55 protein-coding genes and 1 tRNA gene (1 of these 56 running past the window's edge) are annotated in these 57,671 nt (G+C 42.8%); 43 read left to right on the top strand and 13 right to left on the bottom strand.

The window, feature by feature from the left end; all coding sequences use genetic code 11:
- Positions 1-109: 109 nt before the first annotated feature.
- Positions 110-185 (top strand) — tRNA-Ala (locus ACVBIU_RS06920).
- A gap of 1,126 nt (positions 186-1,311) precedes the next feature.
- Here ACVBIU_RS06920 and ACVBIU_RS06925 read toward each other — a convergent pair.
- Positions 1,312-3,141, bottom strand: coding sequence for an ABC transporter ATP-binding protein (locus ACVBIU_RS06925; RefSeq protein ID WP_447163447.1), 1,830 nt, complete (start codon positions 3,139-3,141; stop codon positions 1,312-1,314).
- A 163-nt stretch (positions 3,142-3,304) separates the two neighbouring features.
- Here ACVBIU_RS06925 and ACVBIU_RS06930 point away from each other — a divergent pair, with 163 nt between their 5' ends.
- From ACVBIU_RS06930 to sstT, 7 genes are all read left to right on the top strand, one after another.
- Positions 3,305-4,795: an Ada metal-binding domain-containing protein gene (locus ACVBIU_RS06930; protein ID WP_447162486.1), complete on the top strand. Its 1,491-nt coding sequence runs from the start codon at positions 3,305-3,307 to the stop codon at positions 4,793-4,795.
- Positions 4,792-5,322: a methylated-DNA--[protein]-cysteine S-methyltransferase gene (locus ACVBIU_RS06935; protein WP_447163446.1), complete on the top strand. Its 531-nt coding sequence runs from the start codon at positions 4,792-4,794 to the stop codon at positions 5,320-5,322. The genes ACVBIU_RS06930 and ACVBIU_RS06935 overlap by 4 nt, the downstream gene beginning before the upstream one ends.
- Before the next feature lie 161 nt (positions 5,323-5,483).
- The gene (locus ACVBIU_RS06940; RefSeq protein ID WP_447163445.1) at positions 5,484-6,812 is read left to right on the top strand and encodes a DEAD/DEAH box helicase; all 1,329 of its coding nucleotides are present in this window, start codon (positions 5,484-5,486) and stop codon (positions 6,810-6,812) included.
- A 224-nt stretch (positions 6,813-7,036) separates the two neighbouring features.
- The gene (locus tag ACVBIU_RS06945; protein ID WP_447162483.1) at positions 7,037-7,507 is read left to right on the top strand and encodes a phosphatase domain-containing protein; all 471 of its coding nucleotides are present in this window, start codon (positions 7,037-7,039) and stop codon (positions 7,505-7,507) included.
- A 32-nt stretch (positions 7,508-7,539) separates the two neighbouring features.
- Complete coding sequence (locus tag ACVBIU_RS06950; protein WP_447163444.1) at positions 7,540-9,072, top strand: phospholipase D family protein; 1,533 nt, start codon at positions 7,540-7,542, stop codon at positions 9,070-9,072.
- A 68-nt stretch (positions 9,073-9,140) separates the two neighbouring features.
- On the top strand, positions 9,141-10,067 hold the full coding sequence (locus ACVBIU_RS06955; RefSeq protein WP_447163443.1) for a chemotaxis protein: 927 nt from the start codon (positions 9,141-9,143) through the stop codon (positions 10,065-10,067).
- A gap of 178 nt (positions 10,068-10,245) precedes the next feature.
- Positions 10,246-11,469, top strand: a complete 1,224-nt coding sequence (sstT, locus tag ACVBIU_RS06960) for a serine/threonine transporter SstT (RefSeq protein WP_447162480.1) — start codon at positions 10,246-10,248, stop codon at positions 11,467-11,469.
- Positions 11,470-11,572: 103 nt separating this feature from the next.
- Here sstT and ACVBIU_RS06965 read toward each other — a convergent pair whose 3' ends face one another.
- The gene (locus ACVBIU_RS06965) at positions 11,573-12,943 is read right to left on the bottom strand and encodes a Gfo/Idh/MocA family protein (RefSeq protein ID WP_447163442.1); all 1,371 of its coding nucleotides are present in this window, start codon (positions 12,941-12,943) and stop codon (positions 11,573-11,575) included.
- Between the two features lie 285 nt (positions 12,944-13,228).
- On the opposite strand from ACVBIU_RS06965, the gene ACVBIU_RS06970 reads away from it, so the two are divergent.
- On the top strand, positions 13,229-13,639 hold the full coding sequence (locus ACVBIU_RS06970) for a hypothetical protein (protein WP_447162478.1): 411 nt from the start codon (positions 13,229-13,231) through the stop codon (positions 13,637-13,639).
- A 154-nt stretch (positions 13,640-13,793) separates the two neighbouring features.
- On the opposite strand, the gene ACVBIU_RS06975 is transcribed toward ACVBIU_RS06970, so the two are convergent.
- A complete protein-coding gene (locus tag ACVBIU_RS06975) occupies positions 13,794-14,462 on the bottom strand; it encodes an RluA family pseudouridine synthase (protein WP_447163441.1) in 669 nt (222 codons plus the stop codon).
- Positions 14,463-14,631: 169 nt separating this feature from the next.
- Positions 14,632-15,225 (bottom strand): acyl carrier protein phosphodiesterase, encoded by a 594-nt coding sequence (locus ACVBIU_RS06980; RefSeq protein WP_447162476.1) that lies wholly within the window; start codon positions 15,223-15,225, stop codon positions 14,632-14,634.
- Positions 15,226-15,391: 166 nt separating this feature from the next.
- Between ACVBIU_RS06980 and ACVBIU_RS06985 the strand changes: the two genes are divergently transcribed.
- From ACVBIU_RS06985 to ACVBIU_RS07030, 10 genes are all read left to right on the top strand, one after another.
- Complete coding sequence (locus ACVBIU_RS06985; protein ID WP_447162475.1) at positions 15,392-15,565, top strand: hypothetical protein; 174 nt, start codon at positions 15,392-15,394, stop codon at positions 15,563-15,565.
- 117 nt (positions 15,566-15,682) lie between these two features.
- Entirely contained in the window at positions 15,683-16,720 is a 1,038-nt protein-coding gene (gene queA, locus ACVBIU_RS06990) for a tRNA preQ1(34) S-adenosylmethionine ribosyltransferase-isomerase QueA (RefSeq protein WP_447163440.1), read from the top strand.
- 185 nt (positions 16,721-16,905) lie between these two features.
- Complete coding sequence (tgt, locus tag ACVBIU_RS06995) at positions 16,906-18,039, top strand: tRNA guanosine(34) transglycosylase Tgt (RefSeq protein WP_012154721.1); 1,134 nt, start codon at positions 16,906-16,908, stop codon at positions 18,037-18,039.
- Between the two features lie 30 nt (positions 18,040-18,069).
- Positions 18,070-18,402, top strand: a complete 333-nt coding sequence (gene yajC / locus ACVBIU_RS07000; protein ID WP_012154722.1) for a preprotein translocase subunit YajC — start codon at positions 18,070-18,072, stop codon at positions 18,400-18,402.
- Positions 18,403-18,419: 17 nt separating this feature from the next.
- Positions 18,420-20,270 (top strand): protein translocase subunit SecD, encoded by a 1,851-nt coding sequence (secD, locus tag ACVBIU_RS07005; protein WP_447162473.1) that lies wholly within the window; start codon positions 18,420-18,422, stop codon positions 20,268-20,270.
- Positions 20,271-20,283: 13 nt separating this feature from the next.
- Positions 20,284-21,231 carry a protein translocase subunit SecF gene (secF, locus tag ACVBIU_RS07010; RefSeq protein WP_447162472.1) on the top strand — a complete coding sequence of 316 codons (948 nt, stop codon included), beginning with the start codon at positions 20,284-20,286 and terminating at the stop codon, positions 21,229-21,231.
- Positions 21,232-21,501: 270 nt separating this feature from the next.
- Positions 21,502-21,819 carry a putative signal transducing protein gene (locus tag ACVBIU_RS07015; RefSeq protein WP_447162471.1) on the top strand — a complete coding sequence of 106 codons (318 nt, stop codon included), beginning with the start codon at positions 21,502-21,504 and terminating at the stop codon, positions 21,817-21,819.
- Positions 21,819-22,178: a rhodanese-like domain-containing protein gene (locus ACVBIU_RS07020; RefSeq protein ID WP_447162470.1), complete on the top strand. Its 360-nt coding sequence runs from the start codon at positions 21,819-21,821 to the stop codon at positions 22,176-22,178. Before ACVBIU_RS07015 ends, ACVBIU_RS07020 begins: the two co-directional genes overlap by 1 nt.
- Before the next feature lie 51 nt (positions 22,179-22,229).
- Positions 22,230-23,141 carry a precorrin-2 dehydrogenase/sirohydrochlorin ferrochelatase family protein gene (locus ACVBIU_RS07025; RefSeq protein WP_447163439.1) on the top strand — a complete coding sequence of 304 codons (912 nt, stop codon included), beginning with the start codon at positions 22,230-22,232 and terminating at the stop codon, positions 23,139-23,141.
- A gap of 159 nt (positions 23,142-23,300) precedes the next feature.
- The gene (locus ACVBIU_RS07030; RefSeq protein ID WP_447163438.1) at positions 23,301-23,846 is read left to right on the top strand and encodes a YaeQ family protein; all 546 of its coding nucleotides are present in this window, start codon (positions 23,301-23,303) and stop codon (positions 23,844-23,846) included.
- Positions 23,847-23,951: 105 nt separating this feature from the next.
- Here the strand turns inward: ACVBIU_RS07030 and ACVBIU_RS07035 are convergent, their stop codons facing one another.
- The 3 genes from ACVBIU_RS07035 to ACVBIU_RS07045 form a co-directional block, all read right to left on the bottom strand.
- Positions 23,952-25,391 (bottom strand): carbon starvation CstA family protein, encoded by a 1,440-nt coding sequence (locus ACVBIU_RS07035; RefSeq protein ID WP_447162467.1) that lies wholly within the window; start codon positions 25,389-25,391, stop codon positions 23,952-23,954.
- A 167-nt stretch (positions 25,392-25,558) separates the two neighbouring features.
- The gene (gene btsR, locus ACVBIU_RS07040; protein WP_447162466.1) at positions 25,559-26,269 is read right to left on the bottom strand and encodes a two-component system response regulator BtsR; all 711 of its coding nucleotides are present in this window, start codon (positions 26,267-26,269) and stop codon (positions 25,559-25,561) included.
- Between the two features lie 3 nt (positions 26,270-26,272).
- A complete protein-coding gene (locus ACVBIU_RS07045) occupies positions 26,273-27,946 on the bottom strand; it encodes a LytS/YhcK type 5TM receptor domain-containing protein (protein WP_447163437.1) in 1,674 nt (557 codons plus the stop codon).
- 240 nt (positions 27,947-28,186) lie between these two features.
- Between ACVBIU_RS07045 and ACVBIU_RS07050 the strand changes: the two genes are divergently transcribed.
- Positions 28,187-28,429 (top strand): YecH family metal-binding protein, encoded by a 243-nt coding sequence (locus ACVBIU_RS07050; protein WP_447162464.1) that lies wholly within the window; start codon positions 28,187-28,189, stop codon positions 28,427-28,429.
- 136 nt (positions 28,430-28,565) lie between these two features.
- Here the strand turns inward: ACVBIU_RS07050 and ACVBIU_RS07055 are convergent, their stop codons facing one another.
- From ACVBIU_RS07055 to suhB, 3 genes are all read right to left on the bottom strand, one after another.
- Positions 28,566-28,862, bottom strand: a complete 297-nt coding sequence (locus ACVBIU_RS07055) for a PilZ domain-containing protein (protein ID WP_447163436.1) — start codon at positions 28,860-28,862, stop codon at positions 28,566-28,568.
- A 254-nt stretch (positions 28,863-29,116) separates the two neighbouring features.
- Complete coding sequence (locus ACVBIU_RS07060; RefSeq protein ID WP_447162462.1) at positions 29,117-29,524, bottom strand: phosphate-starvation-inducible protein PsiE; 408 nt, start codon at positions 29,522-29,524, stop codon at positions 29,117-29,119.
- Between the two features lie 315 nt (positions 29,525-29,839).
- Positions 29,840-30,640, bottom strand: a complete 801-nt coding sequence (gene suhB / locus ACVBIU_RS07065; protein ID WP_447162119.1) for an inositol-1-monophosphatase — start codon at positions 30,638-30,640, stop codon at positions 29,840-29,842.
- Positions 30,641-30,796: 156 nt separating this feature from the next.
- Between suhB and trmJ the strand changes: the two genes are divergently transcribed.
- From trmJ to ACVBIU_RS07130, 13 genes are all read left to right on the top strand, one after another.
- On the top strand, positions 30,797-31,561 hold the full coding sequence (trmJ, locus tag ACVBIU_RS07070) for a tRNA (cytosine(32)/uridine(32)-2'-O)-methyltransferase TrmJ (RefSeq protein ID WP_447162118.1): 765 nt from the start codon (positions 30,797-30,799) through the stop codon (positions 31,559-31,561).
- A gap of 27 nt (positions 31,562-31,588) precedes the next feature.
- Entirely contained in the window at positions 31,589-32,410 is an 822-nt protein-coding gene (gene cysE / locus ACVBIU_RS07075; RefSeq protein WP_447162117.1) for a serine O-acetyltransferase, read from the top strand.
- 195 nt (positions 32,411-32,605) lie between these two features.
- Complete coding sequence (gene iscR / locus ACVBIU_RS07080) at positions 32,606-33,067, top strand: Fe-S cluster assembly transcriptional regulator IscR (RefSeq protein ID WP_220770735.1); 462 nt, start codon at positions 32,606-32,608, stop codon at positions 33,065-33,067.
- 82 nt (positions 33,068-33,149) lie between these two features.
- Positions 33,150-34,364, top strand: a complete 1,215-nt coding sequence (locus ACVBIU_RS07085) for an IscS subfamily cysteine desulfurase (RefSeq protein ID WP_447162116.1) — start codon at positions 33,150-33,152, stop codon at positions 34,362-34,364.
- Between the two features lie 40 nt (positions 34,365-34,404).
- Positions 34,405-34,788: a Fe-S cluster assembly scaffold IscU gene (iscU, locus tag ACVBIU_RS07090; protein ID WP_447162115.1), complete on the top strand. Its 384-nt coding sequence runs from the start codon at positions 34,405-34,407 to the stop codon at positions 34,786-34,788.
- Positions 34,789-34,802: 14 nt separating this feature from the next.
- Positions 34,803-35,126, top strand: coding sequence for an iron-sulfur cluster assembly protein IscA (gene iscA / locus ACVBIU_RS07095; protein WP_447162114.1), 324 nt, complete (start codon positions 34,803-34,805; stop codon positions 35,124-35,126).
- A gap of 18 nt (positions 35,127-35,144) precedes the next feature.
- Positions 35,145-35,669, top strand: coding sequence for a co-chaperone HscB (gene hscB, locus ACVBIU_RS07100; RefSeq protein WP_447162113.1), 525 nt, complete (start codon positions 35,145-35,147; stop codon positions 35,667-35,669).
- A 70-nt stretch (positions 35,670-35,739) separates the two neighbouring features.
- Positions 35,740-37,602 carry a Fe-S protein assembly chaperone HscA gene (gene hscA, locus ACVBIU_RS07105; protein ID WP_447163435.1) on the top strand — a complete coding sequence of 621 codons (1,863 nt, stop codon included), beginning with the start codon at positions 35,740-35,742 and terminating at the stop codon, positions 37,600-37,602.
- 8 nt (positions 37,603-37,610) lie between these two features.
- Complete coding sequence (gene fdx / locus ACVBIU_RS07110; RefSeq protein WP_447162111.1) at positions 37,611-37,946, top strand: ISC system 2Fe-2S type ferredoxin; 336 nt, start codon at positions 37,611-37,613, stop codon at positions 37,944-37,946.
- A 398-nt stretch (positions 37,947-38,344) separates the two neighbouring features.
- The gene (iscX, locus tag ACVBIU_RS07115; RefSeq protein WP_447163434.1) at positions 38,345-38,542 is read left to right on the top strand and encodes a Fe-S cluster assembly protein IscX; all 198 of its coding nucleotides are present in this window, start codon (positions 38,345-38,347) and stop codon (positions 38,540-38,542) included.
- A gap of 188 nt (positions 38,543-38,730) precedes the next feature.
- The gene (locus ACVBIU_RS07120) at positions 38,731-38,901 is read left to right on the top strand and encodes a hypothetical protein (protein ID WP_447162109.1); all 171 of its coding nucleotides are present in this window, start codon (positions 38,731-38,733) and stop codon (positions 38,899-38,901) included.
- 229 nt (positions 38,902-39,130) lie between these two features.
- The gene (ndk, locus tag ACVBIU_RS07125) at positions 39,131-39,562 is read left to right on the top strand and encodes a nucleoside-diphosphate kinase (protein ID WP_447162108.1); all 432 of its coding nucleotides are present in this window, start codon (positions 39,131-39,133) and stop codon (positions 39,560-39,562) included.
- 801 nt (positions 39,563-40,363) lie between these two features.
- The gene (locus ACVBIU_RS07130; RefSeq protein WP_447163433.1) at positions 40,364-43,117 is read left to right on the top strand and encodes a TonB-dependent receptor; all 2,754 of its coding nucleotides are present in this window, start codon (positions 40,364-40,366) and stop codon (positions 43,115-43,117) included.
- Positions 43,118-43,232: 115 nt separating this feature from the next.
- Here the strand turns inward: ACVBIU_RS07130 and ACVBIU_RS07135 are convergent, their stop codons facing one another.
- Entirely contained in the window at positions 43,233-43,589 is a 357-nt protein-coding gene (locus ACVBIU_RS07135; protein ID WP_447162106.1) for a TraR/DksA family transcriptional regulator, read from the bottom strand.
- Between the two features lie 129 nt (positions 43,590-43,718).
- Complete coding sequence (dusC, locus tag ACVBIU_RS07140) at positions 43,719-44,663, bottom strand: tRNA dihydrouridine(16) synthase DusC (RefSeq protein WP_447163432.1); 945 nt, start codon at positions 44,661-44,663, stop codon at positions 43,719-43,721.
- Positions 44,664-45,045: 382 nt separating this feature from the next.
- On the opposite strand from dusC, the gene ACVBIU_RS07145 reads away from it, so the two are divergent.
- The 7 genes from ACVBIU_RS07145 (at position 45,046) to ACVBIU_RS07175 (ending at position 52,112) form a co-directional block, all read left to right on the top strand.
- A complete protein-coding gene (locus tag ACVBIU_RS07145; protein WP_447163431.1) occupies positions 45,046-45,495 on the top strand; it encodes an HvfA family oxazolone/thioamide-modified RiPP metallophore in 450 nt (149 codons plus the stop codon).
- A gap of 94 nt (positions 45,496-45,589) precedes the next feature.
- Positions 45,590-46,441 (top strand): HvfB family MNIO-type RiPP peptide maturase, encoded by an 852-nt coding sequence (locus ACVBIU_RS07150; protein ID WP_447162103.1) that lies wholly within the window; start codon positions 45,590-45,592, stop codon positions 46,439-46,441.
- Positions 46,441-47,196 (top strand): HvfC family RiPP maturation protein, encoded by a 756-nt coding sequence (locus tag ACVBIU_RS07155; protein ID WP_447163430.1) that lies wholly within the window; start codon positions 46,441-46,443, stop codon positions 47,194-47,196. The genes ACVBIU_RS07150 and ACVBIU_RS07155 overlap by 1 nt, the downstream gene beginning before the upstream one ends.
- 284 nt (positions 47,197-47,480) lie before the next feature.
- Positions 47,481-47,849, top strand: a complete 369-nt coding sequence (locus tag ACVBIU_RS07160) for a YbaN family protein (protein ID WP_447162101.1) — start codon at positions 47,481-47,483, stop codon at positions 47,847-47,849.
- 255 nt (positions 47,850-48,104) lie between these two features.
- Complete coding sequence (gene apt, locus ACVBIU_RS07165) at positions 48,105-48,656, top strand: adenine phosphoribosyltransferase (protein WP_447162100.1); 552 nt, start codon at positions 48,105-48,107, stop codon at positions 48,654-48,656.
- A 198-nt stretch (positions 48,657-48,854) separates the two neighbouring features.
- On the top strand, positions 48,855-51,683 hold the full coding sequence (gene dnaX / locus ACVBIU_RS07170) for a DNA polymerase III subunit gamma/tau (RefSeq protein WP_447163429.1): 2,829 nt from the start codon (positions 48,855-48,857) through the stop codon (positions 51,681-51,683).
- 99 nt (positions 51,684-51,782) lie between these two features.
- The gene (locus tag ACVBIU_RS07175) at positions 51,783-52,112 is read left to right on the top strand and encodes a YbaB/EbfC family nucleoid-associated protein (RefSeq protein WP_012154758.1); all 330 of its coding nucleotides are present in this window, start codon (positions 51,783-51,785) and stop codon (positions 52,110-52,112) included.
- A 135-nt stretch (positions 52,113-52,247) separates the two neighbouring features.
- On the opposite strand, the gene ACVBIU_RS07180 is transcribed toward ACVBIU_RS07175, so the two are convergent.
- Positions 52,248-52,730, bottom strand: coding sequence for an acyltransferase (locus ACVBIU_RS07180; protein ID WP_447162098.1), 483 nt, complete (start codon positions 52,728-52,730; stop codon positions 52,248-52,250).
- A gap of 460 nt (positions 52,731-53,190) precedes the next feature.
- On the opposite strand from ACVBIU_RS07180, the gene ACVBIU_RS07185 reads away from it, so the two are divergent.
- From ACVBIU_RS07185 to ACVBIU_RS07195, 3 genes are all read left to right on the top strand, one after another.
- Positions 53,191-54,006, top strand: a complete 816-nt coding sequence (locus ACVBIU_RS07185) for a tetratricopeptide repeat protein (RefSeq protein WP_447162097.1) — start codon at positions 53,191-53,193, stop codon at positions 54,004-54,006.
- Positions 54,007-54,008: 2 nt separating this feature from the next.
- Positions 54,009-54,968, top strand: coding sequence for a hypothetical protein (locus tag ACVBIU_RS07190; RefSeq protein ID WP_447162096.1), 960 nt, complete (start codon positions 54,009-54,011; stop codon positions 54,966-54,968).
- A gap of 569 nt (positions 54,969-55,537) precedes the next feature.
- Positions 55,538-57,671, top strand: the 5' portion of a protein-coding gene (locus ACVBIU_RS07195) for a TonB-dependent receptor domain-containing protein (protein ID WP_447163428.1). Its footprint extends 761 nt past the window's final position; only the first 2,134 of its 2,895 coding nucleotides appear in the window; its start codon is at positions 55,538-55,540; the stop codon falls past the right edge of the window.

Genomic DNA, 57,671 nt, shown 5'->3' on the forward strand with positions numbered 1-57,671 from the left:
TAGAGGCCTAGGACACCGCCCTTTCACGGCGGTAACAGGGGTTCGAATCCCCTAGGGGATACCACTATTTAAAATAATGAGATTTCGGTCTGATTGTTTAGCGTAAAATGGGGCCTTAGCTCAGCTGGGAGAGCGCAACACTGGCAGTGTTGAGGTCAGCGGTTCGATCCCGCTAGGCTCCACCAAATTTATCATTCAGATGATAGACACAAAAAAACCACCTAAGGGTGGTTTTTTTGTGTCTAAATTTTGAACATACTTCGTTATTGTTTCCACTCAAGTTTTAGCGGGCACGCTTTAATTCTTCTGTGCATTTGTTGTTTAATACTTTGTACTGAGTGTCCCAAGTTTAGGTTGAAACGAATATTGAATCTTTTTTTAGGAGCTGGAAGCTCAAGGACTGGGTACACTTAATGACTCGACACGTCTCATCAATGTTAGGGGAGGGGGGGGGATACCAATCAGTATAAAGATGTGGTCGCTCAGAGAGAGTTTAGCGGCACAGAGACAAGGTCATTAAATGCTCCTCGGTAACTGCTCTTGCGTTACTCTACCGCCTATATCCATATAGTCGTGCATTTATGACATTCACCACATCTGACGTCCAGGGATGGAGGAAATGTCTTATGTATGTCGGGAACATACAAGACCATGTGGTTTGCAACGAGTGAAGCGCATAGTTGAACTTGGTTAAGCTCCCTCTTGTTCCATAAGAGTCACAGTATCAGAGCCGCTAAAACTCGACATTCTGGCGCGTTTTTGGCTGCCTACTTCTGCGTTGAACAACTTTACAAGGGATCAACCATTCTTTCAGTTATTCGCCTTGAATTAGTTTGCCAAAAAACGTTCTGAGTAGATCAACTTCTTATACTTATTGGTATGATATCGTCGTTTGCAAAATGACAGTTCAAGTCATTATGATGGAACACCGCTTACGCTTAGTGCGTAAGTCCCAGATATCAATGATATTGAACAGTTAGAATAACCAAAGACATATTTAGACTAGTATTGCAGCTTTAGTTACAAGTGCACTGAAAGCATACAAGACTATGCTGTTCGCAGCGGGTGTAGAGCATAGTCATCCGTAACCTCTGGATGCGCTGAAACTCTGAGTCGAACACCTGCTGATACTGATTGCTATTAGCGTGAATGCTTCTACATGACAGGCGTAACGAGTTCATTTTAGTTTATTACTGAATGAGTTGGTTTTTAAGGGTTATATAGTAGGTATTTGGGCTGTAAGTATAAAAGCCACCATTACTGATGGCTTTTATATGTTTGTTACTTAAGGCTTTAATTGGGTCTAGGTTGTTAATTTACGCCGAGAAAGCCTCCTGTTTGGTGTGCCCAAAGCTGCGCGTAGATCCCACCTAAATTGATTAACTCCTGATGACTTCCTTGCTCTACAATTTTTCCGTCATCGAGCACGATTAATCGATCCATTGCCGCAATGGTTGATAGTCGATGAGCGATAGCAATAACGGTTTTTCCTTCCATTAGCTGATATAAACTTTCCTGAATTGCAGCTTCTACCTCAGAGTCTAGTGCCGATGTGGCTTCATCAAGTAGTAAAATTGGAGCGTTTTTAAGTAGAACTCGCGCGATGGCAATACGTTGACGCTGACCGCCTGAAAGCTTTACGCCTCGTTCGCCAACCTGCGCATCTAAGCCTTGGTTACCTTCAGGATCGCTCAAGTTTTGAATAAACTCATATGACTGGGAGCTTTTTATTGCTTGTTCAAGCTTGTCATCGCTGGCATCAGGATTGCCGTAGAGAATATTATCGCGGATAGATCTGTGTAATAGAGAGGTATCTTGGGTCACCATGCCTATATGCGCACGTAGTGAGTCCTGTTTGACCTGAGCAATATCCTGTTTATCGATGGTGATGCAACCGGACTCCACATCATGAAAACGCATAAGCAAGTTAACTAAAGTCGATTTCCCGGCACCTGAGCGGCCAACCAACCCGACTTTTTCGCCCGCTTTGATATGTAGATTTAACTCATCAATCACTCCACTATTTTCACCGTAGTGAAAACTGACATTATTAAAGTCGATAGCTCCTTTACTTACGTTTAGAGCTGGTGCATTCGTGATGTCATTGATATCGGTAGGCTTAGACAGCGTATTCATACCATCAGTAACTGTACCAATGTTCTCAAATAGTGAGCTTATTTCCCACATGATCCATTGCGACATACCGTTGAGCCTTAACGCTAAACTGATCGCAATCGCAATCGCGCCAACGGTAATCGCATCATCACTCCAAAGCAAAATAGATACAGCTGTAATAGCAAAGGCCAAAAGGTAATTGATAATCTGCACGCTCACGTTAATCCAGGTGACTAAACGCATCTGCCTATACACGGTATGAAGAAAGGATTTCATGCTGCTTTTAGCATACTCAGCTTCTTTTTGGGTGTGCGAGAACAGTTTTACCGTGGCGATGTTGGTGTAACTATCGACAATCCGTCCGGTCATTGTTGAGCGAGCATCAGCCTGCTCAGTTGACACTTTCTTGAGTTTAGGTAGAAACTTAAACTGTAGAGCAATATAAATAGCTAACCAAAGCAGCATAGGAACCATAAGTCGTAAGTCGGCCTTGGCTATCATTACGACCATAGAAGTGAAGTAAACCAAGATATAAACCAATACATCCAATAGCTTGGTAACCGTCTCTCTTACGGCTAAAGAGGTTTGCATCACTTTGGTCGCCACCCTGCCAGCAAAATCATTTTGGTAAAACGACACACTTTGTTTTAGCAAGTAACGGTGGGCCATCCATCGAATAGACATTGGGTAGTTGCCTAATAACCCTTGATAGACGATGAGCGCATGCAGTAACACCAGAGTCGGAATTACAATTAATACGAGCAGCGTCATCCCGAGTAATTTCATGCCTTCTTTTTCAAAAAGGGTATCGGGATCATTATTAATGAGCAGATCAACTAAATCGCCCATAAAGCCAAATAAAGACACTTCAAGAATGGCGAGTAGCGCGGTTAGAATCGACATTATAACCAGTGGAACTTCAAAGCCACGGGTGTAATGGCGGCAAAATGCATAGATCCCTTTAGGAGGCTGTTGTGGCTCCTCATCAGAGAAAGGCTCAACCCAAGACTCAAATCGTTTGAACATGTAGGTACTCAGTTAGGTGTTTTTTTGTTAGAAAAATATGAACAGTAGCTAAGTGTAAAGCTGAGGCATATATATGCAACCAATATTCAGTTCCGTTTTCCGCTAGTGATGACTAGGCTTGTTGCGTAAGATTACATTCATAAAACGATGTCTGGAATGTGGGATGCTAAATCACGACTGCAAGATTGAAAGAGATGCCTGTCGCAAGGCAAGGTTAGCTAGAGATCCTAGGTTTGATGGGCAGTTTTTTATTGGGGTGTTCACCACAAAAATATACTGTAGGCCAATTTGTCCTGCTGTGAGTCCAAAAGAAGAAAATGTACGCTATTTTGATTCAGCTCTCCAAGCCGCCAATGCTGGGTTAAGGCCCTGTTTACGCTGTCGCCCTGATAGCGCGCCGCACTCTTATGCCTGGAAGGGTACACAAACTACCCTAGAGCGGGCAAAGGCTATTATCGATGCTGGCGAACTCTCAGGCTATGATGGCCTTAGTGTAGAGACTCTAGCCGAGCGATTAGGGATTAGCAGTCGCTACCTCAGAAAACTGTTTAGCGAGAAAATGGGGATATCAGTTAAAGGGTATAGCCAATACCGGCAACTGATGTTTGCCAAGCAACTTTTACATCAAACCCAGTTGAGTATCACTCAAGTTGCATTTGCTGCGGGCTTTAATAGTGTTCGACGCTTCAATGAAGCATTTATGCAAGCTTTACAATTAACGCCTTCAGCGCTGAGAAAAACGTCCGTAAAAATGACAGCGCCTGATGGAACGCAAGAACAAGGACAGATCGTATTGCGGTTGTTGCTCAGCTATCGACCACCTCTTGCTTGGCAGCAACAGCATAGTTTTTATAAGGTTCGTGCTGTAGAACAGATGGAGTGGCTTGAAGATGAATATAGTTATGGACGGAGTTTCACCTTAAATGGAGTTAGCGGTTACTTCAATGCCAAGGTTGATACAAAGGCGAATTTGTTTGGTGTCGATATCGTATTAGAAAATGAATCAGGCCTTTCACAGCTTAGTTTAATTATTAGTAGCATTCGTAGGGTATTGGACTTAAATGCTAACGTGCTCGAGATTGACAGTGTGCTTGCATCCCTTGACCTTCTTGGAAATCAGATGATACCGGGGTTACGTCTACCTGGGGTATGGTCAACATTTGAAGCTGGCTGCCGAGCAGTATTAGGCCAGCAGGTAAGCATAACGCAAGCCTCTAAGTTACTAAATCAGTTAGTACTTGCCTGCGGGGAGAAGCGCTTAATTGGCGCAAAACAAGTGATACTATTTCCGTTACCCGAGACGATAGCAACAGCTGAGTTAAACGAGCTAAACATGCCTAGAGCCAGAAAGAAGGCGCTCAATGCACTAGGCCAGTTTGTAAGTGAGCACCCTGAAGCTGATATTGAACAATGGTTGTCGATAAAAGGGGTCGGACCATGGACCGTTGCCTATGCCAAAATGCGCGGCTTGAGTTATCCAGATATTTTACTGTGTGGCGATCTTGTCGTTAAAAAACGCATGCAGAGCCTTTATGCTGCAAGGGAAGACAAGCGATTAATATCAAAAGACTATGATGAGTTAATTCAAGCGCTCACTCAAAATGTTGCTCCATGGGGCAGTTATCTTACATTTCAGCTTTGGAACCTTTCATGAATACACTTTTACTGCCGTTAGCTAAGTTGAATTTTAAATCTGAATTTGGCGTACTCTCTCTGTGCGCTAATGCAGAAGGACTCACCCACGTTAACTTTATTCCACAGCAAGGGGATGATTGGCTATCGCGGGAAGTTAACACTAGTCAGTCACTAATTGATGCATGTGATAGTCATGGTTTAGCCAAACAACACCTGTTACAGGCTAAGCTTGAGCTGACGGAGTACTTTGCAAGCACGCGGCGTCAATTTAACGTTAAACTGGCCCCTAGGGGGACAGTGTTTCAATGCCAGGTTTGGCACGCATTAAGTGAGCTTGAATACGGTGAAAGCTGCAGTTACGCCGACATTGCCAGTCGGATTAATCGTCCAAAAGCGGTGAGGGCGGTGGGCACCGCAAACGGAGCGAATCCGATTGCTATTATTGTGCCTTGTCATAGAGTCATTGGTAAAAATGGTGCACTCACTGGATATGCTTACGGCATCGATCTTAAACAGAAATTACTGGCACTAGAAGGCTTAGCTTAAAGGGGACTTGTGTGATACAAGGCGTTTTAATGTGTATTAACAATACCTACTTTTAAAATGTCAGCGCTTGTAAGCGTAAAATCAGATCAAAAATAAGCTTTTAAGTGGATATTAGCGTAGAATAAGCGCCTTATTTTTGATTAGGCGTTTACCCGTACATTATGACTCAGTCAGCATCTTCAACAGACCAAGCAGCAACTCCAACTGTGACTAGTAACTCGACTCACAGTGACTTTTCTCAACTAGGGCTCATGCCTGAGTTGCTCGAAACGCTTAAATTGCTGAGTTATACAAGGCCTACGGCTATTCAGTCACATACTATCCCCGCAGTGTTAAACGGCAAAGATGTGCTTGGCGGAGCAATAACAGGTTCTGGTAAAACGGCCGCTTTTGCGCTGCCAATTATCCAAAAAATTGCCCAAGCAAAACCGCGCTCTAAAGAGGGTAACTACGTCTCTAGCCTAATCTTAGTGCCTACGCGTGAGTTAGCTCAGCAAGTCAGCGACAGCTTTATGCGCTATTCCCAGCTAATTAAGCCTAACCTAAAAACGCTAGCGGTATATGGTGGCGTATCAACCAACACTCAAATGTTAAGCCTACGTGGTGGTGCAGATATTTTAGTTGCAACACCGGGTCGACTCATTGACTTAATCTCGAGTAATGCCCTAAAGCTTGATAAGACTCAGACTTTAGTATTGGATGAAGCCGACCGCATGTTGAGCTTAGGTTTTACCGATGAACTTAATGAATTATTGGCTAAGTTGCCGGCCAAGAAACAGACGTTACTGTTTTCAGCGACATTCCCAGAAGAAGTGCGCGAACTTACCCAATCACTACTGAGTAATCCCGTTGAAGTTCAGTTACAGGGTGAAGAAGAAAGCACCTTAGTTCAACGTGTTATTACTGTGAATCGTAATCGCAAAACGGCCTTGCTCGCTGAACTAATCAAACAAAATGACTGGCAACAGGTGCTTATTTTTGCCAGTGCAAAATACAGCTGTAATCGATTGGCTCAAAAACTTGAAAACGCGGGTATTACTGTCGAAGTGTTTCATAGTGACAAAGGCCAAGGTGCACGAAATAGAGTACTTGAAGGCTTTAAAGCTGGCGATATTCGCGTGCTTATTGCAACCGATATTGCTGCCCGTGGTATTGATATTGAAAAGCTGCCTATTGTGATCAATTTTGAACTACCTAGAAGTCCTGCTGATTATATGCATCGTATTGGTCGAAGTGGCCGTGCAGGTGAGGCTGGTCTGGCCATGAGCTTGATTGCACACGATGAATATCAACACTTTAAGTTGATTGAAAAGAAAAACAAGCTGAGATTAGAGCGCGAGCAAATCCCAGGTTTTGAAGCTGATTTAGAGGCGCCTATTGACTGTCCTTCACGTGAAGAAAAGCCGATGGCAAAACCAGCAGGTACAGGCAAGAAAAGTCGTAAGAAGTTACCAAAGGCTAATGCAGACCTTTGGTCAAAGAAGTCTTGAACATAGCGATATAGATAACAAGTGATTTCGCTAGCGGGAACATCACTAAAAGGACTCTCAATGAGTCCTTTTTTAACACTGAAAATTAGGATTTTGTGGTATAGCGCTATTTTTAGTCATGTATCACCTCGTACAGCAATAAAGCGATAGCGTAGTATTTCGACATTAGGTATTCTCTGGTCGATTTATGTCGCTTGAAACTCATAATTTATTTAGGAAACACTATGCAGCACCTATTTTGGTTAGTTGAGGGACAAATTGCAGGACGCAGTGGGCCGAATAAAGATCCATGGGATCTTGCGCAATTAAAAGCATCAGGTATCGAAGCTGTCTTATCTGTAAATAACGGTGAGGAATGCAATCAAGATGAGTTTGTCACATTAGGGCTAGACTACCTATGCGTGCCGTTTTCTCGCAATATTCCGCCACAAGCAGAAGATCTAGACTATTGTGTCGAACAGGTGCCTAAAGCTCTCGCATTTATTCGAGAGTGCGAGGCGCAAGAAAAAACAGTACTTATTCATTGCCGATCGGGTAAAGATAGAACGGGCCTTATTATGGCCTACTACCTTATGGATAATGGAGCTGCACCTTTGCATGCGGTTAGTCAAGTTAGGGCTGTGCGCGATATTGCATTTAGCTCAGAGGGTTGGGATCAGTTTGCATTTGATGTGCTTTATGCGTTACAAGATTAATTAAGACTTCGCAATTGAATAAAAGAATGCAAATGGATTGCAGACACTTATTTTTAAAAATCGTTTTATTGTGGGCAGCTGTAGTAGGGTTAGTTGGCTGCCAATCTTCTCCTATTTTTCCTGAAAAACCGATATCGACCAAGCTTGCAGCCCAAGATGAGTGGCCCTTGGTTGAATATGTCGCTGACGATGTTGCAGCTCATCCAGATCAAACGGGTGTTATACCGCTGACAGACGGGGTTGATGCTTTTATCGCGCGGTTGGCTTTAGTCAACGCTGCTAAAGCAAGCATCGATATACAGTATTATATTTACCGCTCGGATGACGCTGGACGACTTCTCACTTGGCACTTAATTGAGGCGGCGCAGCGTGGTGTAAGAGTACGTATTTTACTCGACGACATGGCAATTAAAAACGCCGACGAAGCATTAGTGATGCTGGCTGATCATGAAAACATCCAAGTACGATTGTATAACCCTTCATTTGAGCGAAAATTCCGAAATATTGCCTTTGTCGCTGGGTTTTCTAGGCTGAACCATCGTATGCACAATAAGTCACTAACGGTTGATAACACCATTAGTGTGGTGGGGGGGCGTAACATTGGTAATGAGTATTTTTCTAACGATACCGATGTTGAATTTGGTGATTTTGATTTAATGGCCATAGGTGCTGCGGTAGAGGAAGTGTCGGATCAATTTGACCTTTATTGGAACGCACCACTTACAGTTGAAATCAATGCCCTCAGTTCCCATCGTGTGACTGAAGAAGAGATTGCTAAAGCACTATCATTGGTTGAAGCAGAAAAAGCCGCCTATAGCACTAATCCTTATATTGGCAGATTATTAAACAGTGAGCTGATAACAAAGATGGCAAACCGCTCATTGCCATGGTTTTGGGGGACTGCAAAGTTGGTTTATGACCAACCAGATAAGCAGAATCATCAATTGGATTCTGATAATATCCTGTCTGATCTTGGGGCTTTTTTAGAACAAGCAACAGATGAGGTATTAATTGTTTCCCCTTATTTTGTGCCAACGCGAGCGGGGACTCAAAGTATTATCGAGTCGATTAAGAAAGGGGTTGATATTACGGTGTTAACCAATAGCTTAGCCGCAACAGATGTGTTAGCCGTTCATGCGGGTTATCGTCAGTATCGGCAACAGCTGTTAGCTGCGGGGGTTAAAATATTTGAGGTCAAAGTCAATCCGGATGTGAAAAAGACCAGTAGCTGGAGCGGTAGTTCTAAAAGTAGCTTGCATGCTAAAACCTTTGTAACAGATAAGCGTTCTATTTTTGTTGGCTCCTTTAATTTTGATCCACGTTCAGCATGGTTGAATACTGAAATGGGGCTTATTATCGACAACAAGTCGTTAGCGACAAGCATCGTCGATGGTATTGAGGCAAGCCTAGTTAAAAACACCTACCGATTAGGGATAGAAGATCAACAAATTGTCTGGTTTGATGATTTTAATCAACGAAAAATATATGCTGAGCCAGATGCAGGCCTTTGGCGTATATTTCTAGTGGACTGTATCGCATTATTGCCTATTGAATCACAGCTTTAATTGTTTGCTCTGCGTGATTAGGCTAGAGTTTGTTTCATTGAGTTTAAGAATGAGTGGCTGCATAACAAATGAATGCAATAAGTAATAATAAAGTAAAGAGCAAGACAAGCCAGTCACAAGGTTTACTCCTGTTTCAATTGTCGATGACTCAGTTGTTTGCATTAGGCACTCTGAAAATTCGAGAGTTAGTTCCCTATAGCCCTTTAAGCGCCATTCCGCATTCTCATCCTACAATCTTGGGCGCTGCGACGATTAGAGGAGCGACCATACCGATCATTGATATGGCAGCGGCAGTCGGTTATCGACCTATTTCGCAAGAAGAATTGAAAGACAGCTATATTATTATTACTGATTGCCAAAGAATGGTGATCGGTTTTTTAGTGCGTGCAATCGATAAGATTATAGAGTGCAACTGGCGTGACATTGAAAAGCCACCCAGCAATTTAGGAAAAAATGCCTATCTGACAGGCGTGACCAAAATAGAAGGTAAATTGGTACAACTACTCGATGTGGAGCTCTTACTGTCTAAAGTTTTTCCTGCCAGTCCAGAAACAAGTCGAGCTATGCTGACTGATATACAGCGCGAATATTTAAAACCGCTCAATATTCTATTGGTTGATGACTCTAAAGTAGCGCGGAAACAGCTGAGTGATGCATTAGACAGTATCAATATTCCTTATCAGGTTACAGCTGATGGCCGAGATGCATTAATGATTATGGAGCAGGCCGAGCGAGACAATCGAGCCGTCGATATTTTAGTCAGCGATATTGAAATGCCTGGACTAGATGGTTATGAACTGGCGTTTGAAGTGAAGAACAATCCAGCTATTGCCCCCGCCTATATTATCTTGCACACCTCACTTTCTAGCGAGATCAGCGTCAGTCAGGCTCATCAAGTGGGAGCTAATGAGGCGCTAACAAAGTTTTGTGCTCATGAGTTGATTGACGCCATGCTGCGCGGGGCAGAAAAAGCCTTGGACAAGGCCAATCATTAGCACCTTATTAGCAATTTGTTAATCATGAGTAATATCCGAGTCTATTTGGCTGGCAAAGGTGGACAATAGTTGTCACATCCGATACAAACTGTGTAGAAGGGAGATTAATTTTATTTAAGGTTTTACCAGTAAGCCTTAAATAAAATTGCGACATACTATAAAAATGACAGGTTAACTAATGAATCAAAAAACATCCTTGTTTGCCCGTTTGGCAGACGGTAGTTTAGTGCTACAAATTCTCGTGGGTATTATTGCAGGTGCTGTTTTAGCCACCGTATCAAAAAGCGGTGCAGAGAGTGTGGCCTTTTTAGGTGAGCTATTTGTTGGTGCTTTAAAAGCGATAGCACCTATTTTAGTTTTTATCTTGGTGGCGGCATCGATTGCTAACCAAAAGAAAAATGCCAAAACGAATATGCGACCGATTGTGGTTTTATATCTATTAGGCACCTTTTCTGCGGCAGTTACTGCTGTGTTGATGAGCTTTTTGTTTCCTACCACGTTGGCATTATCATTAGACGCGGCTCAGGCATCACCACCAGAAGGCATTGGTGAGGTGATCCATACCTTATTGTTTAAGCTTGTTGATAATCCAGTTAACGCGCTGATGACAGGTAACTATATCGGTATTCTTGCTTGGGGCGTAGGCTTAGGTTTAGCACTGCATCACGCAACGGATTCTACCAAGCAAGTGTTTGCGGATGTTAGCCACGGTGTTTCTCAAATGGTGCGCTTCATTATTCGTTTAGCACCTATCGGCATTTTTGGTCTTGTATCTGCAACATTTGCGACTACAGGTTTTAGTGCTATCGCTGGTTATATGCACTTACTACTCGTGCTGCTTGGCGCCATGGCTATTATGGCGTTAATTATTAATCCTGCGATTGTGTATTTTAAAATACGCCGTAACCCATATCCTTTGGTATTTACTTGTCTGCGAGAAAGTGGCGTGACCGCATTCTTTACCCGCTCAAGTGCTGCAAACATTCCGGTAAATATGGCGTTGTGTGAAAAGCTAAAGCTGCATGAAGATACGTATTCTGTTTCTATTCCGTTAGGCGCGACCATTAACATGGGCGGTGCTGCGATCACGATTACGATTTTGACGCTGGCAGCAGCTAACACTATGGGAATTCAAGTTGATCTACTCACTGCTATCTTGTTGAGTGTGGTTGCGGGCGTTTCAGCTTGTGGTGCATCGGGTGTTGCCGGTGGCTCACTGCTACTTATTCCATTGGCATGTAGCTTGTTTGGTATTTCTAATGACGTTGCTATGCAGGTGGTTGCAGTCGGATTTATCATTGGCGTTATTCAAGATTCAGCAGAGACAGGCTTAAACAGCTCTACTGACGTTATCTTTACTGCTGCAGCTTGTGAAGCGGCAGAGCGCAAAGAAAACGCATAAATACACCGTTTAGCATTAAAGCAAAAGCCCGTTCATAGAGATGAACGGGCTTTTTTGTGGTTAATTGTCTTGTTCTGGAATGTGGTAAAAAAACTTTATGGGCTTATGCACCAATGATCCCAAGTGGCTTGCCGGTTTGCCATGTCCCACGAGTGAAATCTGGGAAGTTAACCGAATTACTGCGGTTATTGACGGACTCCTCACTCAGAATATTGACCACTGACCATGAGGCGCCATCATAAACGTCTTGATCTAATGGCTCGGCATTTCTTAAGCAATACACCATGCGCCAAAGCATTAAGAAGTCCATACCGCCATGACCACCGTTGCGCTTAGCTTCTTCTCCCATACGCAGCCATAAAGGGTGGTCATACTTAGCGTACCACTTTTGCATATCCATATCCCACTGGTGATAACTGCCAGAGCCACCTTCCTCTATTGCTATTCGGTTAGGGAAGCCTGCAAACACGCCATTAGTGCCTTGAATGAGGTTATGGCGACTATAGGGACGTGGAGTGGTAGTATCGTGCTGTACCATGATGGTACGGCCTTTAACCGTTTTGATAAGTGAAGTATTGATATCGCCATTGATGTAGCTAAGTTGATTGCGTTCATGATCCGCTGAAAATTCACGCTTAGCATATTGTGCACGACCTAAGGCGGGGGAACTCATTGAAGTCATGTAATCAAATCTGTCACCGCGGTTGATATTCATATATTGGGAAACAGGCCCTAAACCGTGTGTGGGATACAAGTTGCCGTTACGTTTAGTGTGCCAATAGGTTCGCCATGAGCCAGTTTTTTGATCAATTTCTTTCATCTGCCAACGCAGTTCATGGATATAAGCAGCTTCGGCGTGTAACAGTTCACCAAACAAGCCCTGACGCACCATATTGAGCACCATGAGCTCATCTCTACCATAGTTAACGTTTTCCATCATCATGCAGTTCTTTTGGGTACGCTCTGCTGTATCGACGATTTGCCAGCACTCTTCAACAGTAAGCGCTAATGGCACCTCAACAAAAGCATGTTTACCGCTTTCCATCGTATGGATGGCCATAGGAGCGTGCCACTTCCATGGGGTTGAGATGATGACAATATCGATATCATCACGACTTAATAACGCTTTATAAGCATGTTCACTACCAGTGTATTGAGCGGGTTTAGGCAATCCTTGGGCGTCAATAAATGCGATAGATTTATCTAGTACTTGTTGATCAATATCGCATATGGCTTTGATCTCTACGCCATTGATATGACAAAAATGCTTTACATGACCAGAGCCACGTTGGCCGACGCCAATAAAACCCACTCTAACCGTGTCCATTTTAGGGACCACCAAGCCCATTATAGACTGTGCATTAGCGGGTTTCTTTTGTACTGCGTGAGCGCTGGATAGTGGTAGTTGGGAGGTGATCAATCCTGCTGCGGTGAAGCCTGCAGTTTTTAAAAACAGTCGGCGATTAAATGTCATTTCCACTCCTGTAGTATTGTTATTAATTCTTCAACAAGAGCATAAAGTTATATCAGATTTGGTTTGGAAAAGGTTAAAAACTGATGAGGGGTCATTTGTGCTTGTCTTTTTATGCGTATTTACTAAAGTAATGCATAGAAAGTGATTTATATCGCGTTTTTAATTTTTTAGTGCGATACACTTTATGTTAAAAGGTAGCAGTAACCTTGTGATTGCTTTCTTTGTTTATACTTGATTTAGTAAACAAAAATATTACAAATGCTTTTTAAGGGAGAAAACTAGCAGATGACTCTTGTACGCAATAAGACAGATGAAGTTATTCAAATTGAGAAAGAGGCAAAACTCAAAGAGATGGAAATGTCGGTAGTTGAGAAGCGTAAACGTTTATCTTGGCGAGAGGATGAACTCAATACTCGTGAGGTTGTTGGCCGTTGGATAGATGAAAGGCCTTTGCTAGGAGACAATATAACCCTTTATAAGCAGTCGGGTAGGTATTACCTAGAGACTTGGTATCTTGATGGTTGCCACAGTTTAGATGAAATGACCTCAGAACAAACTGAAGAAGGCATCAAACTTGAAGATAAGGGCGGCAATATTTTTGGTGAATATTTCATGTTTACTGAAGGTAAAGACCTTAAGTTTTGTAATTCAAGCAACTGTTATTACACGGCTAAAGTTAATTTAGAAGCGGTATAGAGTTAACACTGCAGCTTTTTGGTCCGGGCAGTTTAATAAAATCAAAAAGGGGCATAAGCCCCTTTTTAGTTTTCAGCCTGAAACCTCTCTCCTGAAATCTACCTCCTGAAATCTACCTCCTGAAATCTACCTCAGAAGGTGATTCTTTTACTCACTAATTTACCGCGGTAGAGAAAGGATGCGCACTGCTAAATAGCATAGATTTACCTGAGTAAGGGTGAGTAAAGCTTAAGCTTTGTGCGTGTAGCTGGAGTCTCTTTGCTGCTTTGATGACGTGCTCATCACCATAGAAATCATCCCCTAAAATGGCATGCCCAAGTGCGAGCATATGCACACGTAATTGATGGGTTCTACCTGTGACGGGTTTTAGCTCAACTAAACTACTTGCAGTCTTTTGAGCCAGCAGTTTGTAATGGGTAATAGCAGATTTACCCGAAGCACTGAGAATCTGTTTAGGCGGGTTGAGTTTATCTGCTGCGATAGCAAGATCAATCACACCTCTTTGCAGGTTCAGTACGCCATCAACTTCTGCTATATAGGTTTTTTGAGTTTGTCTATTTTGAAATTGGGTTTTAAGGCTCGACTCTGCTTTTTTATTACGTGCAAATACCATGATACCTGATGTTGCACAGTCCAAACGATGCACCAATATGGCGTCTTTAAAGCGCTGTTGCAGTCGAGTGAGTGCACAATCGTGGGTGTATTCAGCGATCCCAGGATTAGAAAGTAAGCCTGATGGCTTATTGATAACAATAATATCTCGGTCGATATAGCGGATATCTAACCAAGGAATACTGGGGGGCTGATAGCTAAAAATTTGCATGAGTTCTCCTATTGCGGCGCAATTCTAGCAAATTTGTTCAGCTGAAGCATCGGCTTAATATGATTTATTAATCAGGATTGGATAGGAAGGGGGCATACATTCGAGTGCCATTGCACCCGAATGTAATGATATCGGCTTAGCCTATAAGTATGGAGTACTTAGCGTGTTTTTATAAATACTCAGGCGGGGTATTACGTGTCCACAGACGGCTATAGGCCATCAATTGTGGGTAAAAGGTGCGAAAAGCGATTTCAATTTCGGTGTCGAGCTTTTTAACACTGTCTAGGGCACCGTTAAAAATTTCAGGTTTGGAAACGCGTTTAGCCACTGAGCTGATAGTTTGATTTAGGCCGTTACGAGTCTGATAGGCGACGAGCCAGTTCTCGGAACGGATCTTTGGGGCAATAGCAACGAGCTGCTCGGGTAAATCACGACATTCATCAATGTCTTTATAAGCTTTAACTGCAAATTCTTCGAGGCTTTGATGATGGTATTCGTCCCAGTATTTAGCCAGCATATGGTCAAAACTTAGATCGATAAGGATAGGTGCAGCACGGGTTAACGATTTAGGAAATAGCGATAGCAACTCTTTAGTGATTTCGTGGCTATCGGTTAGCTGATCAATTTGGCGGTGTAGCCATATCCCTTGTTGAAGATGTTTTGGGAAGTGCTCAATGCTGCCTTTAGCAAAATCTCCGGCAATATTGGCAGCCAATGAGGTTTGGCTATTATCTGCTAAGTGCAGGTGTGCAAGGAAGTTCATATTTTATACTTGGTAATACGCATACTTCACGTTATCATGCGCGGTGATGCTAAGGAAATCCTTTCTCGATAAGTTTACATATAAACGCGAGATTTAGGTGTTCTTTAAAGGATGCGCATCATTTTAATGTTATATACCCATCAATTAAACGGTTTGAGGATCAAGGATGATGTGGAACTGGTTAACCCAAAAGCTTGTGAAGAATGATCAAGTTAGACGTAAAAAAGTCAAAATTGATATTCCTTATGCACAGCACAGTTATCGAATTGAAGATTTTGACGTGAAATCGTCGGCTGATGTGACTAAAGAGCAGCCGAGTAAACTAAAATCATTCAATTAAAAATCAAACTTTACTTCTGTAAACGCGCATATTGACGGTTTTTTGAGGTCGGATTGTTGATCTTCTTTTGCTCTGGCCATAGACTAGCGGCCGATTTAGACACAGTTGAGACTTTCCATGCGCGTTGCAGATTTTTCTTTTGAACTCCCTGACGAGTTAATTGCCCGTTACCCTACGGCCGAACGAACAGCGTCCCGGTTATTGTCACTTGATGGTAATAGCGGCGAGCTAGCCGATCTACAGTTCACCGATATTTTAGATCAAGTCAGCTCTGGCGACTTAATGGTCTTTAATAATACTCGAGTGATCCCTGCACGTATGTTTGGTCAAAAGCAATCTGGTGGAAAACTCGAGATCTTAGTTGAGCGTATGCTCGATGATAAGCGAGTGTTAGCCCATGTTCGCTGCTCTAAGTCACCTAAAGTAGATTCGATTATCTGCCTAGATGGTGGATATGAAATGATCATGGTCGCAAGACATGACGCCTTATTCGAACTCGAGTTACAAAGCGATAAAACGATTTTAGAAGTGCTCGAAGAAGTCGGACACATGCCGTTGCCGCCTTATATCGATAGACCTGATGAAGACGCGGATAAAGAGCGTTATCAAACCGTTTATAATCAAAATCCGGGCGCCGTTGCGGCTCCAACTGCGGGGTTACATTTTGACGATGCAATGCTGGCCAAGTTAAAAGACAAAGGCGTCAATACTGCGTTTGTTACTTTGCATGTTGGCGCGGGTACTTTCCAGCCTGTGCGCGTAGATAATATCCTTGACCATAAAATGCATTCTGAATGGGCAGAAGTGCCGCAGAACGTAGTGGACTTAATTGCTGAAACGAAAGCGCGTGGCAATCGTATAATTGCAGTGGGTACAACATCGGTGCGCTCACTTGAAAGTGCAGCGAAGGCTTCTCAAGGCGAGTTACAGCCATTTAGTGGCGACACCGATATCTTTATCTACCCTGGATACCAGTTCCAAGTGGTCGATGCGATGGTGACAAACTTTCACCTGCCAGAGTCGACACTGATTATGTTACTGAGTGCTTTTGCCGGCTTTGATGAGGTAAAAAACGCCTATCAACACGCGATTGCTCAAAAATACCGCTTCTTTAGCTATGGTGACGCCATGTTTGTGACCAAAAAAGCGAACTAATTATCCAAATTGCTTTAAAATACCCAGTTCATATTAATGAAGTGGGTATTTTTTTATCTGCAGATTTAATGCATATTTTGGCATTTTAGGGTTGATACTGAATTGTTTGCCCTTATGTTTGTCATAGTCTTAGACTCAATACTTGAGTTAACTCAGGTCAGACTGTTTATCTGGCGAGGTGAAAAATGAAATTTGAATTAGATACAACTCAAGGCCGCGCGCGTCGTGGTCGCTTGATTTTTGAACGCGGTACGGTTGAAACGCCTGCATTCATGCCTGTTGGTACTTATGGCACTGTGAAGGGCATGACTCCTGAAGAAGTGCGTGAGACTGGCGCAGACATTCTACTAGGTAATACATTCCATCTTTGGCTACGTCCAGGTGAAGAGATCATGCGTAAGCATGGCGATCTTCACGACTTCATGAACTGGCAACGTCCTATTCTGACTGACTCTGGCGGATTCCAAGTATTTAGCTTGGGTGATATCCGTAAGATCACAGAAGAAGGCGTGCATTTCCGTTCACCAATTAATGGTGAAAAGATTTTCTTAGATCCAGAAAAGTCGATGCAAATTCAAGACTCATTAGGCAGTGATGTGGTAATGATTTTTGACGAATGTACCCCGTACCCAGCAACAGAGGACGAAGCGCGTAAATCGATGCAGATGTCACTTCGTTGGGCGCAGCGTTCACGCGATGAGTTTGACAGACTTGAAAACCCGAACTCTTTGTTCGGTATTATTCAAGGCGGTGTGTATGAAGACCTGCGTGACGAAAGCTTAAACGGCTTAGTCGATATTGGTTTTGATGGATACGCTGTTGGTGGCTTAGCAGTTGGCGAGCCTAAGGAAGACATGCACCGTATTCTTGAGCATGTTTGTCCAAAAATTCCAGCTGATAAGCCTCGCTACTTGATGGGGGTCGGTAAACCAGAAGATTTAGTTGAAGGCGTACGCCGCGGTGTAGACATGTTCGATTGTGTTATGCCAACGCGAAATGCTCGAAATGGTCATCTGTTTACCAGTGAAGGGGTTATTAAGATCCGTAATGCACGTCATCGTGATGACACTTCACCACTCGATGATAAGTGTGATTGTTATACCTGTAAGAATTATTCTCGGGCATACCTTTACCACTTAGATCGTTGTAATGAAATTTTGGGTGCTCGATTAAACACCATTCATAACCTTCGCTATTACCAAAGATTGATGGAAGGTTTGCGTGGCGCTATCGAGACAGGTACATTAGACGCCTTTGTTACGGAATTCTATACCAGCCAAGGTCGAGAAGTACCTGAAGTTCCTGAATTATCCGATTAATTTTTACTCAGACAATAAGAAGAGAATACTATGTTTATTTCAAACGCATATGCAGCTGATGCACCTGTTGGCGGCGCTGGTGGCACAATGGAATTGATTTTCATGTTGGTCATTTTCGGCCTGATTTTTTACTTCATGATTTTCCGTCCACAGTCAAAGCGTGTTAAAGAGCACAAGAACCTAATGAGCTCGTTGAGCAAAGGTGATGAAGTGCTAACCAGCGGTGGTATTTTAGGTAAGATCGCTAAGATCAGTGATGAAAACGATTACGTTTTGTTGACTATCAACGAAACCAGCGAAATCACGATTAAGAAGGATTATATTGCGGCCGTATTGCCAAAAGGCTCTATTAAGTCACTTTAAGCCAAGAGGGCAATGGCGTGTTGAATAAATACCCGATGTGGAAAAACCTGATGGTGATAGTCATTATCGCCATCGGTGCATTCTATGCGATCCCAAACCTTTACGGTGAAGACCATGCTGTTCAAGTGGTTGCAACCCGAGGGGCTGAGGTCTCAGCGTCGACTATGTCGACAGTAAATGATGTATTAAAGAGCAAAGGAATCGCTGTTAAGCGTTCTGAGCTTGAAAATGGTCAGTTGTTAGTACGCGTCAATAATGGTGAAGAGCAATTAATTGCTAAAGAAGCGATTAGCGATGCACTAGGCGACAAGTTCACCGTAGCCTTAAACCTAGCTCCAGCTACACCTGAGTGGTTAGAAGCTATGGGCGGTTCGCCTATGAAACTAGGTCTGGATCTGCGCGGTGGTGTTCACTTTTTAATGGAAGTGGATATGGGTGAAGCGATTCGTAAGATGACCGAAGCCAAAGTTGCAGACTTCAGAACTGATTTACGAGCTGAGAAAATTCGCTACGCGGGTATTCGTGATGGCGCCAAAGGCATCGAGATTAAGTTCCGCGATGCAGAGACATTAGCTAAAGCTGAGCGCTTTCTAAAGTCTCGCAGCAATGACATGGTCTTCCAAGACAAGACTGTCAATGATGACTATGTCCTTGTTGCAAATCCAAGTGAAGCTTATTTAAAGCAAGTTAAAGAAGAAGCACTGCAGCAAAACATCACTACACTGCGTAACCGTGTCAATGAGTTGGGTGTAGCTGAACCTGTTGTGCAGCGTCAAGGTGCTGAACGAATTATTGTTGAGTTACCCGGTGTTCAAGATACTGCGCGTGCAAAAGAGATTTTGAGCGCGACAGCATCGATTGAATTCCACATGGTTGATGAAAAAGCTGACGTTCAAGCTGCTATGAGCGGCCGAGTACCTGCAGGTTCTGAGCTTTATCAGCGCCGCAGCGGCGGTCCAGTGGTATTGAAGAAAGCGGTTATGTTGACCGGTGATCATATTCAAGGTGCACAACCAAGCTTTGACGAGTACAGTCGCCCACAAGTTGCTATTAATTTAGATGCTAAAGGCGGTTCAATTTTCTCAAACGTGACCAAAGATAACATCGGTAAGCCGATGGCAACGCTATTTATCGAGTATAAAGATACCGGTGAAAAGAATGCCGATGGTAGCGTTAAGATGAAGAAGATTGAGGAAGTCATTTCGGTCGCTACTATTCAAGCACGTCTTGGTCGTAACTTCGTTATCACAGGTCTAGAGCATGCAGAAGCACAGAACTTAGCGCTATTGCTACGTGCTGGTGCACTTATTGCCCCTGTTTATATCGTTGAAGAACGTACAATTGGTCCAAGCTTGGGTAAGGAAAATATCGAAAATGGTATGCAAGCCATGATCTGGGGTATGGCAGTAGTGCTTATCTTCATGTTGGTTTACTACCGTGGCTTTGGCTTAATTGCTAACTTAGCATTGACGGCTAACTTAGTGATGGTCGTTGGTGTTATGTCAATGATCCCTGGTGCGGTGCTAACACTGCCTGGTATTGCCGGTATGGTATTAACCGTTGGTATGGCGGTTGACGGTAACGTACTTATTTACGAGCGTATTCGTGAAGAACTACGTAACGGCCGTAGCGTCCAGCAAGCGATTCATGAAGGATACGGCAACGCATTCTCTACCATTGCTGATGCTAACATTACTACCTTTATGACAGCACTTATCTTATTTGCTGTGGGTACAGGTGCAGTGAAAGGCTTCGCGGTGACCCTAATGATCGGTATCGCCACTTCTATGTTTACTTCTATCGTGGGTACTCGTTCAATTGTGAACGCGATCTGGGGTGGTAAACGCGTGAAGAAACTGTCTATTTAAGGGGAAGTTGATAATGTTACAGATTTTAAATGTTAAAGGCACAGTCAACTTTTTACGCCATGCACTTCCTATCAGTATTTTCTCTGCTGTATTAGTGCTAGGTTCGCTTGCGACCTTAGCGACAAAAGGTATTAACTGGGGTCTTGATTTCACCGGTGGTACCGTTGTTGAGCTTGAGTTTTCTAAGCCAGCTGATTTAAATGCGATTCGTACTAATCTTTCTAGTGAAGCCGTGGGCGGCGCAGTGGTGCAGAACTTTGGTTCTAGCCGAGACATACTTATTCGCCTCCCTGTAAAAGACGACTTTAAGAGCGAAGATCAAGTTAATGACGTAATGGATGCAGTGACTCAACTGGATCCCTCTGTTATTCAAAAGCGCGTTGAGTTTGTAGGTCCTCAAGTGGGTAAAGAGCTTGCAGAACAGGGCGGCCTAGCGGTTTTAGTTGCCTTGATATGTATTCTTATTTACGTTTCTTTCCGATTCGAGTGGCGTTTAGCACTTGGCTCGGTAGCGGCACTTGCGCACGATGTTATTGTCACTTTAGGTGTGTTCTCTATACTTCAGTTGGAATTTGACTTAACAGTATTAGCGGGCTTGCTAACGGTTGTGGGTTACTCTCTGAACGATACGATTGTGGTATTTGACCGTATTCGTGAGAACTTCCTCAAGCTGCGTAAAAGTACGCCAGAAGAAGTGGTTAATATCTCAATCACTCAAACAATGAGTCGTACCATTATTACAACGGGTACAACATTAGTTGTGGTTGTAGCGCTGTTTCTTAAAGGCGGTACTATGATCCATGGCTTCGCAACTGCATTGCTGATGGGTATTTTCGTCGGTACATTCTCGTCAATCTACGTGGCGAGCTTCTTAGCGATCAAGCTAGGCATTAATCGTGAACACATGATGCCTGTTGAAATCGAAAAAGAAGGTGCTGATCAAGACGCATTGATGCCTTAATCTTTACGTCTGTGAAGAAGCCACCAGTTAGGTGGCTTTTTTTATGTCATATTTATAATACCAATAGCATATTTAGTACGATTTTCATAAGACATTGGTAGCGTGAAAAACCACGCAATAACGTTTAGTTAAGTATTTTCTGCTGTTCGAAAAAGCAGCGCTCGACAGGCCTGATGATTTAGCGTTAGCATGTAAACCTATTTTATAAATAGCACTTATAGCGTCTTAACCTTAAATTTGCCAAATAGAGCAATAGTTGTAGGAAATAACATGGAAGAGCAAACACGTTTAGTTGCAGCAGGGAACCTGCTTGAGGCTCATACTTGGAAAGGTATGCTCGAATCGAGTGGTATACAAGTTGAGTTAAAAGGAGAAGCGCTATTGGGTGGTGTTGGCGAATTACCAACGGGCATTCAAAATGTTGAGCTGTGGGTTGCACAGAGTCAGTATGAAAATGCTAAGGCTCAAATGGCCTCACTCAATGCACAATGTCCAACATGGAAATGTGTCAATTGTCATGAAATTAATGAATCAAGTTTCGAACTCTGCTGGAATTGCAGCGCCGAACGCAGTGAGAAATACAGTTAATGAAACATAATCCGGCATTCTTAGCCTTAGTGCAAAGTATTTTACCCCACATTACCGAAGTGAGCGTTGAGCAATACCAATCGATGGCTGGCTGGGTGTTACTTGATGTTCGAGAAGACTCAGAGTGGCAACAAGGGCGGTTACCTAATTCGCAGCATCTAGGGCGTGGGATTATCGAGAGAGATATTGAAACGCGTTTTCCCGATAAGCAAACGCCACTGGTATTATATTGTGGTGGTGGCTACCGCTCGGCGTTAGCCGCGAACAACCTTCAAGTTATGGGTTATTCGAAAGTGGTATCGTTAGCGGGTGGTTATAAAGCTTGGCTTGAGCGACAATTGCCGATAGAACACGACTAATTAAGTTGTAAAAAAAATCAGTTGTAAACTATCTAAAGGTGCTGCTCATAAATGCAATATTTTCCGCTATTTGTCGATACTCAATCGCTTAAAGTTTTGATAGTTGGTGCTGGCGACGTTGCTAGCCGTAAGCTTGATTTACTGACTCGAACTGAAGCAAGTATTAACGTCATTGCAACCGAGGCCTGTCAAGATACGTTAAATTATGCACAGAGTAAGCGCATTAGCCTTGCGCTTAGAGCCGTTAATGATGCAGACATTACAGACTGTGATTTAGTTTATCTTTGTACTGCCGATACTGAGCTCAACGAACGCCTTGCTGAAATCGCTAAGGCGCAAGGGATCTGGGCTAATGTTGTCGACAACCCTAAGTTTTGTCGTTTTATTACCCCCTCAATCGTCGACCGAGGGCGCTTACAAATCGCCATCAGTACGGCGGGCGCTGCGCCTGTGTATGCCAGAGAATTAAGGGCGCGGCTAGAGTCTTGGCTGCCGCTCTCTATTACGCCGCTATTTGACTTTATTGCTGAGCGCCGTCAAGAAGTGCAACACCGGTTGCCTGTTTTTAAGCAAAGGCGCATTTTTTGGGAACAGTTTTTTAATCGCAATGGGTCACGTTTTGATGCGAAAACCGAAAGTCACTACGAAACAAGTTTTTCCATGGAGTCGACAGTAGGGGAGTTATTACTCATTGATAGCAGTACGCCAGCTCATCTGCTACCTATTGGCGCCATGCCATATCTACAAAAAATCGAAGTGACATATTCTACACAGGCACTGCCGTTTGAACTTAATGAGTTATTAAGAAGAGACGCCAGTGTGAGTGATGTGTTTAACGATGAATCAATCGCGTTGCAATTGACAAAAGGTGAGTCATGTTTGGTTTATGGCGACATTGATGAAATTCGCCATTTGGCTAAACAATTTCCTGCCGCTAAGTATTTACAGCCTGGCAGTTTTTAACTTTGTTTACTAACAGTCTCAGCCGACTTTGCTCGCTGAGACTGTTCGCGTTCTTATGTTAGCCATTTAAATGGGAAATGAACATTAGTGGCATGATGATGTGTCGCTAGTACTAATTTAAGGTAAACTTGGCGCAAATCCTTTTGTGAAACACTTTCAATGGCCAAAAAAGCTACCGTATATAAAATCGCAATCCAAATCGCTGATATGGATCGTGGCTACTATCAAGATCATCAATTAACTGTTGCACAGCACCCGTCAGAAACCGATGAGCGTATGATGGTCAGATTGCTTGCTTTTGCCATGAATGCCAGTGACTCACTGACATTTAGTAAAGGGCTGTGCGTTGATGATGAGCCTGAGCTTTGGGATAAGTCTTTGTCTGGTGAAATCAACCTATGGGTTGAGTTTGGGCAAAGTGATGAAAAATGGTTACGTAAAGCTTGCGGCCGCGCTAAAGAAGTTCAACTGATCACTTATGGTGGTCGTAGCGTGCCGATCTGGTGGAAACAAAATGAAGTGGCATTTGAGCGTTACGACAACTTAACCGTCTGGAATATTCCAGAAGAGTCAGTTAAAGCGATGGGGCAGTTGGTTGGGCGTAATATGTCTTTGCAGTTTAATATTTGTGAAGGTCAAATTTGGATCTCTGATAACGATAACAGCGTGCTAGTTGAGCCTGAATTACTAAAAGGCCATAATTAAGCTTACTTATACTGTCTCAGTGTTATCGAGTGCCCCAAGCTATAGGTATAAAAAAGCCAGTCACTTGACTGGCTTTTTATACCTATAGCTTAAATTCGATTCAGATTAGGCCTCTTCAGCTGTAATCTCAATTTCACCTTTGCCTTTGGTTTTTACAATAATCAAACCGGCAATGATCAAGGTTGATACAATACCTGCAACAGTCGAGATAGTCATAGGAAGACCTGCCCCTAGAGTTGGCGAGCTTAGTAAGAAGCTAATCACAACTGTGGTCATAAATATCGCTGGAGCAGTACAGATCCAGTGGAATTTATTATGACGAAGTAGATAAGCTGAAGCTGTCCATAACATCATAACGGCAGTGGCTTGGTTTGCTACACCGAAGTAGCGCCAAATAACACCAAAGTCGACTTGAGTCAGCAAAGCGCCAGCTGCAAACAATGGGATAGCAAACATTAAACGCTTTGGCAGTTCTGTTTGTGGCATCTTGAAAAACTCAGCCAAGATCAGACGTGCGCTACGGAAGGCTGTGTCACCAGAGGTAATCGGTAATACGATAACGCCTAATACTGCTAAGAATCCACCTACTGCGCCTAGAAGACCAGTTGACGCTTCATAAACCACGTTTGCAGGGTTACCCGCCATGCCAGCGTTTAGACCTTCAACACCCCCGAAGAATGATAATGCAATTGCACACCAGATCAGCGCGATAATACCTTCACCAATCATGGCGCCAAAAAACACGAAGCGGCCATTTGATTCGTTTTCAACACAGCGCGCCATTAGCGGTGACTGCGTTGCGTGGAAACCTGAAATAGCGCCACAAGCGATGGTAATAAACAGTGCAGGCCATAATGGCATATCGTTCGGGTTAAGGTTAGTTAGGAAGTCACCCACTTCAACGCCAGGTAATAAGCTGTGTTCGCTTGAAACGATTAATGCGATTGTCAGGCCGACAGACATAAACACTAATAGCGCACCAAAGAACGGGTATAAGCGGCCAATAATCTTGTCTACTGGAACGATAGTTGCGATTAAATAATAGAAGAAGATGATGCCAACGAAAATGCTCAAATCCCAGCCTGTCAGCTTAGCTAAAAGTCCCGCAGGCGCTGAGATAAATACCACACCAACTAAAAGTAGTAAGATAATCGCAAACACGTTCATAAAGTGCTTAGCACCTTTACCTAGGTATTTACCGGCAAGGCTTGGTACTGACTCACCATTATTGCGAACTGATAGCATACCTGAAAAGTAATCGTGTACGGCACCTGCAAAAATACAACCGAGTACAATCCAAAGCATTGCCGCGGGGCCATAAAGAGCACCTAAGATAGGGCCAAAGATTGGGCCTACACCTGCAATATTGAGTAACTGAATAAGGTAAACTTTACCTTTTGACATAGGCACATAATCAACACCGTCAGTCTTGGTAAACGCAGGGGTTTGACGCTTTGCATTGATGCCAAACACTTTTTCGACAAATGCACCATAAATAAAATAGCCACCGATCAACAGACCGACACACAGAAAAAACCAGGTCATAATATTAACTCGCTCAACGTAGAATGGCTCGGAGTGTAAACATATTTATGACTTCAGAAAGTGGCAAATGGCTAAGCGGTCAAATAGCTAAGGTTAGCGGTAATATGCTGACCTTAGCGGTTGAACTTTTTATCTCTATTGTACGGAAGTGCTATTTATCTCAAGGCCTATTGAAAACCAAATAGTTGTTTTAGCTGCTTTAAATAGCGCCTTGATACAGGAACTTTGGCGCCTGAGCGTGTAGTGACTTCAGCGCCAGCTTCTTGGATTTCGATTTCAGCAATGGCTGATGGGGCAATTAAATACTGTCTGTGGCAGTAGAGTAATGAGGTTTTTTCGGCTAACACTCTTAATGTCATATGGGTATGAACAAGCTCATTGGCTGTCGCAACATGGACTCCGCTCATATCGCTGTAAATATACTGCACAGAATCTGTTGCAACGACCTTTAATTTGTTACCGCAAAAACAAGGAATATGCTCAAGTTTCTCACTGGCAATTGGGCTCAGTTGTTTTGGTGTCAGATCTTTACGTAATCGTGCCAAGGTATTAATAAAGCGAGTATCATCAATCGGCTTTAACAAGTAATCAAAGGCCTGCTTTTCGAAGGCTGTGATGGCATATTCATCAAAAGCCGTTACAAATACGATTCTAGGAAGATCATCGGGGTCGAGCATCGCTGCGAGTTCAAGCCCAGATATTTTAGGCATTTGAATATCTAAGAAGACCAGCTGTGGCTTTAATTTGGTTATGGCTTGTATCGCCTCTACGGCGTTACTACATTGAGCTAATATTTCAAAGTCTGGTTCATTCTCAAGGAGTATCGCCAGCTCATCTCTGGCATAGGGTTCATCGTCGACTATGATGCAGCTAATCATGGTTTATGCTCCTATTATCGGTAGATGAATACTGATAGTTGTGAATTTATTGGGCTCAAACTGAGCGTTAATACCAAACTGTGCGCCAAACATATTTTGAATACGTTTATCGACAATATTCATGCCTAAACCTTCGCTATTGGTTTTTGGCTGATAAAGCCCTGCATTATCTGTGACTGACAGTAGGATGGTGTCATCAGCTAATCGCTCACCTGTTACAGTGATCACACCCGGCTCCAGCATGTTTGAAGTGCCATGTTTTACCGCATTCTCAATAATGGGCTGTAGGGTAAAAGCTGGGAGCTTGTGATGGAGCAAAGGCTCTGGAATATCGATGTTAACTGTCAGCTTATCGATAAAACGCGCTTTCTCAATGGTTAAGTACGAATCGATGTGCTCAAGTTCATCGGCGATACTAATTAGCCCAGTAGTCCGCTTTAGATTGATCCGTAAAAACTGAGATAGATTTTGGATCAATTGGCGCGCCGTAGCGGGATCGCGGCGAATGATGGCTGCGATGGTGTTTAATGCATTGAATAAAAAGTGCGGATTAACTTGTGCTTGTAAGAGTTTCAGTTCCGACTGAACTAATAGGTTTTGCTGCGCAGCAAAGCGCCCATAAAGGATCTGGTTTGATAATAGTCGTCCTAAGCCTTCGCCTAGGGTTCGGTTGATATTTAAAAATAGCTTCTTCTTGGGCTCATAAAGTTTGATCGTGCCGATAACTTTAGCATCAGATCTTAGTGGGATCACCAAGCAGGAACCTAGTTGGCAGTTGCCGGAAATAGAACATGAATAGGGCATGTTGACGCCATCTGCAAACATAACTCTGTCTTGCTCAATGGCATCTTGAGTCATTTTTGAAGAGATGGGGGTGCCAGCGATATGATGGTCATCGCCTATGCCGATAAAAGCTAGCAATTTATCGGTATCGGTAATCGCCACTGCACCAACTTGTGTTTCCTGTTTTACTATCTGTGCGACTTGTTTACTGGTTTCTTCATTAAAGCCAGTCGATAGAATACCTACGCTTCGTTCTGCAATGCGCAGAGATTGAGTTGAAAAAACCGATGACATCTTGTCATACATGGCTTTTTGATCGCGGATAATACTCATAAATAATGCCGCGCCAATTGAATTGATAAGTAACATTGGCAGTGCAATTTGTTCAACCAGTATCCATGCATCACCAAATGGCTTTGCTACCGATAAAATAACCAACATCTGCATTACTTCAGCGGCAAACGTAATGATGCACACCATTAATGGAGAGTAGATTAATTCTTGATGGCCTATCTTGCGTAAATAATAGCTAAAAAGTCCCGCGGATAAACCCTCTAGTGTAGTTGATATGGCACATGCTAAGTCGGTAAAACCGCCCATACTGTAACGGTGTAAGCCGCCAGTGAGGCCAACGAGAAAGCCTGTTACTGGCCCACCGAGTAAGCCACCCAACACGGCACCCATCGCTCGGGTATTAGCAATAGCATCATTAGTTTGCTCACCAAAGTAGGTAGCCATGATGCAAAAGCCTGAGAAAATGAAGTAGATATAGACTTTGTGAGGTAAACGAGTCGCCGCTTCGGTGAAGACTTTAAATAAGGGCGTTTTACTCACAAGGTAGACAATAACCATATACAGGCTCATCTGTTGTGTAAGTAACAAAATTAGCGACATGAAAGACTCACTTTAAATAGTAATGTGATTTTAGCTACAGAGGCTGGGTTATTATTGATGTCCCTGCCGCGGGCTAGTTTACGCGGTTTATGCAAAATCAAATACTCAATATAATGTGCACTAAGCCTATTTTCCTACAAAAATTTAGTTGTAATGGCGTGAGTGCAAAGTAGGTCAAAGTTTTGTTATCTCAGATAGCGTATAAAGTGCTTAATATATACATCTTAATGTAGAGGCAATATGTCAGGATCTATTCATGGTCACCAAGTAATGGAGCTAATGCTTGCTCACGGTCAATCATTAACGAAAGAAGCGCTTAAAGCACTTATGCACAAAGAGTTTGGTGAGCAGGTTCATTATCATACATGCTCGGCTCAAGAGATGAATGCTGATGAATTAATTGCTTTTCTTGAGAAGAAGGGCAAGTTTATTCATTCTGAAAACGGTATAGAAACAGCTGCTGATAGGATTTGTAATCACTAGCTCTATGCTTTGAATAGACATTACATACTAAAAAGCCTGCTTATGCAGGCTTTTTAGTATGTAATACCGATTATTCGAGTGCGGTCACAATGGTTTGCTCTTTGCTTTCACCGCGCGCACTCTTCAACCCATAGAACTAAAATAACTGCAAAGCAACGTGAAAATGGCCATTATCTAAAGGCTGACAACGGCATACTTGACCCTTAATGGTATTTTCATTGTCTTTATCGTTATTAAAAGTAATAGCGATTAATGTACCAGTAGGCATCGCTTGCTGGCATTGAAGTAGGGCACCTTTTCGAGATAAATCGATGCAAATTGCCTCGGACGGCTTAGTTACAACGGTAACGTCGCTCTGCAGTGTAATAACGACTTTTTCGTTTTCCATATCAACCCGTGCAGAGTTGCGTCTCTCTTCCCGATAGCTTTCCATTTCTGCTCATCCTTTACCGCGTAGTTATGCCTCATCTTAAAGGGGACAATGAGATAATTAAAGTGATTATTACTAAGATGCTGTGAGACAAAGGGGGATGCTATACAAGATAGACGGCGATTAAAAAGATAACCGCAGCGGTTGTTGGGTGTTTTTATACTGATAGGTACTATTAGCGTTGACTGCTGATTAAATGTTACGTTAACGAGTCATTTGATGAAAGAATACCCGAAGCGTGGCTTCGGGCATGTGTATTATAAGTCGTCTTCTTTACGACGTGGGTAGGGCAATTTGAGCTGGCCCCATCGAATAATGATAACCGTTGCGGCAAGTATTAATGTGGCGACGGCAATACCCACAATTCTCCAATCATCCATGGCCTTCATATCTAAGATTAGATAACGGGCTAGTGCAACAATGGCAATATACAATGGCATACGGATGGGCAATTTACCTGATTCAGCGTAATGCGACACCATTGCCAATACTTCGAGATAAATAAACAACAATAATAGGTCGGCAAGTGCTACGGCACCAACCTCAAAGATGTGTTTAATTTCTTGGCCAATTGCCACAACGGTGGCGATTGCGATAATGATTAATACGAGATGTTCAATGGCTTTGATGCTTGTAATGCCATATTTTCGATACATTTTATCCATGATGCTCCCTAATGCAGTCGTTTGATAAAGGGTATCAGCAAATCAAAGAAATGTGACATTATCAATGTGACGTCATTCACAATTGCGTTTGAAAAACTTATTGGTTCTTCCCACTCAGTCACAGGCTGCTGTCAACTTCATAACAACTGCTATATTAACGAAGCTATTTAGTAAACATAGCAGCAAAATGGGTACACATGTCGTTGTTGTTATAGTGTTTGGGAAATAGCCTGCAGACGCTTTAATTCGCGGCGAAAAATGGGCATAAAAAAACCGCCTTAAAAAAGACGGTTTTTATTATCAACTTAAGATGAATTAACGCTTAAGTGCTTCGCTCAATAGTGGGCGGAATGTCTTAACAAGTGCAGTGGTCGTCTTTGGAGTACCAGCAACAATGTTACCTGACACTAGGTAGTTGTGGTTACCAGTAAAGTCAGTAACAGTACCGCCAGCTTCACGTACGATTAGATCGCCAGCAGCGATATCCCATGGCTTAAGACCAATTTCAAAGAAACCATCTAAACGGCCAGCAGCAAGGTATGCAAGATCAAGTGCTGCAGAACCGCCACGACGTAGGTCAGCAGACTGAGCAAATACAGCTGCAAACAGCTTCATGTAAGTTTCAGTGTGTTGCTTAGCTTTGAATGGGAAACCAGTACCAATAATAGTTTCGCTTAATTCATTGTTCTTAACACGGATGCGGAAATCGTTAAGTTTAGCGAATTTACCACGAACAGCAGAGAACAACTCGTCACGAATAGGATCGTAAACAACAGCGACTTCGGTTTTACCTTTAAACTGCATCGCGATAGATACAGCAAAGTGAGGAATACCTCTTACGAAGTTATTAGTGCCATCCAGAGGGTCAACAATCCATACGTAATCTTTATTAGTTCCTTTGTTCTCACCAGTCTCTTCACCAATAATAGTGTGGTCTGGGTAAGCTTTGCGGATCTGATACGTGATTGCAGCTTCAGCTTCCTTGTCTACGTTAGTTACGTAGTCGTTAACACCTTTCGAGGTGACTTCTATACGGTCTAGTTCCGCATAGGCGCGGACAATAGTTTGGCCGGCAGCGCGAGCAGCGCGCACAGCAATGGTATGCATTGGAAGCATTGCAAATCCCCTGGATGTAAAAGAACGGATATAAATTATCGGAGGCGGATTATACCCGATTTGACGGTTATATCAAATGCTGATTTTTGTATAAGCAAAATGAGTCGCTTGTGGTAACATTCTTTCACGTGTTCTCTCAGAAAAATAAGTAGTTTCATGCTCAGCAATATTCGCGTCGTTCTTGTCGGTACTTCCCACCCAGGGAATATAGGTTCTACAGCCCGTGCTATGAAAACCATGGGGTTATCCACTTTATATCTTGCTGAGCCAAAGGTTGAGCCAGATGGTCATTCGATCGCGTTAGCGGCTGGTGCATCGGATATTCTAAAGCATGCGATTACCGTAGGCTCAGTAGAAGAAGCCATTGCAGATTGTAGCTTAGTGATTGCAACAAGTGCTCGCAGCCGTACCTTAGACTGGCCGATGCTTGAGCCACGTGAAGCGGGTGAGAAATTAGTCGGCTCAGCATTAACCGGCCCTGTAGCTATCGTATTTGGACGTGAAAATAACGGCCTAACGAATGAAGAGCTACAGCGCTGTGATTATCATGTTGCTATTCCTGCTAACCCAGAATACACCTCATTGAATCTGGCACAAGCAGTGCAGATTATCTGTTATGAGGCACGGGTAGCCCATCTTGCGCAAGTGCAAAGTAGCGCAGAGCCTGTTCAAACTGTTGATAGTGAGGACACTCTAGTTGATTTTCCATCATCAAAAGAGCGTGAAAACTTCTATGAGCACTTAGAAAATACATTACTAGCCACTAACTTTATTGTTAAAAACCATCCTGGCCATGTAATGATGAAGTTACGTCGTTTATTTAGCCGTACGCGTATTGAGCGTCAAGAGATGAACATCTTGCGCGGGATATTGACCTCGATTGATAAAGTCGTTGCCAAAAATGAGACCAAAGATAAGTAAACAGCGTTAAGCAAAGGAAGTAGCTAAATGGGTGTTATCGCAAGATTGAAAGACGACATAGCCTCTATTTACCATAGAGATCCTGCAGCAAACGGGACGATTGAAATTTTATTCAATTACCCGGGAATGCAGGCAATTTGGATCCACAGGGTGAGCCATAAACTCTGGGTCAGAAATTGGCGACTTTCGGCGCGATGTTTATCCACTTTCTCTCGATGGTTAACGGGTGTAGAAATACACCCTGGAGCGACCATTGGTGATCGCTTCTTTATTGATCATGGTATGGGAGTTGTGATTGGTGAAACGGCTAATATTGGCAACGACTGTACGCTATACCATGGGGTAACGTTAGGTGGTACAACTTGGCAATCAGGTAAGCGCCACCCAACTTTAGGTAATAATGTGGTGATCGGTGCGGGGGCTAAGGTCTTAGGACCTATCACTATGAATGACGGCGCACGCGTTGGTTCCAATTCTGTAGTGGTTAAAGATGTTCCTGCTGATACCACAGTGGTGGGAATTCCTGGCCGCGTCGTTGCGTCGCCATCCGCTCAGTCTAAAGAGACATCCCAGCGCCGCACTGAAATGGCTAAAAAGTATGGTTTCGATGCCTACGCGGTATCGCCAGATAATCCTGATCCGGTTGCTAATGCTATTGGTCAAATGTTAGATCATATGCATTTGATGGACTCTAAAGTTCAAGAAGTCTGCCAGGCTGTACAAACTTTGGGCGGAAGCGTCTGTACTGAAAAATTACCAGAGCTTGATGTGGAAGATTTTAATGATGCAGAAATTGCGGCAGCGCAGAAGCGTCAGAAGTCTTTAGATGAGTTTGATCCCATTATCTAGAATAATGTGCGTTTAAAATCTTAAATGTCATTGAATCTTGCCTAATAAACAGGTTAAATACCCCAGCAAAATGACGGGGTATTTAGTTCCTGTCATGATCCTATTAATACTTGACCAAATTGCTAGGCTTTATACTTGACTAAAACAGTCAGGTATGTTGAAATTAGTCTATGCTTTTTTGGGAGACGTAGTAGCATGAAACTTACATCGAAAGGTCGGTACGCAGTAACTGCAATGTTAGACGTTGCCATGCATTCAACTAATGGTCCTGTGCCATTGGCCGATATTTCCGAGCGTCAAGGGATCTCTCTATCTTACCTCGAACAACTCTTTGCAAAACTCAGAAAAAATGGTTTGGTTTCTAGTGTCCGTGGACCTGGTGGTGGATATCGCCTAGGTACAGATGCTTGCGACATTTCCGTTGGAATGGTTGTACGTGCGGTTGATGAGTCCGTCGATGCAACGCGCTGCCAAGGTCAAGGTAATTGCCAGAGTGGAACCCGATGTTTAACCCATTCGCTTTGGGGAGATTTAAGCAATCAGATCTCTGATTTCTTAAATGGCATATCGTTAGCAGGATTGATGCATAAAAGAGATGTGCAGTTTATCTCCGTTAAACAAGATAAATTGCAGCAGGAGCAAAGACTAAGCATTTAGCCGTCTTTGTTATGAATATAAAAATTATTTTTTGTACGTTGTAAGTGGTCTCTACTCGAGGCTACAAAGTACGGAGTGTGTGATGAAGCTACCTATTTATTTAGATTATGCTGCGACGACGCCAGTTGACCCTCGCGTTGCAGAGAAAATGATGCAGTGCCTGACAATGGACGGCATTTTCGGTAATCCAGCGTCTCGTTCTCACCGTTACGGTTGGCAAGCTGAAGAGGCTGTTGATATTGCTCGTAACCAAGTCGCTGATTTGATTAACGCTGATCCACGTGAAATCGTGTTTACTTCAGGTGCGACTGAGTCTGACAACCTAGCAATTAAAGGTGTTGCTCACTTCTATCATAAGAAGGGTAAACACATCATCACCAGCAAGACTGAACACAAAGCCGTGTTAGATACTTGTCGTCAGCTTGAGCGTGAAGGTTACGAAGTGACTTACCTTCAGCCAGAGCCAAGCGGCCTAATTCCGGTTGCTATGATTGAAGCTGCAATGCGTGAAGACACTATTTTAGTGAGCATCATGCAAGTGAACAACGAAATCGGTGTCATTCAAGACATCGACGCAATTGGTGAGCTATGTCGTTCACGTAAAATCGTATTCCATGTTGATGCAGCACAAAGCGCAGGCAAAATGCCGATTGATGTGCAAAAGACTAAAGTTGACTTGCTATCAATTTCTGGCCATAAGATGTATGGACCTAAAGGTATTGGCGCACTTTATGTCAGCCGTAAACCTCGTATTCGCCTAGAAGCGGCTATGCATGGTGGTGGACATGAGCGTGGTATGCGTAGTGGTACACTTGCGACTCATCAAATTGTGGGTATGGGTGAAGCAGCAGCCGTTGCTAAAGCCGATATGGATGTGGATAACCAGCGTATTCGTCGCTTACGTGACAAACTATGGAATGGTATCAATCATATTGAAGAAACCTATATCAATGGTGATATGGAAAACAGATATTGCGGTAGCCTAAATGTGAGTTTCAACTTCGTTGAAGGTGAATCATTGATGATGGCGCTAAAAGATTTAGCTGTATCGTCTGGATCAGCCTGTACTTCTGCAAGCTTAGAGCCAAGCTATGTTCTACGTGCTCTAGGACTTAATGATGAAATGGCTCATAGCTCAATTCGATTCTCAATCGGGCGTTTTACAACTGATGAAGAAATCGACCATGCAATAGAAACGATTAAAGAATCTATTGGTAATTTAAGGGAAATGTCGCCGCTTTGGGAAATGTTCAAAGACGGTATCGATCTGGACTCAGTCCAGTGGGCACATCACTAACCTTAACTTAATTCACGAATAGATAAATTGGAGTAGTATCATGGCTTATAGCGAAAAAGTAATCGATCATTATGAAAACCCGCGTAACGTTGGCTCATTTGATAAAAACGACCCTTCAGTTGTGACCGGAATGGTCGGTGCACCAGCTTGTGGTGACGTAATGAAGCTGCAACTGCGCATCGACGACAACGGTATTATCGAAGACGCTAAGTTCAAAACTTACGGTTGCGGCAGCGCGATCGCTTCTAGCTCACTAGTAACAGAGTGGGTAAAAGGCAAAACCGTTGATGAAGCGTTAGCGATTAAGAATACTGATATTGCAGAAGAGCTTGCTTTACCACCAGTCAAAATCCATTGTTCTATTTTGGCTGAAGATGCGATTAAAGCCGCTCTAGATGAGTACAAAACAAAGCAATCTAAGTAATACCTGGAGTTAAGATGGCAATTAGTATCACTCCCGCTGCGGCTGAACGTGTTAGAAGTTTTTTAACCAGCCGTGGCAAAGGTTTAGGCTTACGTCTAGGGCTTAAGACATCAGGTTGTTCTGGTATGGCTTATGTACTGGAGTTTGTTGATGACCTGAATGACGACGATGAGCTCTATGATATCGATGGTGTGAAAATCATCATCGATGCCAAAAGCTTTATCTATCTTCAAGGGATTGAGTTGGACTTTGTTAAAGAAGGTCTAAACGAAGGTTTCCAATTTAATAACCCTAATGCGAAAGGTGAATGTGGCTGCGGTGAGAGTTTTACCGTATAAGCTATTAAAAGTTAAACTATGAATTATTTCGAGCTGTTTAGTTTACTTCCTTCCTATGATGTCGACACCGCCTTACTTGCAGAACGCTATCGCGATCTGCAAAGGGCGGTTCATCCCGACAAATTTGCTAACGCAAGTGAGCAAGATAAACGTCTTTCTGTGCAGCGCACAGCGCAAATCAATGATGCTTTTCAAACACTCAAGAACCCCATTCAAAGAGCTGAGCACTTGCTTGCATTGAAAGGGCTAGAGTTAAGTCACGAGTCTACAACATTAAAAGATACCCAATTTTTAATGCAACAGATGGAGTGGCGAGAATCACTTGAAGACATTAGCCATAGTAATAATCCAGATGACGAGATCGCCGCGCTTTACGACTCTTTTGAGCAATACGCGAAACAGATCACAGCAGACCTAAAAGTGATGCTGGTGAGTGATCTTGAAGCTGACCATTTGCAGGCAGCAGATCAAATTCGTAAACTCAAGTTTATGGCAAAATTACAAGACGAGTTGACCAGAATTGAAGACGCGTTCTTAGATTAGTCAGCTGGGTTAATTTTATAATATTGTTGGCTCAAGTTGTTGAGCCAACATTTTTTTAAGTTGGATATATATGGCACTTTTGCAGATAGCAGAGCCTGGACAGAGCGCTGCTCCCCACCAACATCGTCTCGCTGTTGGAATAGATTTAGGCACCACTAACTCACTTGTTGCTGCGGTACGTAGCGGCGTGGCGAATACGTTACCAGACGAAGATTCACAGCATTCATTGCCTTCTGTCGTCCGTTATACCCAAGAGGCTGTGATGGTAGGGCGCGAAGCTGAAGCTTTTTCAGCTCAAGATCCGCAAAATACCATAGTGTCAGTAAAACGTTTTATGGGACGTAGTCTCGACGATATTCAATCGGGCGAGCAATCATTTGCTTATTCTTTTGAAGCAAGCGATAACGGCTTACCGATTTTTGTGACCCCTCAAGGTAAAGTTAATCCTGTCCAAGTCTCTGCAGAGATTTTAAAGCCGCTGGTTGCGCGTGCAGAGTCGACACTTGGTGGTACCCTAGAAGGCGTGGTGATCACTGTTCCTGCATATTTTGATGATGCGCAGCGCCAAGGTACTAAAGATGCTGCATCGCTCACAGGCGTTAAAGTATTACGTCTGTTGAATGAGCCTACCGCGGCAGCAATTGCTTACGGCTTAGACAGTGGTCAAGAGGGGGTGATTGCGGTTTATGATCTCGGTGGTGGTACATTTGATATCTCAATTTTACGTTTAAACAAAGGCGTATTTGAGGTGTTGGCAACGGGTGGTGACTCAGCATTGGGTGGTGATGATTTTGATCATCTTTTGCAGGCTTACTTTATCGCGCAGTGGCAGTTATCTGATATTAGCGCAAGCTTAAACCGTAAACTGCAGATCGAAGCACGCCGCGTTAAAGAGGCGCTAACAGAGTCTGATACAACCCAGGCAACAGTGACTGATGATCAGGGACAAGGGCTTTCTTTGACTGTTACTCGTGAGCAGTTTGACAGCTTGATTAGTCAATTAGTTAAGAAAACCGTCAGCAGCTGTCGCCGTGCACTACGTGATGCTGGCGTCAGCAGCGATGAAGTGCTGGAAACTGTGATGGTTGGTGGCTCTACTCGCGTACCTTTGGTGCGCAACGAAGTTGCAAGCTTTATGGGGAAAACGCCGTTAACCTCTATTGATCCCGACCGCGTCGTTGCGATTGGCGCAGCTATTCAAGCTGATATTTTGGTCGGTAATAAGCCTGAATCAGACCTATTACTGCTCGATGTTATTCCGTTATCACTGGGTATCGAAACCATGGGCGGATTAGTGGAAAAGGTGGTTTCACGTAATACCACTATTCCGGTCGCTCGAGCACAAGAGTTTACAACGTTTAAAGACGGTCAAACGGCGATGGCATTCCACGTGGTACAAGGGGAGCGAGAGTTAGTGGCAGATTGCCGTTCACTTGCTAGATTTACCCTTAAAGGTATTCCACCTCTTGCTGCAGGTGCTGCGCATATTCGGGTGACCTTTCAAGTTGATGCCGACGGCTTACTTAGCGTGACGGCTATGGAAAAATCAACGGGTGTAAAAACCACGATACAAGTTAAGCCATCATTTGGCCTAAGTGATCAAGAAATTGGCAGCATGCTAAAAGACTCAATGGCAAACGCCAAAGATGACATTACACGTCGCATGCTGGCTGAAAAACAAGTAGAAGCGGCTCGCGTTCTTGAGTCATTGAGTTCAGCTCTAAATAAAGACAGCGACTTATTGACTACAGATGAACGTGAAGTGATTCAAGCCAATATGGCCTTGTTGGCTCAGGTAGCTAGCGAAGGCGATGCTGACGCGATAGAAGCCGCTATCGAAACACTAGATACAGCGACGCAGGACTTTGCTGCTAAGCGTATGGATAATTCAATACGACTCGCTCTAAAAGGGCAGTCGGTTGACAATATATAGGTAAGGTTATGCCACAAATTGTATTTTTACCCCATCAAGAGTTATGCCCAGACGGAGCTGTAGTTGAAGCAAACGAAGGCGAAACCGTTTTAGATGTTGCACTGCGCAACGGTATTCATATCGAACACGCATGTGAGAAATCGTGCGCTTGCACGACTTGCCACGTAGTGATCCGTGAAGGCTTTGACGAACTTGAAGAAAGTGATGAGCTTGAAGATGACATGCTTGATAAAGCATGGGGCTTAGAGCCTGAAAGCCGTCTTTCTTGCCAAGCAAAAGTGCCTGCTTCAGATATCGTCGTCGATATTCCTAAATACACGATTAATATGGTTAGCGAAGGTTAGTCCCGCTAACAATCGATATTAAAAATATGTATTTATTAAAAGCCAGTAGCGAGCTACTGGCTTTTTTGTTTCTGAGTTTTAGTGCTTCATATGCAGGGTTAACAAGCTTAAAACCTAGCTCAACTATGCTTTCACTCATTGCGCGCAGCATTGTGCTTTATGTTCTCTACATAGATTAAGGCGTGTTCTCTATTTATGGTGGTCAGGTGCTGCGAATGGCATTTATGCCCGCTTATATCGATTTAGGAAGCTAAGTAACGCGTTAGCCGTTACCGAGGGTGCAAAAGCCGAGGAGCAATGCATGACCTTACACAGCAGTCCAAAATATCGATGAGCGAACACATCTTTATAAGGATAGGTATTATACTGATGATATGACTGTTGAAAGGAGAGCGACAATGAAGCTTAAATGGATAGATTCTTTAGAGATTGCACTGTATTTGATTGATAAGTATCCCGATGTTGATCCTGAGACGGTCCGCTTCACGGATCTCAATGAGTGGGTGTTAGCTTTAGACTGTTTTGATGATGATCCTAACCATTGTAACGAGCGTGTGCTTGAAGCTATTCAGGCCAATTGGATAGCAGAAAAATGAGACGAATTGTCTCAAGAATTGTAGAAAGTGTGATCTAAGTCGTATCTGCTTGGGTTGGTGGCTACAAAGGTACTTAGCTTTGATCCGTATCAAATGTATTCTCATAATTTGCTTTAATTTAGAACAGTGCTCGTAATTGAGTTGGCGCAAGTCACGAAATTAAACAAATTATAAAAAGGGATGTTAGCATGCGTAAGTTACTATTATTAACAGCAATAATTTTATCACCAATGACAGCTTTTGCTCATGAAGGTCATGGCGGGGTAGGCCTTTTCCATCATTTTATGGATTTAGCACCTGCATTGGGATTATTAGCCGTGATTGCGGCTGGCTTCATTTGGGTTAAAAGGCGTAAGTAACCGTCCCTAGTGCGACTGGTTAAAGACGTTAGCCAGTCGCTTTAAAGATGCTAATTTATTCAAGTTATTAGGTTAAGCACGCGCAAAAGTGTGACGCAGTCGCTTGTTCTTAATTTCGATACAAGACTTATCTCAACAAGATAGCTGCTTAAGGGTAGGCAATAGGCCTATAATTTCGTATAATCCGCGCGAAAATTAAAACCCCCTATACATAAGAAGGAAGCTTTTCATGGCTATCGAACGTACTTTTTCTATCATTAAGCCTGATGCTGTTGCAAAAAATCACATTGGCGCTATCTACAACCGTTTTGAAACGGCTGGCCTGAAAATCATCGCTTCTAAAATGGTACACCTAAGCAAAGAGCAAGCTGAAGGTTTCTACGCTGAGCACAGTGAGCGTCCTTTCTTTGGTGCACTAGTTGCATTCATGACTTCTGGTCCTATCATGGTCCAAACTCTTGAAGGCGAGAACGCTGTTCTAGCACACCGTGAAATCTTAGGTGCTACAAATCCAGCTGAAGCGGCTGAAGGCACTATTCGTGCTGATTTCGCAGAAAGCATCGATGAGAACGCTGCTCATGGTTCTGACTCAGTTGCATCTGCTGAGCGTGAAGTTGCTTACTTCTTCAGCACTGAAGAGTTATGCCCACGCACTCGTTAATTCGAACGCGTACATAAAGGAGCCTTAAGGCTCCTTTTTTTTGCCTACTAAAACTAAGTAGGGCTTAATATAATACCCATTCGCTGTAGTAGTTTATCCCTTTCTTTTGTTAACCATCTTGTTTAACTTCTTACTTGTTACTTCATCGCTTTTAGTCATTCATCGATGCGACGCGTTTCCTGACTCCCTAAGTATAAACGACATACTTTAGGTCTCGGTAAATAATCGTCTAATTAATAAAGTGTGTTTATTAACCAATAAATTCTCAAGTCGGGTAGGTTTAGTTTGTTTTTTGTTAAATGACACGTTTAAATAACACTGATTTAAATTAAACTTTAGATACATGATGAATTAATTGTTAATTATATGTGATTTTTTGGTGTGAATGTTTTTGTTTTGCTATTGCTTTAAATAACAGCGGTCAAAGTCCGAGCTTTAGTGTTTTAAGCCTTATTATGTTGTTTTTATCTTCAGCTTTGATTTATTTTCGAGCGGTTGCATAATGTTTGCTGTTAATAATTTGTTAACATTTGAAATGATGGTTGATACATGTTCTTATCAAAACTAGTACGCATCAAAATTATTCTAAAGCACTGTTTTTGCTTGTTTTTAATTGCTTTCTATTTATATGTTTAAGTGTGCTTGTATCAATTGATATCATTCGCGTTATTTTTATGTAATGACTATTGACTTAAAGGTTAAATTTTAACAGTATTTACTGCGAAGTAATTAACTTCCTTTTAAAGAATAATAAATATATCAGTTTCAGTTTTTAACATTCTGGGATTTGAGGGGATAAATATGAACTCAGTAACCTTAACCGCAAAAGCAATACGTCGTAGCTTTATTGCAGCAGCAGCGACAAGTGTAGCCTTATCTGGATTTGCATTTGCAGAAGAAGCGAGTGCAGATAATACAGCAGAAAATAAAGTAGAACGTATTCAAGTTACTGGATCACGTATTAAACGTGCAGATATGGAATCTGCAAGTCCGGTAACTGTTATTGATGCTTCAGCCATTATTGCATCAGGTGCAACATCGATTGATGATGTCTTGCAAAATATGACCGTATCTGGCGGAGCGATGACCAATGCCGCGGTTAACAATGGCTCTGGTGGTAATGCGCGCGTTAATTTACGTGGTCTTGGCTCAAACCGTACTTTAGTACTGGTTAATGGCCGCCGCATGATTGCATCGGGTACTGGCGCAGCTTCATCTGTTGATTTAAACACCATTCCAGTGTCTATGATCCAGCGAGTAGAGGTGCTTAAAGATGGTGCATCTGCAGTATACGGTACAGATGCAATAGCCGGTGTTGTAAACGTCATCCTAAAGCGTGATTTTGAAGGCTTTGAGATGAACGTACAAACGGGTATCACAGGTCAAGGTGATGCTGATGAATCAAGTGTGGATTTCACCATAGGTAATACCTTCGATAAAGGTAACGTGGTTATTAATGCACAGTACACTAAACGCGGCGAGGCAAGCCAAGCTGACCGTAGTTTCTCTGAGTGTCCTATTACTGAAACTTCAGACGGTAGCGAGCTTTATTGTGGCGGTAGCTCATACTCTGAAGGTGGCCATATCTGGGGTGATTCACATCATGACCTTGTTGGTTCTGGAGAAGATGGAGCATATGAGATTGGAGATTCTGGTTACTATGGCCATTATGTTGCGGGTGATGATGGCAAAGCAACGTTCGAATACTTCGATGACAATGTTACTGAAGCTAACTTAAGTGGTCGTGGTGGTGAATACCATGATTTCACAAATGAAGATAAATATAATTATTCAGAAGACAGTTACCTTTCTACTCCAATGGAGCGTTTGAATCTATCTTTCTCTGGTACATATGAGTTGTCTGATTCAATCTTATTCTTCTCAGAAGCGATGTATTCTAAGCGCTGGTCTGAGCAGCAAATGGCACCTCAGCCAATTTGGAATAGTACAGCCTGGGCATATGATTCATCTTGGATGACTGATGACCTAGTTGGTCTAGTGCAAGAAGGCGAAAAATTAGATTACGGTCGCCGCGTGGTAGAATCAGGTACACGTAACTTCTCACAGGTTGTCGATACTGTGCGTCTTGTTGTCGGTCTTGAGGGCGAGTTCGACAATGGTTGGACTTGGGATGCTTCTTACAACAAGGGTAAGAACGATTCTGTTGATACATTAGCTAATCTGCACAATCTGGGTTCTATCAACGATGCAGTATTAGCTAAAGAGTTCGATCCGTTTAGCCAAGACTCTTGGGTCGGTGAAAGTATAGAGCCTTTTATCTACACTGAAATTAACAGTGGTGGTAGTGAACTCGATGTAATGGCTGCGACGCTTTCTGGTGAAATAATGGATTTACCAGCTGGTACTCTTGGTTTTGCTGCCGGTTATGAATATCGTAAAGAGTCGGCGCATTACACGCCTGATTCGTTGACTTCACAAGGTCTAGCAAATGATCCACGTCAAGAAGCGACAGCAGGTTCTTTTGATGTGAATGAAGTTTATGCTGAATTGGCTATACCTCTACTTAGCGATCTGCCTATGGCGCAGCAAGTGGATTTAAGTGCGGCAATTCGTTACTTTGATTACAGTACATTTGGTTCTGATAATACGTGGAAACTTGGCTTAACTTGGCGCGTAATTGATGATCTAATGCTTCGAGGCGTAATGTCTACGGCGTTCCGTGCACCGACTGTAAGCGAGCTATATGGTGGTAAGTCACCTTCATTCGATCAAATTAAGCATGAAGCAACAGAGCAGACACAGGCAGAAGTCACCGTAGGTGGTAATCCTGATTTAACTCCAGAAGAAGCAGATATCACTACCCTTGGTTTGGTATATTCACCAAGTTTTGTTGAAGGTCTGTCTTTAACACTTGATTACTATAATATTGAAATCACTAATACTATTACCGCAGTTGATTCAAACTACATTGCTAACCAGTGTATGGATGCAACGGGTAATAAAATTAATAACGATACAGCACTTTGTCAGTCAGCGAATATCGCAATTGATGGTACGGGTCGTATTTCGTTTGATAATGGTTTACAGAACTTAGGTCAAACTAATACAGCAGGCTACGATATTAATTTGGCGTATACCTTCGAAGGTTTAGGTCTAGACTGGAAAGCTGGCTTAGATACGTCAATTATTGATAAGTATGAAGAATTTGACCAAGATGGTGTTGCTATTGATTACCTTGGCTTTATCACTAGTGGCTCAGGTTCATATGCAAAATTGAAGACTAACTTTAACCTTACTGCGACTGGTGATGGCTGGAGTACTACATACGAAGCTCGTTATATCGACGGTATGGATTCATTCTCATGTAAAGATGATCCATCTGAATGTTATGCACCAAGTGTAGATAGCGTAATTTACCACGACCTATCGGCAAATTATGATTTGACGAACACGATTCGCTTATCGGGCGGTGTGAATAACATTTTTGACGAACAGCCTCCTTACTACTCTGGTAACAATGACTCAAACACAGATCCGTACACTTATGATGTATTAGGTCGCTTCTTCTTCGTAAGAGCAAGTGTGAAGTTCTAAGCTCTTAATCGTAATAGTTCGCTATTACCTTCGAGATAACAAAAAACCTCCTTAATTAGGAGGTTTTTTTATGGCTGGCTTTTGGTAATACTAGCCAGTGACTTATCCCGCTATGTTAGTGGTTAAGTCTGAGTTCTTGCCTATGTTGGCGGCTAAAGTGGCCGCTGCAATCGATACAGCGCTGCTCTAAAGGATCTCTGGCTAATTGCTCAGCTTCGATTTGACTTTCACAATCGCTACACACACCGTACAAGCCTATTTCAAGCTGACAACGAGCGGCATCTAGGCGCATCAACTTAAAAAATAATGGATGATCGCATAAGTGAACCTCTGTCATAATCTGAATCAGTTCACAAAGAGAATAATTATGCTGGTCCATTAGCGTGGCTTGCATCTCGGGGAGTGCACCAATCTTGACTCTTAGTTCCGATTCTATATCGGATAAGGTTTGTTTGACTTGGTTTGTACTCACTTAGGTTGCCTACAATTATTGACTTTAAGGCTAGTTAGTCTAAACATGCAGTCATATTTCGTCATGATAGAGATCAATTCCGCGCTATATTTTGCTATTTTTGTGGCGTAAATAGCACTTAACATTGATCTAGTCAGGTAGTTTGGCGCGAGCGAGCTTCAGCACTTGAATGATTTCTTCTGCATTTTTAAAGACTCTAAGCTCTCGAAATAGTTCGTCAGCTTCACTATATTGACGATTTAAATAGCCAAACCATTGCTTGATCCGAGCAGGGTAATAGGTGCTTTTTCTGCCTTCTAATTCACGGTCAGTGTATTCAAGCATAAGATCGAGTGATTGCTGCCAAGTATAAGGTTTATCGCCTTTTATACTCGCGGCCAAATTAGGTAGCGATATTGCGCCGCGTCCAACCATGATGCTGTCGCAACCAGTGACGTCCATGCACCGCTGTGCATCTTGCTGGTTCCAGATCTCACCGTTTGCAATAACTGGGATCGGTAACTTAGCATTTATATCTGCAATATATTCCCAGTAAGCTGGTGGCTTATAACCATCAACTTTACTCCGAGCATGCACTGCAAGTTCACTCGCCCCAGCTTCATAAATGGCTAAAGCATTTTCCATATACAGTGACTTATCGTTAAAACCGAGGCGTATTTTAGCTGTAACAGGTTGCTCATTGGGCACCGCATCACGCATGGCTTTAACGACGTTATAAAGCTGTTCAGGGTATTGCAACATGACCGCACCGCCATTGCTGCGGTTGACCATTTTAGCTGGGCAGCCAAAGTTCACATCAACCCCTCTTGAACCAAGCTCTACGGCTCTGATGGCATTTTCCGCCATCCAACCTGGTTCTTGTCCAAGTAATTGAACACGAACGGGCGTCCCAGAGAGTGTTTGCCCGCCTGAAAGTAATTCAGGGCAGAGACGATAAAAGACCTTTTCCGGTAAAAGTTGGTCCACGACGCGGACAAATTCTGTGACCATAAGATCATAAGGGTTGATTGCTGAGAGGATCTCTCGCATTAAATCGTCAACAACGCCTTCCATAGGCGCCAAAATTATTCGCACTGACTTGTCCAACATATCGATATTTCGAGGCGCTGCATTCTACCTCATACCCAACAGTCATCCAAATAGACAGGCTATTTTTATCGGAGATAAAAGCACGATTATTCCGTGTCGCACATAATGTTAACGGCTTGTTGTCGTGGTCGTGAGCTTTATTTGTTAAATATTTTAAGTGAAATTACTGATAAAAAAGCGTTAAGCATCGCAATATCAATCGATTTCATCATGCTAATTATTTGCACTATCAGCTTTTATGGGTCATAAATGTGATAGTTGTAGTAAAAATGAAATTATATTGTTGGTTGACAGGTCTAGTTAAGCAAGCCAGCAAAATGCTTTGTTGGTAACCAATACAAAATTGAGTAAGTAAAAGGATTAAATTATGAAATTAGTAAATAAAACTGCAATCACTGTCGCTGTAGGTGCTGTTGTAATGGGAAGTGCACTAACTGCTAGTGTACAAGCAAGTCCATTTGGTTATAGTGAAATGCAAGCTGGTTACCAACTGCTAGAAGGCGAAGGTAAGTGCGGTGAAGGTAAATGTGGCGCCGAGAAGAAAAATGCCAAAGAAGGCAAGTGCGGTGAAGGTAAGTGTGGCGGCGACAAAATGAAGGCCAAAGAAGGCAAGTGTGGTGAAGGTAAGTGTGGCGCTGACAAAATGAAAGCCAAAGAAGGCAAGTGTGGTGAAGGTAAGTGTGGCGCTGACAAAATGAAAGCCAAAGAAGGCAAGTGCGGTGAAGGTAAATGTGGCGGCGACAAAATGAAAGCCAAAGAAGGTAAGTGCGGCGCTGACAAAAAAGCCAAAGAAGGCAAGTGCGGCGGGGATAAGTAATCTGCAATCGGCATAAACACCATAGATATAAATAATTCCGGGTCAGCAGTTGCTGGCCCTATTTGTTAATGAAAACCTATAGTAGGCACGCAGTATGACAAATAGCAATGAGGTGAATAAGGGGCAAGTTGGCTTAGGCCTTAGACGAGAAATGTTGGACGAGTTTTGTCAAGGAGTGCCAAGTGAAATCAATTTTTTTGAGGTCGCACCAGAAAACTGGATGACTCTAGGGGGCAAGTTTGGCCGTCAATTTAGAGAGCTTACCGAAAGACATGAGTTTTACTGCCACGGTTTATCACTTTCTATCGGCAGTCCGGCGCCATTAGATCTGCAGTTTGTTAAAAACGTCAAAGACTTTTTAGATTTACATCAAATCAAGACCTACTCAGAACACTTAAGCTATTGCTCCGGCAGCGGCCATATGTATGACTTAATGCCTATCCCATTTACGTCTGAAGCCGTTATGCATGTGGCTAAAAGGGTTAAGCAAGTAGAGGACATTATTGAAAGACCTTTAATATTGGAAAATGTTTCTTTTTATGCTGCTCCTGGCGCTGAAATGTCTGAGGCTGAATTTGTCTTAGCTGTTATGCAAGAGGCTGATTGTAAAATGCTACTCGACGTCAATAATATTTACGTTAACTCTATCAACCATCGTTATGACGCTGTTGAATTTTTAAAAGCCATGCCTACCGAACGAATAGCCTATCTACATATTGCAGGGCACTATGAAGAGGCTGAAGATCTTATTGTAGACACTCATGGCGCGGATATTGTCGATCCGGTGTGGAAGTTACTTGATGCCTGCCATGAGTGTCATGGAGTTTACCCAACCCTACTCGAACGAGATTTTAATATTCCACAAACCAATGAGCTGTTACTCGAGATTAATCAAATTCATGATTATCAAAATCGGCATATTGCCAGCTTAAAAAGGAGCGCTTAATGAGCTTTCTCGACGTACAGAAAAACTTCATGGATTACATTAAAGATCCGTCTCAGCCGCTTCCTAACGGTATTGAAGCTCGTCGAATGAAAATATATCGAGAGTTATTTTTTACTAATGTTGATGGCTTTGTGTCAAATGCATTTCCAGTACTAAAAAGCCTTTATAAAGAAGAAGATTGGTTAGCTATAGTGCAAAACTTTTTTGTTACTCACGACTGTCATAGCCCCATTTTTATTGAGATAGCTCAAGAGTTTTTGTTATTCCTGCAAACGGAATACAAAACGACAAAAATCGATCCGCCATTTATGTTGGAGTTGGCCCATTACGAGTGGTTAGAATTAGTGGTCGCAGTCGCTCAAGACAATCACGAGCATAAGCTGATTAACCTCACTAAACAAAATTTAGAAGCCATCAATCTTAGTGTGTCATCTACGGCTAAAATTGCGCAGTATGCATATGATGTACAACATATTAGTCCTGACTATCGCCCCAAATCTCCAAGTAAAGCACCGCAGTTTTTCTGTATCTATCGAGATCTCGATGAAGAGGTCTGTTTTTTACAATTAAATCCGTTAACTGCACAAGTGCTTGCTTATATGTCGCAACATACTAATCTTGGTTACACTGAACTGGTGGATTGGCTCGTACAAACATTCACTCATATCTACGCTGATGCCTTAAAGGTTGGGTGTTTACAGCTACTCACAGATCTGAGTCAGAAAGGTATTATTAAACAATTTATTGGTAAATAGGCTTTCTATTAGTGTGATCCACATCTATAATGATTTTGAAAATTGATCTAGATCAATAAATATCGTCAGCAATAATAAGTAGAGGAAGTCATGAGTCAGCCGTTTAAAGACCCATTCAATATTTTTTATTTCATTATTTTTATTCTTGTACTGTTGATCCCAACATTACCGGCTACCCTATCTTGGTTAATGGTCTTGGGCTTAAATTAATCCGCCTTTAAGCCAAGCTCAGGTATACTAGCCACTCAAGTCGAGTGGCTTTTTGGTTTTTTTAGGGTAGGTTAATGGCGTTAAAACGTGGCTTTTTTCTGATTATCGGACTTTGTAGTCTAGTCTTAGGGCTATTAGGTATATTGCTACCTTTATTGCCAACAGTGCCGTTTATTTTGTTGGCTGCTTATTGTTTTGCGCGTTCAAGCGACAGACTATATCAGTGGCTAATGAGTCACCCTTGGTTTGCCGATGCACTTAAAAATTGGCAGGCTCAAGGTGCTATTCGTAAAAGCTTAAAGAAAAAGGCATACCTAGTCAGCAGCCTCAGTTTTGTTACTAGTATTGTTATCGTACCGCTAATTTGGGTGAAAGTGATGCTGGCTTGCCTTGGAGCCGGGTTAATTATTTACCTGAGAAGCATCCCTGAAATTGACGGGTGATAGTGCACTGTGTTGGCTCATCATCTTGAAATTTAAGCGCTATTATCGCTCTCTTGCAGAGGTATTTCTCCTTCAGGACAATTGAATGGCAAAATTGCCTAGATTGAGATTACACTTCTGGCGTTAGTAGGTTGCAACTCGCTATAAAGCGGCTTAAGCTTGATGCCGATTTTTACACTTCGATGACATCGATACCGGTTTATTCCAATTGGGACTGGGGATGTCTGCAAACTAAAGTAGATTAAGTAAAGAATTATGGTAATGAATACTGACAGCTTGGCACTAATAAAGAACAGCATTAAAACCATCCCTAACTACCCTAAAGAAGGGATCCTGTTTAGAGATGTGACTAGCTTATTAGAAGATCCACAAGCCTATAAACTCACCATTGGACTTTTAGTGGAGCACTATAAAGATCAAGGTTTTACTAAGGTTGTCGGTACCGAAGCGCGCGGCTTCTTATTTGGCGCACCTTTGGCTCTAGAATTAGGTATTGGTTTTGTCCCTGTACGTAAGCCTGGTAAATTACCAAGAGAAACGATTTCAGAAAGCTACGAGCTTGAATACGGTCATGACGTGTTAGAGATCCACGTAGATGCCATTACTGCTGACGATAAAGTATTGGTTATTGATGACCTACTTGCGACAGGCGGTACAATTGAAGCGACAGTGAAACTGATCCGCAACTTAGGTGGCTCGGTTAATGATGCTGCTTTTGTTATTTCATTACCTGATCTAGGTGGTGAAGAGCGCCTAAAGGCAATGGATCTTAATCTAGTAAGCCTTTGTGAGTTTGAAGGCGAATAAACCATTCTATCTCAGTGATAAATGATGGTTTTAAAGAATAGACAACGTTGTTTATTCTTTATCTTAAAAGGTGAATTTATCACCGCAAAATCGCTCCTCAGTCGCTTGAGATAGCATGTAAAAGCGTTGCATGCTATTGTTCAACGATGTCGAGGAGCGTGCTCCCGAAACCGTATTCATGACACGTTGGGGAGTTCCATGTCATATCAGGTGTTGGCCAGAAAATGGCGCCCTGCCACATTCGAGCAAATGGTTGGTCAGTCGCATGTTTTGCATGCCTTAACTAATGCGCTCACTCAGCAAAGATTACATCATGCCTATCTGTTTTCCGGTACACGCGGTGTCGGTAAAACCAGTCTTGCACGTCTTTTTGCTAAAGGCTTAAATTGTGAGCAAGGCGTAACCGCAACACCCTGCGGTAAGTGTTCCGCTTGTGTTGAAATTGCCGAAGGGCGTTTTGTAGACTTGATAGAGGTCGATGCGGCATCAAGAACGAAAGTTGATGATACCCGAGAGTTGCTAGATAACGTGCAGTACAGGCCGAGTCGTGGTCGCTATAAAGTGTACCTTATTGATGAAGTACACATGTTATCGCGTAGCAGTTTTAATGCACTGCTAAAAACTCTTGAAGAGCCCCCAGAGCATGTAAAATTCCTATTAGCGACAACGGATCCTCAGCGCTTACCAGTGACAGTGCTTTCTCGTTGCTTGCAATTTAACTTGAAGAGTTTGACTCAAGATGAAATAGCCACTCAGCTAAAGCATATATTGACCCAAGAGCAATTAAGTTTTGAAGATGCAGCATTAACTCTGCTCGCTAAAGCGGCTAATGGCAGTATGCGTGATGCATTAAGCCTGACGGATCAAGCGATTGCATTTGGCGCAGGCCAAGTAAAGCTTGAGCAAGTGCAAACGATGCTCGGTAGTATCGACGAAAAGCATGTTCTAGCCTTGCTAGAAGCATTGGCTAAAGCCGATATTATGGATTTGATGCAAGTGACGGCCAAAGTGTTGTCATTTGGCGCTGACCCTGAAGAGGTACTTCGCAGCTTACTAGAGCTTCTGCACCAAATTACATTGACACAGTTTGCACCAGCAGCTGCGCAAATGTCTTTATATAGTGAGCAAATCAGTGCGTTTGCTCAGCAATTATCCGCAGAACAAGTTCAACTATATTACCAGTTGTTATTAACGGGTCGTAAAGACTTGCCCCATGCGCCAGATCCTAAGTCCGGACTCGAGATGGCGTTACTTCGTGCCGTCACTTTCGTACCCGAAAAGCCTGTGACTCGCTGGGCCGTAGCGACTAAGTCTGATATTGCATTGCCAGAGGTAAACACATCATCTGTGCAAGTTACCAATAAGCCTGCCGTTACGACAGATACGACTCATCAAGCTGTAACTCAGCATGCGCCAGAGCCTGAAAATAGCGCTGCCGGTAGAGTTACCGACAGTGAAGTCGCTCCAGTTAAAGTAGATGGTGTTCCTGCTGCGGATGTATCTACAGCTCAAACGAACAATGAGCATCAAGGACCCGCTGACCAGAGCTCACAAGCGTCAACGGCTAAACATGCTGTTGCTGACATGCAGGATGAGCAGCTTGATAGCTTAAATAGTGAAATGGCAGTCATCATGAGCCAGGCTGAAGGGCAGGGCTTTAAAGATGCTACAGAGCAAGTACTGCCTGGCGAGCAGTCAAGCATTCAACCTGATCCTCAATTAAAGACTCCATCAAGCAGTCATTCAGATACTCATTCAGAGAGTCAGGCAAATGCACAAGACAATGTGGCGCAAAGTGGTTCACATCAAGCTCAAGTTGCACAAACTAGGCTACCTGATGATGCTGTTCAACATGCCTCTGAACAGGGTGATGTAGAACAAGCTGACGATGATCTCGCCTCATATGCTGATTATGCAGGCGCTTATGGTCACAGTGAGGATGGCGAAGATAACGATTATGGTTTTGAGCATGCCTCATCAAGTTATCAAACAGAACTAACTAGCCAGAATGCAAATCAGTTTGAAAGTCACACCAGTGAAGCGCAGTTAGCCCAATCACCAACATTACCAGAGCAAAATGCTGGAAGTGCTGATCCTACGGGAAGTGATGATATCTTGGATGCGGTCTTAGCAGCCCGAGCGACATTACTTGAGGGACTAGGAGAGGATGAACCTAAGGAGGAATCCTCAAAAAAGTCCTTAGAAGGTCGTAAACCTTTTACGCCTCCAGTAAGAAAGCAGCCTGCTGTTAAGGAGAGCGAAATCAGCTCGCAGCAGAGCCCAGAATCAAGTGAAGGCCAGAATTTAGCTGGCACAGAGGCCAAATCAGAGGTGATTGACCGGCCGCCATGGGAAGAGCCACATGAGCAAGACACTTGCGCGCGATTTGATGAGCCAAATGCAATAGCCCAAGCTGACAGTGAGATAAAGACAACGGATGAAGGTCAAACTCAAGAGGTTGTCGCTAAGCGAGAAGAGGTGAGCGCGATACAAACGGCACTTGATTCATCTCCTGTTCAGGATGCTGAGCTAAACTTACCAACATTACCCAGTGGTGAGCTAACGGGCAATGTGGTCGATTTGAAATGGTATCGGTTTATGTCAGAGCTTGAAGTTGGCGGCCGAGTGCGGCAGCTAGCAGTCAACTCTGTGTGTCATCAGTTTGAACAGCCGTTATCATTACTGCTTAAGCCAGATCAGAAGCATTTAGGCGCTGACATCGCGATTAAACAGCTTGAAGAGGCGATGACAAATGCCTTAGGTGAGCCGTGTAGTATCAGTGTGTCGGTGGGGGTGGACAATGATAGAGAAACCCCGCTTGAGGTGAGAAGACGCTTTCATAAAGAAATTTTAATCCAAGCGCATCATGATTTAATGACCGATGATAACGTGCGTTGGCTTACGCAAAATATGGGCGCACAGATGACGGCTGACTCGTTAACCTATGAACCAGAGTTGCTGGTTCAGAAGGGGAAACTGATTGAGTTGATCAATATTGCGAACTTTAAGCGGTTAACTGAGTCATAATTTTACAATTGAATTTCAGCTTTCATTGCTAATCACTGTTTTTTTAGTAAAATTAGCCCACTTTATTTGTTGTGATAAATAATAGAAGAGAATTAGAGTATGTTTGGAAAAGGCGGTATGGGCAACTTGATGAAGCAAGCCCAGATGATGCAAGATAAAATGGCTAAAGTGCAAGAAGAGATCGCACGTATGGAAGTCACTGGTGAAGCTGGTGCAGGCCTAGTTAAAGTCACTATGACAGGTTCTCACAGCGTACGTAAAGTTGATATCGACGCAAGCCTGCTTGAAGACGACAAAGAGATGCTAGAAGATCTTATCGCAGCCGCTTGTAATGATGCAGCGCGCCGTGTAGAAGAGAATCAAAAAGAGAAAATGGCTGAAGTGACCGGCGGTATGCAACTACCACCAGGCATGAAGATGCCGTTCTAGTTTTAAATTACTGTTTTAATGGTGTATTTACGCCATTGGATTGGAGGCGGCCAACGAATAGTTAGTAGCCAAATCCCAGCGATTAAAAACAAAAAAAGCTCAAGCAATTTGCTTGAGCTTTTTTGTGTCTGGACCTTACTGTCTCAACCAACCATCAGGAATATTCAGTGATTTTATCACTTTTGCCGGTGTACCAGCCGCTAAGCAATTTGGTGGTATTTTATCAACCACTATCGAACCTGCAGCTATGACTGAGTTGTCGCCAATAGAAGAGCCTGCTAGGATCATCGAATTTGCACCTACCCATACATTATTTCCAATGATAACAGGGCCTTTCTTTATCTCTCTGTCAGGCGTTAATTGATGGAAATCAGTATCAAAAATATATGTCATATCGCCTATCTTGGTGTGATGACCTATTTTAATAGATTGAGTCGCGCAAATATTGACCCCGTCATTAAAAAATGAACCATCGCCTATTTCTAAAAAAGCTCCTGCTTGTACTGTAATATTTTGATGTAAGCGAAAAGACCGAAAGCAGCATTGTCTACCAAGGTGCATAGCGCCTTTATTGTGAATATTGGGCCATCCACCACTGAAAGATGGCGTACCATTCATTGTAATCTTCTTTCTTTTACAGAAAAGCTTAATAGAGAGTGCTTTCAGCTTTCGACGAAGACTCATTTTTTTACACATACTTATTTTCCGAATATTTACACTAGATGAGCGAGAGCAGCTCGTGATAATCATGAAGCAATGATTAACAGACGTGTCTACTAGGCATTAGTTATATGAGTTGCATTGATATGGACGATATGGGTGTCAGCAGCTTGGATACTGCAAAAAAGGAGTGTTTTTTACATGAACCTTCAGTGAGTGGCAAGGAGTTATTCTGCAGACTTTGATCTACAATGGGTTTGACTTTACCTCGGCGGTTAAGCACTAAATGGATAAATATTAGTATACAAGGAATATGCATATGACTTTAATGATTAAACTGGCTTTTCGCTCTGAGGTGTCAGGCTTTAACTGGTAATGCTTATTATTTTAGTCAATATCACTGGCTTTTCGTTTTTTATTGTTCTTTGTTCTTGGTACTGCATTTGGCTTTAGTCTTGCGGGCTCAATAGCAATATGGCAGACTCTTGCCGATAAACTGCCCTTCGATGCGTTGGCCTTGACGCACTTTTCGACTTGGAAAGACAGAGTGAAACAAAAGCTAAAAGGACTGGGGTTTTCCTTAGTCATCTTCATCGTTATTGTCATCTTTAATGCGCTGTTTGGCGCGCCGCCTATTAACTTAAGTGGTATCGAAAAATACAGCGAACGTATCCCTGCTGAAGAGGCTCGAGATCTGGGTTTTATTCTATTTAAGAATAAGCGCTATCCCGAAGCGAGGGCATTTTTTACGCCTTCAGCACAGTTAGGTGATGTCGGTAGTCAGTTATCACTCGCTACACTTTATTTTTACGATTTGACTACAGCTAACAATTACCAGCAGGCGTATCATTGGTTTAGCAAAAATAGCGATAATGCTTTTGCTCAATATTATTTGAGCTTGTTGTATCACTTTGGACATTACGTGCCTCAAAACCAGATAAAGTCATTATTCTGGATAGAAAAGTCCGCAGCACATTCTTTTCCTGCAGCGCAGCATAATTTGGCTGTCTATTACTATAACCTAGGCGATTTCAGCCAAGCTTACCTTTGGGCACGTTACGCTAGAGGTAATGATTTTTCTCAGGCTCGCAGCCTAGTTAAACAAGCCGCAGATCATTTGACAGCGCAAGAAAAAGCCATTGCTGACCAAACCTATAGAAACAGCAATACTAAGCATCGCTGGGACTCAGAGAACAATAACCAGATTAGTGCACTCTTAGAGCAGGTATTTTAGTCATGAAGATACATTCGATGTCACTGGAGTGCGCCAGTGGTCAAACACAGCAGATGGGCGCGGTGGCAAGCCGTACCACATTAAAGCACCGACTCAAAGAGATACGAGACACTGCTATCTTTGATGAGAGTGTATCTGAAGGCGCTGTAGCCAAGGGTGAGCAAGTTAAAGGCGATAATTCAACTGAAGCGCTGACCATGCCAATGCTGATTGTTCAAGCTGGGGTCAAAGGCAGTGAGATCACCTTCACTTATGATTTTTTGAGTAAAGATGAAGGTTTATTAGCCCTGTATTATACGAGCAATAAAGGTGGGCTTGAGCGTCAAAAGGAGTTTGGCTTTGTCAGTTTTAGCGAGCTTGAGTTGCATCTGCAGCGGCTCTTGAGTGAGAGTGAGGGCAAGTTTGTTGAACACTACTTTCCTAAAAGTTCCCGATTTAGTTTGTTGCTCAAGTATTTGGGGGGCGCCTATATCACAGCAGCTTGTCTGGGCTTATTGTCTTTCATCTTTTTATCTGATGTGATTTGGCATGATGATATTTTTAATTCAGCCTACATTGCTGGGGGCGTGATTTATGCTCTTACGCTGCCCATATTGCTGCTTAAGGCCTTGTCGCAGAAAGGCAGAGAGCGTGCAGAGCAAGTCGGCCAGAGCACGACTAAACAAGTGTTTGGCATATTAGTGGGTAATATAGTCTTGAGCTTTGCACTGGTTGCTGGTGGCTGTAATTTATTGCATGTTATCAACGCCAAGCCTGCAGAGCTAGACATTACTTTTTCTGATAAAAACCAAGATTATTGGGGGAAAAACTGTAAGGGCGGCGTTAACATCGAACACTTCTCAGGGACTGTCTGCTTGGAGGATAGAGCTTATTGGAAGATTATTCATCCTAGTATGAAAGCTGTTGCACTGGGAGAGTCATCGGTTATTGCTTTTAAGGTAAAAGCCATCGAGCTTAAATAGTCGCACTTAAGATCCTTAGGGTATTTATTTAGTCTGCACTTTTCACTTTTTCCTAAGTTATTATTGGCCCTTCAAAACTGTTTCATCAGCGTATCAGACTTGTGATTCAAGTCTTGATGGTTTCCTGATGGATAAGCGCTTATTAGCGATATCAGCTACCTCACACAGTTTAATTTATCTGTTAGAACCGCTACTTTTATTTTAAATCTGCTTTTAATCAATTCAGTTCATGAAAATGCTTCCTATGCATTTCGCCTATGGTTCAAATATCTGCTTTATATATTCAAAGCCAAATAACTAATTGAAAATGTTTAGTTTGTAAGTATATTTGGTTTTTTGTTTAGCGCTCTTTTTTAGCGTAGCATCACTCTGCGATGTTGCGCATTGGTAATCATTTTGTTTGTTTTTGTGTTGTTAATGTTGCTACGTGTATACTGGTATGATAGGTTGACTGCATAATGTTGGGATAGCTAGAGATTAGTTGCACTAGAATTTATCGATTCAAAGGTTAGTTACATCAGAAACAGTTGCACATTGAATTAAAACTATAAAACTCAGAGAGGGAAGTTATGAATACCAATCAAAGGATGTTTTGCCGCAGCGCACTGTCATTATGTATTGCTGGATTATTTAGTTCTGCAGCTATAGCAAATGACGCGGAGCAAGAAAGTAACAACGTTGAACGAATTGCTGTAACGGGTTCAAACATTTTTAACGGTTCCGCTAACGCTTCATCATCATCGCCGATTACTGAAATAGGAAGAGACAGCATTGAAGGAGTGGCGGCAATATCTCTTGGTGATGTATTAAATAAAGTCCCTTCCGTGACTGCATCGATTAATGGTTCAAGTGATAATGTTTCTCTTGGTGGCGCAGGTAGTAACGTTGGTGTTTCGACTACTTCACTTCGTAACTTAGGCACTGCTCGAACCTTAGTATTAGTGAATGGTCGTCGTTATGTCTCAGGAGTTTCTGCAAATACAGGTTATGGTGTTGATTTAAACTCGATCCCGCCAGCGATTATTGAGCGCGTAGATGTACTAACTGGCGGGCAATCTGCTATTTACGGCTCTGATGCCATTGCTGGTGTTATTAATATTATCACTAAACAGAATTACGAAGGTTTGGAAATCAATGCTTTTGCGGCCGATTCTTCTGAAGGGGGAGCAGAGAGACAGAACATTGACTTTACCTATGGTCAGAACTTTGATGAAGGAAATGCATGGGTTTCTGTAGGCTACTCCAATCAAGAGGCTTTAAACTCGTCAGAAAGAGACTTTTCCAGATATGAAATGAGATTTCTTGATACCAATGGTGATGGCATCAGGGACTCTATAGCTAGACGAGATGGCCCTGGTCATGTTGATGGAGCATCACTCGGTTATGGTGATCTAAAAATATTTGGTAATGGGGACCCATTTAATACCAATCAGCCTTTGCTTGACGGCAATTTCCAACCTATGGGCGAATCTGACTGGGATAATCAACATGCTAATCGTACTTTAGTTACCCCGTTCCAACGCTTCAATGTCGCTTCCGGGATGAGTTTCGATGTATCTGAAAATTCAGATTTAAAAGTAGAGCTAAACTACTCACAGACAAAAGCCAGTGTTGATTTAGAAGAAGCGCCAATTGACGTTGTAAACAATATCTTTAGAAAAGGAGATGGTGGTACTACAGGTATCGATGTAGCAACGAGTCCCTTCTTCGTAGGCAGTAGTGCTGGACAGCAGCTTCTTGCTGTCATGGGTGATAATACTTCTCTTGATGGTGTATCGACGAATAGACGTACCTATGAGTTTGGTAATCGAACAACTGAAAATCACCGTGAGACTTTCCGTATTGCAGGTAGCTATAACTATTATTTTGATAATGATTTGGACTGGAAAACGAGTGCTACTTATGGCATCACTTCGCAACAACAGCAAAATAGCGGTGACTTTAGTATCCCTCATATGCAACAGGCTGTGACGATTGAAGACGATGGCAATGGTGGTTATCAGTGTGCCGATGAAATAGCTAGAATTTACGGTTGTTTACCTGTGAATCCATTTGGTACTACTGACAGTTTGGCAGGCCAAGCCGGGATTGTCGGATTTTCTGATGAAGCAATGAAGTATCTTGCTGTTAGCACTGGTCAAACGGGTAAAGTTGAACAATTTGTTATTAACAGTGTTGTATCTGGAGAGTTAGATTTATCTGTTGGTCACGATAATATGGGATTTGCTGCAGGTCTTGAATACCGTAAAGAGTCCGCAGTTGAAAACCCAGATAGTTTTCGTCAGTTAGGCATTACACGCGAAGGCGCGGTGCAACCTATTGACGGTAGTTTTGATGTCGCCGAAGTTTTTGGTGAGCTTTATATTCCAGTTGCTGACTGGCTGAATGTGAGTTTAGCGGGCCGTGTGGGCGACTACTCTACAATCGGTACCACATCAACTTATCGACTCGGTCTAGATGCACCCATTAATGATGTAATTCGTCTTCGTGCTAGTCAATCAAGCTCTGTGCGCGCGCCAAACATTAATGATATCTTTTCTACAGGAACAACCAGTGTCGCTAACCCTACCATTGATGTTTGTAACGGAGCGAGCAGTTCAGGGACGTCGAATAGAGATGTTAACTGTAGTTCTATTTCGGCTATTGCAAACCGAATGGCGACCGATCCAAATGGCGAGTATGTATTGGTTGGCTCAGAAACCA

Source organism: Shewanella sp. 30m-14 (genome assembly GCF_052977125.1).

Coding starts and splice junctions, on each gene's coding strand:
- sstT (WP_447162480.1), top strand. CDS start 10,246: ATGAATCAAAAAACATCCTTGTTTGCCCGTTTGGCAGACGGTAGTTTA.
- iscX (WP_447163434.1), top strand. CDS start 38,345: ATGAAGCTTAAATGGATAGATTCTTTAGAGATTGCACTGTATTTGATT.
- ACVBIU_RS06980 (WP_447162476.1), bottom strand. CDS start 15,225: ATGAACTTCCTTGCACACCTGCACTTAGCAGATAATAGCCAAACCTCA.
- trmJ (WP_447162118.1), top strand. CDS start 30,797: ATGCTCAGCAATATTCGCGTCGTTCTTGTCGGTACTTCCCACCCAGGG.
- ACVBIU_RS07015 (WP_447162471.1), top strand. CDS start 21,502: ATGGAAGAGCAAACACGTTTAGTTGCAGCAGGGAACCTGCTTGAGGCT.
- fdx (WP_447162111.1), top strand. CDS start 37,611: ATGCCACAAATTGTATTTTTACCCCATCAAGAGTTATGCCCAGACGGA.
- ACVBIU_RS06965 (WP_447163442.1), bottom strand. CDS start 12,943: ATGACATTTAATCGCCGACTGTTTTTAAAAACTGCAGGCTTCACCGCA.
- ACVBIU_RS07160 (WP_447162101.1), top strand. CDS start 47,481: ATGGCGTTAAAACGTGGCTTTTTTCTGATTATCGGACTTTGTAGTCTA.
- ACVBIU_RS07180 (WP_447162098.1), bottom strand. CDS start 52,730: ATGAATGGTACGCCATCTTTCAGTGGTGGATGGCCCAATATTCACAAT.
- ACVBIU_RS07175 (WP_012154758.1), top strand. CDS start 51,783: ATGTTTGGAAAAGGCGGTATGGGCAACTTGATGAAGCAAGCCCAGATG.
- ACVBIU_RS07020 (WP_447162470.1), top strand. CDS start 21,819: ATGAAACATAATCCGGCATTCTTAGCCTTAGTGCAAAGTATTTTACCC.
- ACVBIU_RS07085 (WP_447162116.1), top strand. CDS start 33,150: ATGAAGCTACCTATTTATTTAGATTATGCTGCGACGACGCCAGTTGAC.
- ACVBIU_RS07050 (WP_447162464.1), top strand. CDS start 28,187: ATGTCAGGATCTATTCATGGTCACCAAGTAATGGAGCTAATGCTTGCT.
- btsR (WP_447162466.1), bottom strand. CDS start 26,269: ATGATTAGCTGCATCATAGTCGACGATGAACCCTATGCCAGAGATGAG.
- ACVBIU_RS07055 (WP_447163436.1), bottom strand. CDS start 28,862: ATGGAAAGCTATCGGGAAGAGAGACGCAACTCTGCACGGGTTGATATG.
- yajC (WP_012154722.1), top strand. CDS start 18,070: ATGTTTATTTCAAACGCATATGCAGCTGATGCACCTGTTGGCGGCGCT.
- ACVBIU_RS07145 (WP_447163431.1), top strand. CDS start 45,046: ATGAAATTAGTAAATAAAACTGCAATCACTGTCGCTGTAGGTGCTGTT.
- apt (WP_447162100.1), top strand. CDS start 48,105: ATGGTAATGAATACTGACAGCTTGGCACTAATAAAGAACAGCATTAAA.
- ACVBIU_RS06930 (WP_447162486.1), top strand. CDS start 3,305: ATGCTAAATCACGACTGCAAGATTGAAAGAGATGCCTGTCGCAAGGCA.
- tgt (WP_012154721.1), top strand. CDS start 16,906: ATGAAATTTGAATTAGATACAACTCAAGGCCGCGCGCGTCGTGGTCGC.
- iscA (WP_447162114.1), top strand. CDS start 34,803: ATGGCAATTAGTATCACTCCCGCTGCGGCTGAACGTGTTAGAAGTTTT.
- ACVBIU_RS07060 (WP_447162462.1), bottom strand. CDS start 29,524: ATGGATAAAATGTATCGAAAATATGGCATTACAAGCATCAAAGCCATT.
- secF (WP_447162472.1), top strand. CDS start 20,284: ATGTTACAGATTTTAAATGTTAAAGGCACAGTCAACTTTTTACGCCAT.
- ACVBIU_RS07025 (WP_447163439.1), top strand. CDS start 22,230: ATGCAATATTTTCCGCTATTTGTCGATACTCAATCGCTTAAAGTTTTG.
- ACVBIU_RS06970 (WP_447162478.1), top strand. CDS start 13,229: ATGACTCTTGTACGCAATAAGACAGATGAAGTTATTCAAATTGAGAAA.
- ACVBIU_RS06950 (WP_447163444.1), top strand. CDS start 7,540: ATGGATTGCAGACACTTATTTTTAAAAATCGTTTTATTGTGGGCAGCT.
- hscA (WP_447163435.1), top strand. CDS start 35,740: ATGGCACTTTTGCAGATAGCAGAGCCTGGACAGAGCGCTGCTCCCCAC.
- hscB (WP_447162113.1), top strand. CDS start 35,145: ATGAATTATTTCGAGCTGTTTAGTTTACTTCCTTCCTATGATGTCGAC.
- ACVBIU_RS06975 (WP_447163441.1), bottom strand. CDS start 14,462: ATGCAAATTTTTAGCTATCAGCCCCCCAGTATTCCTTGGTTAGATATC.
- ACVBIU_RS07155 (WP_447163430.1), top strand. CDS start 46,441: ATGAGCTTTCTCGACGTACAGAAAAACTTCATGGATTACATTAAAGAT.
- ACVBIU_RS07030 (WP_447163438.1), top strand. CDS start 23,301: ATGGCCAAAAAAGCTACCGTATATAAAATCGCAATCCAAATCGCTGAT.
- ACVBIU_RS07045 (WP_447163437.1), bottom strand. CDS start 27,946: ATGTCGCTAATTTTGTTACTTACACAACAGATGAGCCTGTATATGGTT.
- ACVBIU_RS06935 (WP_447163446.1), top strand. CDS start 4,792: ATGAATACACTTTTACTGCCGTTAGCTAAGTTGAATTTTAAATCTGAA.
- iscU (WP_447162115.1), top strand. CDS start 34,405: ATGGCTTATAGCGAAAAAGTAATCGATCATTATGAAAACCCGCGTAAC.
- ACVBIU_RS07035 (WP_447162467.1), bottom strand. CDS start 25,391: ATGACCTGGTTTTTTCTGTGTGTCGGTCTGTTGATCGGTGGCTATTTT.
- ACVBIU_RS06945 (WP_447162483.1), top strand. CDS start 7,037: ATGCAGCACCTATTTTGGTTAGTTGAGGGACAAATTGCAGGACGCAGT.
- ACVBIU_RS06940 (WP_447163445.1), top strand. CDS start 5,484: ATGACTCAGTCAGCATCTTCAACAGACCAAGCAGCAACTCCAACTGTG.
- ACVBIU_RS07130 (WP_447163433.1), top strand. CDS start 40,364: ATGAACTCAGTAACCTTAACCGCAAAAGCAATACGTCGTAGCTTTATT.
- ACVBIU_RS07190 (WP_447162096.1), top strand. CDS start 54,009: ATGAAGATACATTCGATGTCACTGGAGTGCGCCAGTGGTCAAACACAG.
- ACVBIU_RS06985 (WP_447162475.1), top strand. CDS start 15,392: ATGATGTGGAACTGGTTAACCCAAAAGCTTGTGAAGAATGATCAAGTT.
- dnaX (WP_447163429.1), top strand. CDS start 48,855: ATGTCATATCAGGTGTTGGCCAGAAAATGGCGCCCTGCCACATTCGAG.
- ndk (WP_447162108.1), top strand. CDS start 39,131: ATGGCTATCGAACGTACTTTTTCTATCATTAAGCCTGATGCTGTTGCA.
- ACVBIU_RS07120 (WP_447162109.1), top strand. CDS start 38,731: ATGCGTAAGTTACTATTATTAACAGCAATAATTTTATCACCAATGACA.
- ACVBIU_RS06925 (WP_447163447.1), bottom strand. CDS start 3,141: ATGTTCAAACGATTTGAGTCTTGGGTTGAGCCTTTCTCTGATGAGGAG.
- cysE (WP_447162117.1), top strand. CDS start 31,589: ATGGGTGTTATCGCAAGATTGAAAGACGACATAGCCTCTATTTACCAT.
- ACVBIU_RS06955 (WP_447163443.1), top strand. CDS start 9,141: ATGAATGCAATAAGTAATAATAAAGTAAAGAGCAAGACAAGCCAGTCA.
- iscR (WP_220770735.1), top strand. CDS start 32,606: ATGAAACTTACATCGAAAGGTCGGTACGCAGTAACTGCAATGTTAGAC.
- suhB (WP_447162119.1), bottom strand. CDS start 30,640: ATGCTTCCAATGCATACCATTGCTGTGCGCGCTGCTCGCGCTGCCGGC.
- queA (WP_447163440.1), top strand. CDS start 15,683: ATGCGCGTTGCAGATTTTTCTTTTGAACTCCCTGACGAGTTAATTGCC.
- ACVBIU_RS07150 (WP_447162103.1), top strand. CDS start 45,590: ATGACAAATAGCAATGAGGTGAATAAGGGGCAAGTTGGCTTAGGCCTT.